This window comes from Dorea sp. OM07-5 (assembly GCF_003481355.1).
GTDB lineage: Bacteria > Bacillota > Clostridia > Lachnospirales > Lachnospiraceae > Dorea_D > Dorea_D hominis.
The window spans coordinates 1-46,362 of sequence record NZ_QUKZ01000020.1 but is presented as its reverse complement, the minus strand read 5'-3'; the positions used below and the strand labels follow the sequence as shown (position 1 = coordinate 46,362).

Genomic DNA, 46,362 nt, shown 5'->3' with positions numbered 1-46,362 from the left:
TCCTCAGCGCAATGGCGGACGGAATCAGCGAACTATTATAAAACAGAGATAAGAGAACATATCATAAATCCTTTTATAGCATGGATTTCGAGAGAAAAGTAAGAAAATAAAGATAAAATCTCCGGGAAGGAAAGAGTCCCGGAGGTTTTTTATGATGAAGTAAAATGGCTGGACTTTTCATAAAACTACTCCTACGTAAGCACAGTGTGTTTTCAGGCTTTTGCCCCTGGCATCGTAATAAAATATTAAGAATTTTGCAATGGAAATATTAACAATTAAGGAATATGCTTTCCATGTAAAGCAAATATACAGACGCGATGACAAGAATGGAGGAGAACAACATGAGGAAAGCATTAAGAAAGTATCTGTTTGTCGCAGCAATTTGCCTGTGCACGGCACTGACAATGGCTCCGGCACATGCGAAGGCAGCCGGTAAAGTGAAGAATCCGGCGATTGTCAGACTGAAACTGGGGAAAACTTATACAAAATATGATATTACCGGGGATAAAAAGAAAGATAAGATCAAGATTACACTCGGAAAACGTGATGAAAGTGACTTTATCAAGCGGATCACAGTATCTGTCAACGGAAAGAAAATTGTGAAAAAAGGAATCGGTTCTTTCTATTATAAGACCAGCCTTGTAACACTGAAAAACGGAAAAGTATATCTCTGGGTGAAGAGTTCTTCAGAAGATGCAGATGATACATGGGGATGCCTGTATCAATATCGCAAAGGCAAACTGGAAAAGAAACTGAAATTTGATGGATATGTAAAGAAATATTACTATCATCTGAGTACGGATGTAGTTAAAGTTTCCGGCAACACGCTTACTGTAAAGCAGAGCAATATGACGAGCCCGCTTGGTGAGGTTGTTTATAAATATGATTACAAATATGAGAATGGAAAATTCCATATCGTATCAAGAACTGCTGCTATCGTAAAAGCATCCTATTCTTATCGCACGAAGAGCAGCTGGGGCACATTGAAAAATAATAAAATGCTTTATACCAGTCCATCCACAAGTAAATCAACCGGTGTTGCTGTGACTGCGGGAACAAAAGCAAAAGCAACAAATATTTATATGTGCGATAAATTTATAAGCGTAAAGATTAAGACTGCTGACGGTAAAACCGGATGGTTAAAATGTAGCAAGAAATTTGACGAAAGCAAATTGCTCTTTAAAGAGTGCTTTTATGCGGGATAGATCGTAAGAGTTAGTTGAAAAAATATATAAATGGGGACGGGGCTTTTTTAGAAAAGCCCCGTCCCCATTTAACGGTAATTGCACTTTTGTCGCTGAAAAATCGGAACAGAAAAGCGAATATATGACTGGTAGTATCTTGTGTGATCTGCAAGTCAATGCTATCATCAAAGTATCAATTGTTGCAGGAAAACATAGAAGAAAAGGAGGAGCTTATGAGAAAATGGAAAAAGGCAGCAGTAGCTGCAATGGTATGCTTGACAGGAGTTTTATTTATGTCGCCGATGAAAGCAGAAGCAAAGAATCCGTCCATGGTGGAACTGAAAGCAGGAAAGACTTACAAAAGTTATGATATCACCGGTGATAAAAAGAAAGATACAGTGAAGATCAGTATTCCAAAAGACCAGTATGACAGATACGGGACTGTAAAGATTACGGTGAACAAGAAAACGACAAAGATTACAAGAACATGGACTTCCTATGCAATCCACACAAGACTGGTAACATCAAAGAACGGAAAAGCGTATCTCTGGGTACAGGGTGAGACGGATAATGAAGACGATCCGTGGGAATGTATTTACCAGTATAAAAAAGGAAGATTTAAAAAAGTCGTTGATTTCTCAAAGACATCTTACAATTATACGAACCATCATCATACGGATATCCTGAAAGTGTCAGGCAACACGATCAGCACAAAACAGTATATTATGTCCACAGCGATGGCTGGTGTTGAGTATAGAGTAAATTATACTTATAAAAAAGGCGCATTAAAGAAGACATCTTCCGCATATGAGATTACAAGTGCCGGTTACACTTATCGTGCAAATGGAAAATACGGAACGATGAAGAATACGAAAGCATTATACAACAGTGTTTCCTGCAAGAAGAAAGTAGCTACTGTAAAAGCCGGAACAAAAGCAAAAGCAGTGAAGATTTATATGACAGGCAAAGCATTTAACATTAAGATTAAAACCGCGAGCGGCAAGACCGGATGGGTAAAAGGATCAAGAAAATTTAGCGACAAATCGTTACTTTTCAAAGAGTGCTTTTACGCAGGATAAAACCTTTGTAGAAAGAAAAAAGCGAGAGCGAGAGCCATGTACAAAAGGCTTGGATACAGAGAGACAGACATTGTGCCATGTGAATTTAACAGGATTCCGGGGGTACAGCTTGTACTTCTGGAAAAGAGATTATAATTGTAAAGATAAGCGTTGTTATGATATAATAGGGAAAGCAGTGAAACGAGCAAACAATATATTCTTATGAAATATAAGGAGGGAGAAACCGGTGAATTATTCACACGAGATTATTATGCCAAATGACGATATCCCTTTTAAAATGTTTGTTTTCGAGGGACGACACGGTAATTACTCGAGAGAGAAACACTGGCATCGTTCTATCGAAATCTTTGCTTTGTTCGAAGGAGAGATTGAATTTTACGTGAATGAGATTAAGTATTCCCTGAATCCGGGAGAATTCATGTTGGTCAACTCCAATGAGATCCATTCGATCCACTCTCCGAAAGAGAATTTTACTGTAGTGCTTCAGATTCCGCTGACAACGTTTGAACGATATTATACGGATGAGAAGTTTATTTATTTTACACACAGCAGAAGGATACATGATGAGGAATTCATGCAGGTGATCCGGGACATGTACGATGCTTATGAGAAGAAAGAGGTCGGATACGATCTGAAAGTACAGAGCTATTTTTATGAGCTGATCTATCTGCTTGTGAGTAAGTACAGAGAAGTATCTGTGGACAGTGAAATGATACGAAGCAACAAAAAACTGAACAAGTTATCGGCGATAACGGCATACATGAAGGAAAACTACACGAAGGATTTATCGCTTGAAAGCCTGGCACAGACTTTTGGATATTCCGCAACCTATCTGTCGAGGATGTTTCAAAAATATGCGAAGACGAATTATAAGAATTATCTCGATGACATACGTCTGGAGCATGCATATAAGGATCTGGTCAATAGCGATATGCCTATCGGAATGATCGCGAGTCAGAACGGATTTCCAAACAGTAAGGCATTTACAAAGGTATTTCAGAAAAAATACAATAAATTGCCTAGTGAATTCAGGAAAGAATTATAGGACAGAGCGCAGTAACAATATTTGTTACTGCGCTCTGTTTCTGTTTTTGCAGGGAGAATAGGAAGGAAATAAAAAAGTTCACAGGACAAAGTGCTCAAATTGCAAGAAGGACAAGAATTTGCCATGAACGGCTAAGTATTTGGTCGAAAGATCGTTAAAAAATTGCTATAATAATCTTGTGTTTTAGGAGGAATTATTATGAAAATTCAACAAGTGGAAGACAAAGCGTTTTCGACATATGGACGAGTATTGAAAGGGTATGCGTTGTCACCGCTTTTAAAAGCCATGGAACATACACCGCTTCCTAAAGGGGAAGTGATCTATGTTCCGGGGATGGAAGAGCTGGAAGATCTTCCTGTTGCAAAGGCTTTTAAAGACCGTGCGTTTGGAGGACTGCCGATCCAGGTGGGATTCTGCAACGGGTTCAATACTTATCTGAACGCAGTAGAGTATCACAGAAGTTCAGAAATCAATGTAGCAGTGACAGATATGATTCTCCTCGTAGGAAGGCAGCAGGATATTACAGAAAATTATACTTACGATACAGATCAGATCGAAGCATTCCTTGTTCCGGCAGGAACAGCCGTAGAGATGTATGCAACAACGCTGCATTATGCACCATGTATGACGAGTGAGAAAGGGTTTCGCTGTGTTGTGATCCTGCCAAAGGGGACAAACACAGATGTAGAGATACCGGCGGATGCCAAGGGAGAAGCAAGACTTCTCACAGCGAGAAACAAGTGGCTCATCGCACATGAGGATGCAAAGATTGAAGGCGCCTTTTGCGGGCTGAAAGGCGAGAATGTGTCGGTTTAATGCCGGCGGCGTTACGAGTGTAACGGATTTATAAAACAAAAGATTTACAAAACATGTATTATGAAAAACAACATTTTTGAAGGAGGAATTGGTATTATGAACAACATGCCAGAAGTAAAACTTGGAATTGTAGCAGTAAGCCGTGACTGTTTCCCGGAGAGCTTATCTGTAAACAGAAGAAAGGCACTGATCGATGCCTACACAAAGAAATACGGAGCAGAGAACATTTACGAATGTCCAATCTGTATCGTTGAAAGCGAGATCCATATGGTGCAGGCACTCGAAGACATTAAGAAAGCAGGATGTAATGCACTTTGTGTATATCTTGGAAACTTCGGACCAGAGATTTCTGAGACATTGCTTGCAAAACATTTTGACGGACCGAAGATGTTCGTGGCAGCAGCAGAAGAGACAGGAGACAACCTGGTACAGGGACGTGGAGATGCTTACTGTGGTATGCTTAATGCAAGCTACAATTTACAGCTTCGCAATATCAATGCATATATTCCGGAATATCCGGTCGGAGATGCAGAAGAATGTGCAGATATGATTCATGAGTTTATGCCGGTAGCAAGAGCTGTCATCGGATTAAATGATTTAAAGATCATCAGCTTTGGACCGAGACCGTTAAACTTCTTAGCATGTAATGCGCCGATCAAACAGCTTTATAATCTGGGTGTAGAGATTGAAGAAAATTCAGAGCTGGACCTGTTTGAAGCATTTAACAAACATGCAGGAGATGAGAGAATCCCGGCAGTTGTCAAAGAGATGGAAGCAGAACTTGGAGCCGGTAATAAGAAACCGGAGATCCTTGAGAAACTCGCACAGTATGAGCTCACATTAAAAGATTGGGTAGAAGATCACAGAGGTTACAGAAAATATGTTGCGATCGCAGGAAAATGCTGGCCTGCATTCCAGACACAGTTTGGATTCGTACCATGTTATGTCAACAGCCGTCTGACAGACCAGGGAATCCCGGTTTCCTGCGAAGTAGATATTTACGGAGCGCTCAGTGAGTTCATCGGAACGGTTGTCAGCGAAGATACAGTAACACTTCTGGATATCAACAATACAGTACCGAAGGATATGTATGAGAGCGAGATTAAAGGAAAATACGATTATACACAGAAAGATACTTTCATGGGATTCCACTGTGGAAATACAGCATCCAGCAAGCTTGCATTCTGTGAAATGAAGAACCAGATGATCATGGCAAGAACACTTCCAGAAGAAGTAACACAGGGAACTCTGGAAGGGGATATCATTCCTGGAGATATTACGTTCTATCGTCTGCAGAGCACAGCAGACTGCAAACTGCGTGCATACATTGCGCATGGTGAAGTCCTTCCGGTAGCAACAAAATCTTTCGGAGGCGTTGGTATTTTCGCAATTCCGGAGATGGGAAGATTCTACCGCCACGTACTGCTCGAGGGAGGATACCCACATCACGGAGCAGTTGCATTTGGACATTTCGGAAAAGCTTTATATGAAGTTTTCAAATATATCGGAGTTCCTGTAGAAGAGATTGGCTATAATCAGCCAAAAGGTGTAAGATATAAGACAGAGAATCCATTTGCATAAGAAAGGGGATAAAAACAATGTTATTCATTGGTGTAGACTTAGGAACATCAGCAGTTAAATTGTTATTAATGGATGAAGAAGGAGACATTAAGAAGATCGTCTCCAGAGAGTATCCGCTGTTCTTCCCACATCCGGGTTGGTCTGAACAGAAACCGGAAGACTGGTTTGCACAGTCTATGGAAGGAATCAAAGAACTGACAGCAGAGTGTGATAAGTCACAGGTTGCAGGAATCAGCTTTGGTGGACAGATGCACGGACTTGTTGCACTGGACGCAGAAGACAATGTGATCCGCCCGGCAATTCTGTGGAACGATGGAAGAACCGGAGAAGAGACAGATTATCTGAATACAGTAATTGGAAAGGATAAATTATCCGCTTACACAGCAAATATTGCATTTGCAGGATTTACAGCACCGAAGATTCTTTGGATGAAGAAGAATGAACCTGAGAATTTCGCTAAAATTGCAAAGATCATGCTTCCAAAAGATTACCTGGCATACAAGCTGTCCGGATCTTTCTGTACAGACGTATCCGATGCATCCGGTATGCTTCTTATGGACGTTAAGAATCGCTGCTGGTCAAAAGAAATGCTTGATATCTGCGGAATCACAGAAGAGATGCTTCCGAAGTTATATGAAAGTTATGAAGTAGTAGGAACTTTGAATGAAGACATTGCGAAAGAACTTGGACTTCCTGCAGAAGTAAAAGTTATCGCAGGTGCCGGAGACAATGCCGCAGCAGCTGTTGGAACAGGAACTGTAGGTGACGGAAGATGTAATATTTCTCTTGGAACTTCCGGAACAATTTTCATTTCCAGCAAGAACTTTGGAGTAGATGAGCACAACGCTTTACATTCCTTTGCACACGCAGACGGATATTATCATCTGATGGGATGTATGTTAAGTGCAGCTTCCTGCAACAAATGGTGGAATGAGGAAATCCTCAAGACAACAGACTTTGCGGCAGAGCAGGCAGGCATTCAGAAATTGGGTGAGAACAATGTATTCTTCCTGCCATATCTGATGGGTGAACGTTCTCCACACAACAATCCGGACGCAAGAGCAATGTTTATCGGAATGTCTATGGACACAACAAGAGAAGACATGACACAGGCTGTTCTGGAAGGTGTTGCATTCGGACTTCGTGATTCTCTGGAAGTTGCAAGAAGTCTTGGAATTAAGATTGAGAGAACAAAGATCTGCGGTGGCGGAGCAAAGAGCCCACTGTGGAAGAAGATCATTGCAAATGTTATGAACATGAAGGTAGATGTTATTGAAAGCGAAGAAGGGCCGGCGCTTGGCGGAGCTATGCTGGCAGCAGTCGGATGCGGAGCATATCCGGATGTTGAGACGATCGCTTCCAAACTTGTAAAAGTTATTGATACAGTTGAGCCGGAGAAAGAACTGGTTGACAAATACGAAGAGAAATACCAGAAATTCAGAAAGATTTATCCAACTGTAAAATGCTTATACTAAAAGCATACATAAAGGATTGAGATGCCGGTAAGGTTATTCTATAAAATCTTGTATCATATAATGGGACAAAAGGAGATTGCAAATGAGATTTTGCAATCTCCTTTTTCTTTTCTTATAGATACCGATATGATACAATGGACAAAGTGAAAAAATATAATTACACAAACTTAAAGGAATGAAAGGTACAGGAGGAAAACATGGGAGAACGTAAAATTATTCAAATTGAGGACAAAGTGCCATTTAAACTGCTGCTTCCACTCAGCATCCAGCATATGTTTGCAATGTTTGGGGCTTCGGTTCTGGTGCCGTTTGTATTCGGTATTAATCCGGCGATTGTATTATTTATGAACGGTGTCGGAACATTGATTTTTATGACAGTAACAAAGGGGCAGGCGCCGGCATATCTTGGCTCCAGCTTTGCATTTCTGGCACCGGCAGGTGTTGTTATTTCAAAAATGGGATATGAATATGCACTGGGCGGTTTCGTTGCGGTTGGATTCTGCGGATGTATCTTATCGCTCATTATTTACAAATGTGGAACAGACTGGATTGATGTTGTATTGCCGCCGGCAGCGATGGGACCTGTAGTAGCATTGATCGGATTGGAACTTTCCGGTTCAGCAGCGAGTAATGCAGGACTTCTGGATGACAAACTGGACATGAGAAATGTGATCGTATTTCTTGTGACACTCGGTGTTGCGGTCTTTGGAAATATATTATTCCGCGGATTTTTATCGGTTATTCCAATTCTGATTGCGGTTATCGCAGGATATCTGACAGCGCTTGGCTGTGGCATCCTTGATTTTTCTAAAGTGGCTTCTGCATCCTGGTTTGCACTGCCGAACTTTACAATGGCAAAATTCGATACAGGTGCAATCCTGATGATTCTTCCGGTACTTCTCGTTATTACGTCAGAACATATCGGACATCAGGTTGTAACGAGTAAGATTGTAGGCCGTGATCTGTTGAAAACACCGGGGCTACACAGATCTTTATTCGGAGATAACTTCTCTACCATGATCTCCGGTTTGATCGGTTCCGTACCGACAACGACTTACGGTGAGAATATCGGTGTTATGGCGGTTACAAAAGTATACAGCGTGCGCGTGATCGCAGGGGCGGCAGTGCTTTCTATCATCTGCTCTTTCGTAGGAAAATTATCTATGCTGATCCAGACGATTCCGGGACCGGTTATCGGAGGGATTTCCTTCCTGTTATACGGTATGATCGGAGCATCCGGTATCCGTATTCTGGTTGATTCACAGGTGGACTATGGCAGATCAAGAAACCTGACACTTACTTCAGTAGTATTTGTAACTGGACTTTCCGGAATCAAAGTGGCGTTTGGGGATATTGAGCTGACCGGTATGGTGCTTGCATGTGTAGTCGGCATGATTTTAAGTCTTATTTTCTACATTCTTGACAGACTGCATCTGACGAACGATCAGGATGAAGAGGCGTAAGAACCAGAGACTGTGGAAAAAAGAAAAGTAAGAAAGTTGGCAAGAAAATGTCAGAGAAACAAAATATAATAAAAAATGAATTAACAGCAGCGAATCCGTGTGATCTGCATGTGCACACGACACATTCAGATGCATCCAGAACAGTTGCACAGGTGATAGAATACGCTGCAATGATCGGACTTAAGTATATTGCAATCACAGACCATGATACAATGGCAGGTGTGGATGAAGCTGTGGAGCTTGGCGGAAAACTTGGCGTGCATGTGGTTCCGGGTGTGGAAATGTCTACGCTTGATGAAGAAAGTGGAAGAAATGTGCATTTGCTCTGCTATCTGCCAAAGGATCGTCAGATGATCGATGGATTTCTGGAAAATACATTGAAATGGCGAAGAGAGCAGAAGTTGGAGATGGCGCGCAGAGTACATGAAATATATCCGCTTGTGACACCGGAACTGGTGGAATCTTATGCAAAAGACAGCGAATCGATATATGAATGTCATGTGATGCAGCCGTTATGTGATTTTGGCTATACAAATGTGGCAATCGGAGAGCTGATGAGTTCACTGATTTCTTCAAAGGGAAGCTGTTATGTACCGAAACGATATCCGACGACGTTAGAAGCGGCGACGGTAATCCGGGAAGCTGGAGGTGTTCCGGTGATAGCGCATGCGGAGCAGTTTGACAGCTTTGAGCTGATTGAGCGATATGCCAAAGAGGGTCTGCTTGCAGGTGTAGAAGTATGGCATCCAAGAAACGGAACGGAATCCAGACAGCGTCTTCTGGAGATTGCGAAGAAATATGATCTTCTTACAACTGGTGGCAGCGATTTTCACGGGCAGTATACAAAGAAACCTCATCCGCTCGGCTTCTGTGGCTGTGAAATCGCAGATGTGGAAGCTATGCTTGCGCGGAAGTAGCAAAATGTCTTAATTTTAGAACTTATAGATTTGATAAAAAAGAAGCTGGATAAAGGAAAGTTCCTTCAATAGATTGTAGATGAGTTAGAAAAAACAGAAGAGAGCATCCAGAAGAGAGCATCCAGAAGATAATGGAAAAATATAAATTATAAAAAAGTTGCCAATGTTTTTCGTGATACATTGGCAACTTTTTTGCTAAGTGAAATTACTGTACGGAATATCCGCCGTCTACGATAATATCGCTTCCGGTTGTATATCCGGAGGCATCGGATGCAAGATAGAGAACTGCAGGGATGAGTTCTTCCGGTTTTCCCATTCTGTGCATTGGCATAAGCGGAATCCATGCGTCAATCAAGTCTTTCGGTACATCGACTGACATTGGTGTTGCAATATATCCAGGGCTTAAAGAGTTTACACGGATGCCGTATTCAGCCCATTCAATGGCAAGAGATTTGCTCATGTGGATAACACCTGCTTTGGAAGCGTTGTAAGAAACCTGCCACTGTGGGATGTTAACGATCGTTCCGGACATAGAAGCCATATTGATGATGCTTCCTTTGATGCCACGTTCGATCATGATACGTCCAACGGCACGGCACATGATAAATTCTCCGGTCAAGTTGATATCAACAACTTCGCGAAATTCTTCAACAGTAGCTTCTAATGTGGACTGATGCATGCAGATACCGGCATTATTGAACAGGATATCGATAGAACCTGAACGCTCAAGAATCTCTGCAAGAGCTTTGTCCACCTGTGTTTCATCTGTAACATCAGCTTTGAGATCGTAAGCTTTTCCACCTGCTTCTGTAATTAATTTTACAGTTTCTTCAGCACCGGAACGGCTTAAGATTACAACTTCGGCACCTGCTTCGGCAAGCCCCTGTGCGATAACCTGTCCGATACCGCGTCCACCACCTGTTACGATAGCAACTTTTCCGTTAAGTCCAAACATTTTTTCTAAGTACATCTTTAAGTTTCCTCCTGGTAAAATATATTATTTCTTTTTAATCCAGATAGCCTTCTCTTGGTGTTACACCAAAGCTTCTGGCAAGTTCGCCTAACTGCTCTTCCGGAATTTTATTTACGATCGGAAGCGGAGCAATCTTCATATAAATTTCAGCTGCTTTCTCGACTGTCTCGATCAGACCGAATGCCTCATCAAGCGTATGTCCGGCAGCGAAAATTCCGTGCTGTGCCCAGAGAATGATTCTGCGGTCGCGGATCTTCTCAGCTGTGAGTTCGCCGATTTTGTTCGTTCCTGCGATCATCCAAGGAACGATTCCGACACCGTCCGGGAATACAACGATACATTCTGTGCACATACCCCACAGAGTTTTTGTAAATTCTTTTTCGTCGATGGAATGTACAAATGTCATTGCAATTGTGTTTACCGGGTGGCAGTGCATAATAACACGGTGTGTAGGATCTACTTTCAGACGCTCCATGTGGTTCATCAGATGTGTTGGAAATTCGCTTGTCGGAGCGGCATTTCCTTCAAATCCCCATAACAACTCCAGACTTTTTCCATCCTGTGCCACACGTACGATACCAAGGTTCTCTGCCGGGTTTGGAGTAATATTTTTGAAATATTTTCCGGTTCCTGTTACCATAAAGATACGACCTGCAACATAAGAAGCATCGAAATTAATCGGGATCGTACGGATAACATGATCAAGATCCAGATAATATTCCAGAGGTTCATCCTCAAGCAGCCAGCTGATGTTTCCGCCGTTTCGTTCATCCCAGCCAAGGCGGTACATGTTCGCTGTCATTTCAGAAATTTCCTGAATAAATGGTGCGGTTAAAATGTTTTTCATAGTTTTTCCTCCTCATAATGTATGTGATGTATGTGATTTATTTGTTAATGATACATTTCTGATATTTAACATCCCACTCTTCGTGATTCTGAGGTAAATATTCGCGCATTTTGGAGGCAGATGCCATGATATTTTTTGCTTCATCAAGGGAAGAAGCGGCTCCGATGGCAATTAACTGTACAGTAATATTTCCGATGGCAGTTGCCTCGTCCGGTCCTGCAATGACTTTGCGTCCGCAGGCGTTGGCAACAAACTGGCAAAGGATTTCAGCCTTGGAACCGCCACCCATCATGTTGATGACCGGTAATTCTTTTCCGGATACCTTCTCAAGCTGTTCGACTGTCCAGCGGAATTTCATGGCAAGGCTTTCGTAGATACAGCGGATAATCTCGCCGACTGTTTCCGGAGCCTCTCCGTAGTGTTCCATACAGTACTTCTGGATTTTCTTTGGCATATTACCCGGATTATAAAAAACAGGTTCATCCGGATCAAATAGAAAACGGAATGGTTCTGCAGCTTCGGCGAGTTCACCGAGTTCACTGAAACTGTAGTCTTTTCCATGTTCTTTGTAATAACGTTTGCTCTCCTGTATGAACCAGGAACCCATCACATTGCGCAGGATGCGGTGATGACCTTCGTAGCCACCTTCATTTGCCAGATTGGCGGCATAGCCTTCCGGGGTGATCACGCAGTGGTCAAGCTCCGTACCGATCAGTGACCATGTACCACAGCTTACAAGTGCGCAGTCTGTGTGGAGCGGTGAAGACAGATATGCAGAAGCAGTATCGTGCTCACAGACAACGGATACAGGGAATCCCTTTGTTCCCATCATTTCATTGTAACTTTCCTGCGTATTTCCAAGCAGTGTACCCGGCTTTGTAAGCGTGCCGAATAATTCGCGTGGAATATCATAACTGTCAAGGATTTCCTGACACCAGTCATCTTTCTTAAAATCATACAGCTGGCTGACAGAAGAAATCGTATATTCGGAAATTGTCTTGCCGGTCAGGAAATTGATCAGAAGATCCGGGATAAACAGAAGTTTATAAGCGTTATCTAATAAAAATCCGTGACCGTCTTCGCGCATAGCGCCTAATTGCAGATAAGTGTTAAAGAGTGCATTCTGGTTGCCGCTCAGTTCATAAAGCTTTTCTTTTGAAAGCTTGCTGTAAATCTTGTCTGCATGTCTGGCAGTACGCTCATCACGGTAGCAGCGTACCTGTGTGAGTAACTGACCGTTTTTGTCGATCAGACCAAAGTCATTGGAAAAAGAATCGATGGCAAATGAGTCGATCTGATCATCTGTCATTTCAATGGCTTTTTTGATTCCGACATTCATTTCTTTATAAATGTTAATGATGTCCCAGAAAAGTGCGCCGTTTGCTGAATAGGAAACATTGTCAAAACGGTGGATATTCTCAATCGATACATTGTCCCCATCGATTTTGGCGAGAAATAATTTGCCACCGCTTGCGCCGAGATCAAAAGCTAAAATATTCAATTGTACATCCTCCCTTACGCAGTGATGATCCGGACCCCATGTTTTTTTGTAATGGTCCGGAGAGTTTCGGAAACCTCTGGAGTATAGTTGAAGTTGTCTGTCACAATGCAGTCAATTTCATTGAAATTGCCGAGGAAGAAAGGACCTGCTACTTCAAACTTTGTGTGGTCAACAAGAAGGTAAGTCTCTTCAGACTTGTCCATCATTGCTTTCTTGGTGTCAATTTCGTTCAGACTGATATCTGTGAGTCTTTTGTTCAATGTAACTCCCGTGCAGGAAATAAAAGTTTTATCCGGATAAAATTCTTCGGAACTCTTAATTGTACGTGTTCCGTAAAGAGAATAGTTATTACCATTGTAAAATCCTGCAAGGCAGATCAGAGACAGATTCGGATTCTCTAATTTGGCGGCTTCCAGTAAAACTTTTACAGAGTTGGTAATGATAGTCAGATGCATCTCTTTTGGAATATAATCCAGTAAAAATAAAGTTGTGGAACTGTTATCAATAAAAATAGTATCCCTGTTTTCAATCAGAGAAGCAGCTTTTTGTGCAATGAGCTTTTTCTGTGGGATATTGCGCCCGTGACGCAGCAAAAAAGGAGACTCACTGTTTAAAACGGTGTCTCCATATTTGGCTGCGGTTCCTACATTTAAAGGATTCGCATTCAGAATGGCACCACCATGTGTACGGGTTAAAATGCCCTCGGCTTCCAGGCTTTTAAGATCCCGACGGATTGTTTCTTTGGATGTGTGAAGCATATCTGCGAGGACGTTCACACTGACCGAAGACTGAGCCCCCAGAAGATCTATGATTTTTGTTTTTCGTTCCTGACTATACATGTTAATACCATCCTTTTAATATATTTCATGATACCTACGGATTGCTACGTGCAGAGCACTCTCGCAATCCTACACAATATTCGCATATCGCAAGGCTACGCCTTAGCTTTTATGCTCATATTGCTATTAGGTACATTTCTAATGATACCTACGGATTGCTACGTGCCAGGCACTCTCGCAATCCTACACAATATTCGCATATCGCAAGGCTACGCCTTAGCTTTTATGCTCATATTGCTATTAGGTACAATTCTAATGATACCCACGGATTGCTACGTGCAGAGCACTCTCGCAATCCTACACAATATTCGCATATCGCAAGGCTGCGCCTTAGCTTTTATGCTCATATTGTTGCAGGTCTCTCAAACTCGCAAGCACTTTTATGCAAGCATAACGTGCATACGAGTTCGGAGACCTTTGGTATCATTAGATTAAATTCTTTGTAATTGTGCAGAATGCGTCGCATTCGATTCTCTCAAGCATGCTGTATGCGAGGTAGATGCTTGGACCGGATACAACAACGCCGTGTTTTGGCATGATCATTCCGATTGGTTTTTTCACTGCTGTCTCGCGGTGATCTTCGAAATACTGATATACATTTCTGCTCAGCTCTTCAGAGTAAGCTTTTGTCCATTCGATACATCCGACTTCGCCACGTCCCATAGTAGCTTCTGTTACGTTCGGAATCGGTTTGGACTGAGCAACGAATGGCATACAGTAGAACGGATGTGCATGGATTGTACACTCGATCTCTTTGAAGTTCTGTAAGATCAGTACATGCATCAGACTTTCTCTGGAAAGTTTGCCTTCGCCTTCAATGATGTTGCGGTCATAGTCGATCAGAAGGAAATCTTCCGGCTGCATCTCGCAATGTTTTCTTTCAGACATCAGAGATGGAGAGATTAAGATACGGTTCTCGTCTACACGTACAGCAAAGTTACCGCCTGCAGCATTTGTCAGTCTGCGGTCCCACATCATTTTTGCTACCTTGCACATTTCCAGTCTCATTTCATAGTAAGATAAGTTGCTCATAATTCATTCTCCTTTTATTGTATTTGATTTATTTGTTTTTTTCAATTGTTACCTGTTGGTTTTGGGTATCTATTTGATCTTCTCGATTGTTACCTGCTCTTTTAATTCTTTCGCGCGTTCCAGATCATAACCGGCAGAAAGCTTGGATTCTGCGGTTGCGGCAGATACGGCAGTTGCGATACGAATGGTATCCTCAATGGAATATCCTTCGGATAAACCATATACAAAACCAGAAAGGAAGCAGTCGCCACATCCGATCGTGTTCTGTACACTTACTTTCGGCGGGTGTACACGGTAATAACCTTCCGGAGCTTTTACAATAGATCCGTCTCCGCCTAATGAAACGGCGATGATCGGGACATTGTAAGAATCCAGTGATTCAATCGCTTCTACTATAGAGGCGTCGTCTTCAGCAATCGGATGACCGGCAAGTGTGGACAGCTCATCCAGGTTCGGCTTGATCATATATGGAGTCTCGCGGATACATTCTTTCAGAGATTTACCACTTGTATCTAAGAAAAACTTTAAATCCCGGTCGCGGAACATCTCGAGGATCTTATTATATACGGAAGGATCCGGTGAGTTGGATGCGTCTCCGGAGAAAATAAGGTAATCACCCGGCTGGATGGTTGCTTTCATATCTTCAAGAAGTTCATTTAACTCCTCTGTCTTTAAAGTAACACCACGCTCGGCTGCAATTGTGCAGTCACCTGTATCTTCTATAATAAGGTAATTTGTTCTTGTCTCTCTGGAACCGTCATCATAATGTTTAAAACGGACCTCGATGCCGTATTCATTCAGCATATTTATGACTTTCTGCCCGCTTTTGCCATGGCTGATTCCGAATGCAGTGTTCTCTTTGCCGAGAATCTTCAGATTAATAGAAACGTGTGTACCTTTGCCTCCGATCGTATCGACAGTTTTTTGGATTCGATTTGTAATATTTTTGTCGAATCTGCTCAAATAAAGAATTCTGTCAATAGCGGGGTTAAGTGTCAATGTGTGTATCATATTCTACCCCTTTCTGTATTACACAAGTAAACAAACAAGTTCTGAAAGTATAATAACACAGAAACGGAAATAAAACAACATAAAACTAAGAAAGTTAATAAAATAACAAATGCAAACGGATAAGATTATGAACGAGATATGAACAAAAAAATCATAAATTTACAACAAAATTAACAAAAAAGACAAAAAATAACATGCCGAAAGATAAAAATTGACTTGACATACAACGCGATAGGTAGTAGTATTGAGTACATAGAAAGCGTATTGCATAAATAAATTGATATAAAGGTGGACAGAATTATGAAAAATGTATAATCCAAAACATATACAATCATAAACGGTCACAAACAAACACAAAAGTAACATCAAAACAACATGCAAGAGCGAAATATTTAAGGGAGGGAATGGAAAGTGGAGAACATCAAAATGCGTGTCAGTGGAATTAACAAGTCGTTTCCGGGTGTTAAAGCTCTGGACAATGTTAATTTCGCCGTTAGAAAAGGAACGGTTCACGCTCTTTGTGGAGAGAACGGTGCCGGTAAGTCAACATTGATGAAAATCATTAACGGAATTTACAAAGCAGATTCCGGACAGATCTTTCTTGATGAGAAACCGGTAACAATTAAAGATCCGATTCAGGCGAGAGATTATGGTATCGCAATGATCGCACAGGAACTGAACTATGTACCGGAAATGTCAATCGAAGAGAACTTGTTCTTAGGACGCCTTCCGGTGACTAAATTTGGCAATGTTGATTGGAAGAGAGTTCGTAGAGAGACGATTGAATTTCTGAGACAGGAGAATCTTCCATATAAACCGGATCAGAAATTAAAAACATTAACAGTATCTGACATTCAGATGCTTGAGATCATCAAAGCAATTTCCAACAATGCTCAGATCGTAATCATGGATGAGCCTACATCAGCAATCACAAACCGTGAGGTTGAGGTGTTGTTCGGCAAGATCGCAGAACTGAAAAAGAAAGGCGTAAGTATTATTTACATTTCTCATAAGATGGAAGAAGTATTCCGTATTGCGGATGACATCACAGTTCTTCGAGACGGTAAGACAGTTGAGACACATCCGGCATCAGAGATCGATCTTGACAAAGTCATTGCACTGATGGTTGGACGTAAGATGGACAATGTTTATCCGAAAGAAGAAGTTGAAATCGGTGAGCCGATCCTTGAAATAGAAGGACTTGGAAGCAAAGGTGTATTTAAAGATATTAACTTTAAAGCTAACAAAGGTGAGATCGTAGGATTTGCCGGACTGATGGGTGCAGGACGTACCGAAACGATGAGAGCAATCTTCGGACTGGATCCTTATGATGAAGGAAAGATCAAAGTTCACGGCAAAGAAGTTACTATTAAGAAGGTAAGCGACAGTATCGCACAGAAAGTCGTAATGCTTTCCGAAGACAGAAGACGTTATGGTATCATCCCGATCCGAAGCGTTATGGAAAATGCAAGCATTTCCAGTCTGGACAAGATCATCTATGGCGGAAGATGGCATCCGAAGGTAGAAAAAGAGCTGGTAAGCAAGTATTTTGAAAAGATGCATGTTAAAACACCATCTCTTGAAACTGCAATTCAGGGACTGAGTGGTGGTAACCAGCAGAAAGTACTTCTGGCTAAATGGATGTTAAGAGATCCGGATGTATTGATTCTGGATGAGCCTACCAGAGGTATCGACGTCGGAGCTAAATTCGAGATTTACAGACTGATGACAGACCTGGTTAAAGAAGGAAAGACAGTTATTATGGTTTCCTCTGAACTGCCGGAGCTGATCGGAATGTGCGACAGAATTTACATAATGAACAAAGGTAGAATCACTGGTTGTCTGAGCAAGGATGAGTTCTCACAAGAGACAATCATGAGATATGCAATGTAATTAGCGGAGGGATTGAGAAAATGAAAAATTCAAAAGCGAGAGATTTTATACACAAGTTTTCGATCTATATCATCCTGGTGGCAATGTTCATCATCTGTGCGATCGTAAATGACAACTTTTTATCTGCACGTAACTTAATCAACGTTGCCCGCCAGCTTTCAGTTGGAACAATCCTGGCATACGGTGAAATGTTACTGGTAATCGCAGGACTGATCGACTTGTCTGTTGGTTCTGTACTGGCACTCGCTGGTGTGCTTTCAATCGCAGCATACCAGTCAACCGGATCACTGTTAGTTGGTTTCCTTGTAGCAATCGCAGTTGGTGTTGCATGTAACTTCATCAACGCAATCCTGGTTACACACTTTGATGTACCGGCATTCATTGCTACACTGGCTATGCAGATGTCAGCCAGAGGTGCGGCACTTCGTTTCACAAACGGACAGAACTTACTTCAGTTAAAAGATTACACAGTATTTGGACAGGGTAACTTAGGACCGATTCCGATGCCTGTAGTATTCATGATCATTATTACAATTATTACATGGTATATTATGACACATACAAGATTCGGTCGTTCTCTTTACGCTATCGGTGGTAATGAAGGAGCAGCAATCGCATCTGGTATCAATGTTAAGAGGAACAAATACATCATCTACATCATCAATGGTATCTTTGCAGGTATCGCAGGTGTGCTCTTTATGTCTCGTGTAAATGCAGGTCTTCCGAACGGAGCTGTAGGATATGAGATGGAAGGTTTGACAGCTACTATCGTCGGTGGTACTAGTTTCTCAGGTGGTGTTGGTACAACAATGGGAACTCTTGCCGGTGGATTTATCATCGGTTTCCTGAACAACATCATGAACCTGATGGGTGTAGACTCTTATGTACAGCAGATCGTTAAAGGTATCATCATCGCACTCGCCGTAGTTGCAGATATCAGATCTAAGAATAAGAAGACACAGAAAGTTATCCTTGCAGCAGATGACAATGATGACAAGAAAGAAAAAGCAGCAGCCAAATAATGAATGCACAAGTTGCAGAACTTTTACAATATAAACCAAATAAGGAGGATTTCAATCTATGAAAAAGAAAGTAATCAGCGCTATCCTTTGCGCAGCAATGGTATCTACAATGGCAGTAGGATGCAGCTCATCCGACAGCAAAAAAGACTCTAAGAGTGACAAAAAAGACGGCTACAAAGTAGCTTATATCGCAAGAGCTCAGGAAGACTCTTTCGCAGCTTGGTTAGCTGACGAGATGAGAGCAGCATTCAAGAAAACAGGGGACATGTCATTAGAGGTATTCGATGGAGAAGCTAACGACGAGAAAGAGAACTCTATCATTGAGAACTGTATCGCAAACGGATATGACGGAATTATTGTTCAGGCTAACAACGGAGAAGCTCAGCTCCCATACATTCAGCAGATCGTAGAAGCTGACATCCCATGTATCACAACAAACCCACGTGTTGAGTGTGAAGGAACAGGATCTGTAGATGCTGATCCATACGAGCAGGCAAAAGTAAACTGTGAACTGGCTCTTAAGAAGATCCCGAAAAACGCTAAAGTTGTAGTTCTTCAGGGACCTGCAGGAAACTTCCACAGCACAAAGAGAAGAGAAGCATGGAAGAAAGAATTCTTCGACAAGAGATCTGATGTTAAGATCTTAGCAGAAGATATCGCTAACTGGAACAAAGACGAAGCTATGCAGCTCATGGAAGACTGGGTACAGGCTTATGGACAGATTGACGCTGTTATCTCTATGAACGACAACATGGCAGCTGGAGCAATCGAAGCAGTTAAAGATAACGCTAAATACAAAAACATGCAGGCATATGGTGTAGACGGAACTGCAGAGGCTTGCTTACTTATCAAAGAAGGTAAGATGACATCTACAGGACTTCAGTCAGCTATCGACCTTGCTAAGATGAATACAGAAGCTATGCATGATGTATTAACAGGTAAGAAGAAAGTTACTGACATCAACGACAACGTTCCTGCACCACTTATCACATCTGACAATGTTGACGAATACATCCAGATGTACAAAGACAACGGACAGATTAAAGAATAATTTGAACGTATGAAAAATTAATCACAGAATTAGATTAATGACTTAATCAATGTCAGTGAGAAAAAGTATATTGTAAGAGTAGACATAACTGGCAGGTCAAATATCGGCTTGCCAGTTATTATTTTCAAAAAATAGTTCGAGAAATTTTTAACAGATTGAAAGGAGATACGTGAAATGAAAAACAGAGGAGCATTTATGACAGATCTTGATAAAATGGAAATCCGTGATATTCCAATGCCGGAACCGAAAGAGAAAGAGGTTCTGGTTGAACTGGAATATGTAGGAATCTGTGGTTCTGATGTACATTATTTCCATGATGGAAGATGCGGAAGCTATGTAGTAGATGGAGACTTCATGCTTGGACATGAGTGTGCCGGAACAGTTGTAGAACTTGGAGAAGGTGTAGAGAACCTGAAAGTCGGAGACAGAGTAGCTCTGGAGCCGGGAATCACATGCGGACAGTGTGAATTCTGTAAATCAGGACGTTACAACCTTTGCCCGGATGTACAGTTCCTTGCAACACCACCGGTACAGGGATGCTATGAGAACTACATCGCATTCCCGGAGAACATGTGCTTCAAACTTCCGGACAACATCAGCACAAAAGAAGGTGCACTTGTTGAGCCATTATCAGTAGGTATGCACGCAGCTAACCAGGGAAATGTACAGCTTGGAGACTCTGTAGTAATTCTTGGAGCAGGTTGTATCGGACTTGTAACATTACTTGCTTGTAAAGCACACGGTGCTACAGATATCACAGTTGTTGACGTAATTCCAAAACGTCTGGACTATGCTATGAAATTAGGAGCTACACGTGTGATCAACGGAAAAGAAGTAGATGCTATCGAAGAAGTTAAGAAGATCACAAACGGAGCCGGTGTTGACAAAGTTATGGAAACAGCAGGATCTCCATTTACAATCAAAGAGACTCCATTCATGGTTAAGAGAGGCGGAACAATCGTATTAGTTGGTATTTCTGCTCAGGAAACGGTTGAATTTAACTTTGCTCAGATCATGGACAAAGAGCCGGAAATCAAATCTGTATTCCGTTACAGAAACATCTACCCACAGGCAATCGCAGCTATCTCTGATGGCCTGATCGATGTATCCGGAATCGTTACACATGAATTTGATTTCGATAACATTCAGGAAGCATTTGACTGTGCAATCAATAACAAGGACGATGTAGTAAAAGCTGTAATTAAGATCAAATAATGTAATACCATGAAATGCGAAGCAATCCGTGGGTATTATAAAAAACAGATGAATACAGCAAAATGGAGGTTTATGATGGTAGACTATAGAAATTTTAATGAAGATTTCAGTCTGGAAGGCAAGACAGCAATTGTAACTGGTGCAGCTAGTGGTATCGGATATGAGATTGCAAAAATGTATGCAAGAAAAGGCGCTAACGTAGTAAGCTTTGACATGAACAAGGCAGATGACCTTGACGATTACATGAAGGAGCAGGGCGTAGGCTATCTCGCATATGTTGGAAACATTACAAAAACTGCAGATATTGATGACTGTGTGGCAAAGACAGTTGAGACATTCGGAAGACTGGATATTCTTGTAAACTGCGCAGGAATCGGTGTTGTACAGAGTGTTCTGGATCATGAGGAAGATCTCTGGGATAAGACACTTAGCATCAACCTGACAGGAACAGTAAGATTTGGACGTGCTGCTGCAAAAGTTATGAAAGAACAGGGCGGCGGAAAGATCATCAACATGGGTTCCCAGGCAGGAGTTGTTGCACTTGACGGACATCTGACCTACGGATGTTGTAAAGCTGCTGTAATCTATGCTACAAAACAGTTCGCTATGGAACTGGCACAGTACAACATTAATGTAAATGCAATCTCTCCGACAATTATCCTGACTCCGATGGGAGAAGAAAACTGGAATAATGAACGTGGAGTAGAATTTAAAAAGAAAATTCCGGCACATAGATTTGGTTATCCGGAAGAAGTGGCAGCATGCGCAGTATTCCTTGCAAGTGACGCATCCAGCCTCGTAAACGGAGCAAATCTTGTGATCGATGGTGGATTTACCATCTGCTAAACAAGAGTAATTACTCAAATATTTTATTTCAATGATGCTTTCGCCGTGCAGTCGTTAGCCCCGCTGCATGGCGATATAGCTAAAAAAGCTAAGAAAACAATGACGGAGGTCTAAAACAATGGAAGAAAAAAGAGTGCAGGAGCTGGCTGCGAAGGCAGTAAAAGTCCGCAGAACAGCATTAGAAGCAATCGAAGCCGCTCATTCAGGACACGTAGGTGGATCCTTTTCAGTGGCAGATATTTTGACAGTTTTATATTGGGAAAAAATGAACATCAACCCGGAGCAGCCTAAAGATCCCGACAGAGACAGATTTGTACTGTCAAAAGGTCATTGTACACCGACTATGTACGCGACATTGGCACTTCGTGGATTCTTCCCGGTAGAAGATCTGAAAACATTCAGAAATGTAGACAGTTATCTCTCCGGACACGTAGAGATGACAAAGGTACCTGGTGTAGATATGTCAGCAGGTTCCCTTGGACAGGGCTTATCCGCAGCAATCGGAATGGCTCTGTGCGGAAAAGTGGATAAGAAAGATTATCGTGTATATGCAGCATTAGGAGATGGCGAGATTCAGGAAGGACAGATCTGGGAGGCAGCTATGGCAGCCGGAAATTACGGACTGGACAACCTGACCGTATTCGTAGATAACAACAATCTGCAGATTGACGGAACCATTGAAGAAGTAATGTCACCATATCCGATTGAAGATAAATTCAAAGCCTTCAAGTGGAATGTACTTACAATCGACGGACACGATTATGCACAGATTGCAGATGCAATTGACAAAGCAAAAGAGACAAAAGGTGCTCCGACGGTTATCGTAGCAAAGACTGTAAAAGGAAAAGGTGTTTCCTTCATGGAAAACAATGTAAAATTCCATGGAAGCACACCGACACCGGAACAGTTTGAACAGGCATTCAAAGAATTAGATGCACAGGCTGCATCATTGGAGGTGTAATTATGGGAGAAGTAATAGCAACAAGAGAAGCCTATGGAAGAGCTCTGTGTGAATTCGGAGCAGATGAGAACATCATGGTATTTGATGCGGACCTTACAATTTGTACAATGTCCTGCTATTTTGCACAGAAGTATCCGGAGAGATTCTTCAACGCAGGTATCGCAGAGTGTAACATGGCAGGTATGGCAGCCGGAGCAGCATCCTGCGGAAAGACAGCATTTATCCATACATTTGCAATGTTTGCAGCAGGAAGAATTTACGATCAGGTAAGAAACTCCATTGCATATCCGGGACTTAATGTAAAAGTTGTCGGAACACATGCAGGACTTTCTGTAGGAGAAGATGGAGCAACTCATCAGTGTATCGAAGACTTAAGTCTGATGCGCACCATCCCGGGAATGACAGTTATCTGCCCATGTGATGCAAATGAGACAAGAGAAGTTGTAAAAGCAATGATCGATTATGACGGACCGTGCTATTTAAGACTGGGACGTTCCGGAGTTGAAAATATAACTGACTCTATTCCGGGATATAAATTTGAACTTGGCAAGGGTGCACAGTTAAAGGACGGAGATGATGTAACAATCATCGCAACAGGTCTGATGGTTCAGGAAGCATTAAAAGCAGCAGATCTTCTCGCAGCAGAAGGAATCAAAGCCCGTGTGATCGACCTGCATACGATCAAACCGATTGACAAAGATATTATCATCAAAGCAGCCAAAGAGACGGGTGCAATTGTAACAACAGAAGAGCACAATGTTATCGGCGGACTTGGCGCAGCAGTAGCAGAAGTCGTTACAGAAAGCTGCCCGGTACCGGTTGTGAAACATGGTGTAGAAGATGTATTCGGACATTCCGGAACAGCAGAAGCATTGATGGTAAAATATGGTTTAACACCGGAGAAGATTGTAGAAAAAGCAAAACAGGCAATCGCCTTAAAAAAATAAACTACAAACAATAATTCAATCGACAAAGGCGACAGCAAAGGAGAAATTACTATGGACATGATGAAAGCAAACGTATATGACAAACCAGGTCATTGCGAAGTAAAACAGGTTCCGGTACCGGAGATCGGACCACATCAGGTACTGATCAAAGTTATGTCTTGCGGTATTTGTAAAGGCGCAGACGTAGCACTTGCAGCAGGTGGATTCCTTGCAGAGTTCCCACTGTTAAACGGACATGAATTTGCCGGATATGTATACAAAGTCGGTGAGCATGTAGACACATTTAAAGTTGGAGACAGAGTAACTGCAGATAACACAGTACTGTGCGGAGACTGCTACTACTGCAGAAAAGACGAGCCATTATACTGCAAAAATTTCTACTCACTGGGATGCAACGGCCCTGGAGGATTCGCTGAGTATGTAGCAGTGAATGCAGATAAAGTATTTCCGATCAGCGATAACTTGTCTTTCAACGAGGCAATTTTCGCAGAACCGACTGCATGTGCGGTACATTCCATGGACCGTATCCAGGTGAAATTCGGTGATGACGTTCTTGTATATGGATGCGGACCGACAGGAATCATCATGACACAGCTGCTGATGCACTCTAACGCAAATCGTGTTGTAGTATGCGGACCAAGCCAGGACAAACTGGATATCCTGAAGAAATACGGATGTAAAGAGACAATCCTTATGGATCGTAACGATCCAAGCAAACACGAAGCTAAATTAAGAGAAATCGCTCCGGAAGGATTTGATATCCTTGTTGATACAACTGCAAATGTAGATGTAATGGAAAGCATGATCAAATTCGGAAAAATGGGTGCAAAATTCATGATGTTTGCAATGCCGCACGCAGGTGCAAAATGGGCAATTGATCCAGAGTACTGGTATCTCCACGAGATCCAACTGATCCCGACATGGGCACAGACACACTGCTTCGGACGTGCACTGGAATATCTTGAGGCTGGAAAAGTACAGGTAAAAGAACTTGTTACACATGAAATGCCACTGGATGATTACGATAAAGGAATTGCGCTGGCTGCCAAGGGAGGTCCGGGCACACTGAAAGTCATCCTTCATCCAAACTACGAAGAATAATAACGGAAAATAAACAGTTAGTGTAGAATTTACAGATTGAATATAAGATTTTCATATGCGCTCCGACAGGTTACTATCGGGGCGCATGCTATATAAAAAATTCAGAAGATAATCGTCAGATCGGTTTGGGAAAAGGGAAGGCAGGAAGATGAAAGCAATAGGATTAGATATCGGAACAACAACCGTATGTGGAGTGCTTGTAGACGCGAAGACAGGAGAACTTTTGGATGCGAAGACGCTTACCAATGACTCTGTGATAGAGAGTGTACATACATACGAACGCACACAGGATGCAGATAAAATTCTTGTGAAATGCAAAAATATATTAGAAGAGTATCTTTCCGAACAGGAAGATATTGTGAGCATTGGCGTAACCGGACAGATGCACGGAATTGTCTATGTAGATGAAAATGGCGTGGCAGTCAGTCCGCTGTATACATGGCAGGATGGCAGAGGAGATTTAGTATGTGCTGATATCCAGAAGAAACAACCAGTAGTGGATTCTGAGGGCATGGGAAATACAGATACTGAAAGCAAAGTGGCAGACAATTCAGAGATGGGTGATTCTGGAAATATAGATAGCGGAAACAAAGTGGCAGACAACGCAGAGACTGGCGAATCAGGAAATGTTTGTATGACATATGCCGCTGAGTTATCTAAAATAACCGGCTATCACATGGCATCCGGATTCGGCCTGACAACCAATTATTACAATACAAAACATGGACTTGTACCAGAAGAAGCAAAGTCATTTTGCACGATCCCGGATTATGTTGCAATGTCTCTGGCAGGTGAGAAGAGACCGAAGATGCATCAGACAATGGCGGCAAGTCTCGGACTTTACAATATGAAAGCCGGAGATTTTGACCGCACGTCGGTAGAAAAAGCTGGTATGAACCCGGAATTACTTCCGGAAGTAGCAACAACAAGCACGATATGCGGAGCTTATACAGCAGATATGGAGAAATATCCGACATATGCGGGGAAAACAATCCCGGTCGCAGTTGCATTTGGAGATAATCAGGCAAGTTTCTTAGGTTCTGTCAATCAGGACTGCAAAGTATTGTTAAATGTAGGAACCGGCGGACAGGTATCTGTTTACAGCGAAGAGCTGGTAAAAGCAGATGGAATCGAGTGCCGCCCATATTTGAAAGGTTCCTATCTGATGGCAGGCTCTTCTTTGTGTGGTGGATATTCCTACAATCTTGTGAAACGATTTTTTGAGGAAATCTATGCACTGGCAGGCGTAGGCTGCCCGAAAGATATTTACAGTATCATGAACCGGATCGCAGGAGAAGCTGCAGAAAAAGAGAAAACATTGACAGTCGATACAAGATTCAATGGAAGTCGTGAGAATCCGGCACTGACCGGAAGTATTACCGGGCTGACAGTAGATACCTTCCATCCGGGAGATTTGGCGTACGGTGTACTTCGAGGACTGTGCGAAGAGCTGTATCAGTTTTATAATGTACTGCCGGAGAATCTGAAAGATGGCAGTCACTTTGTCGGAAGCGGAAATGGAATTCGCAAAAACCCACTGTTGCAGAAGATTGCAAGCGATCGTTTCCGGATGAAACTTCGTATCCCGAAATACGCAGAAGAAGCGGCATATGGAGCAGTGTTATTTTCCCTGCTTGCAAGCGGCGAGCGTGAAACTCTGGAAGATGTGCAGAGGCTGATACGGTATGAAGCGTAGAAAGCTGCAGAAGATTGTATTTGATGAGTGGATATATAAAAGACTCTTAGCAATACGTAGGAGGAAATGATGTTAAGAGGGATCTTTTTAATAGATTTGTAAAAATATTTGGTAAAGATTGCTGAAAATGGAAAGAATTTCGAAACGAAAGTAAACGAAAGTAGACAAAAACAATCGATAATGCTAGAATAATTTTATAAGAAATTTACGTATTATATAGGAGGAATGAACCATGAAAATTGCAATCGGATGCGATCCAAATGCACAGGCAGCAAAAGAGGAAGTTATCAAGTATATCGAATCTAAAGGATACGGAGAAGTTACAGACTTCGGAAGCGAAGACCCGATTTACGCACATACAGCAGTCAAAGTTGCAGAAGCAGTTGCAGCAAAAGAATATGATCGTGGTATTCTGATCTGCGGAACAGGTATTGGAGTATCTATCGCAGCTAATAAAGTTAAAGGTGCATATGCAGCACTGATCTCTGACGTATATTCAGCGCAGAGAGCAAGACTGAGCAACGATGCTAATATCGCTTGTATGGGAGCTTTTACAACAGGAAATAAAGTAAGAGAACTTCTTGTAGATGCATTCCTTGGCAACGAATTCGTACCGGGATGCTCATCACAGCCGAAGGTAGACGCATTCGTTAAATACGATAACGAGAGATAATAAAAAATAAGACAGACACCGCTTATGGAAAACCATAGGCGGTTTTTTTACAGCTTCTTTTATATATGAGAAGCCAAAACTATATAATTTTTGGATATTCCGTCCCTCTCATTCGTATATAAAGTGAAAACAAAAAGGAGGTGGAAAGATATTGGAATGGACGAAAGACAAATTCTATCGTATGTATGAAGAATATAATGGCATGGTATATCGGTTGTGTATGTTGTACCTGAAAAATGAGAGTGATGCAGGGGATGCGGTTCAGGATATATTTTTGAAAATGTGGGAGAAGGAGCCGGAATTTGCAAATGAAGTACACATTCGTGCGTGGCTTCTTCGTACAACAAAACATACATGCCTGGATATATTAAAGAGTGGTTGGTTTAAAAGAAGAGCAGATCGCGAGCCGGATTTGCAACAAATTCCACAGGAACAAAAAGAAGAATATTGCTTGTTGGAAAAGGTTCAAAAGCTTCCGGAAAAGTATAGGGAAGTATTGTATTTTTATTACTATGAAGAATATTCAGTAAAGGAAATCAGTGCTATGACCGGAATAAAAGAAAGCACGATACAATCCAGATTATCAGCAGCAAGAAAACAGTTAAAAATGATGTTAGAAACGAGAAAGGAGGAAGAAATATGAAGTATGGGCAGATGAATAAGAATCAGATAAAAAAAGCATTTTTGCTGTTAGAGCCTTCAGCGCAGGTGCAGGAAGATATATGGAATAAAATAGAAAAACAGATAGATGAACCAACAGTGGGACGGATGATAAAATCGGAAAATAGGAAAAGAACAAAGGAAAAAGGATATTACAGGAAGGTTTTTCTAAAAGCGGCAGCATTTTTGGTGCTTGCAGTCGGAATTTTAGGAGCCATTGACAGGATGAATGGTGGAAAAATGATGGAGGTTCTTGCAAATTTCTGGAAAGTGGATAAAGACAGTCAGCATGTAGTGCAGAAGATGACGGACTATCATGTGAAAGTAGATACTGCTTACGCACCGGAACTTCTGGAAGATACGAAAGAAAGAATTATTTTTGCAGGGACATTTGGCGTCGTTATTTATGATCAGGAGAGAGGACGGGTAGAAGGGACGATAGATCTTGATAAAATTCAAAGTAATTTCTTCGGTACAGAAACATTAAAGACAAGATTTATTGTTGATGGAGATAATTTGTATATTTACAATTGCCAAGAAGGGAAGCCATATGGAAAATATTATCGCTATGATCTTGGTATGTGTAAGGGAAATTTAAAGAAGAAGGAAATTTCTTCGCTGTCGCCGGTCGAGACAAAAAAAGTTACAGAAAATCTGGAAAAACAAAGAAAGAAATCACAAAGATATAAAACAACCTGGGAGCAATTTTCAAATGCAGAAAAAATATTTGAAGGAAAGATTTACAGTGAAAAATGTTTGAGAACGAAAGTAAAAAATGGGGGAATCCAGAACTCTTGCCTGGTATTGAAAAAGAATGCCGGTACATCAAAGTATCAGATGTATATATATCGACAAAACCAGAATACAAAAAAAATAACAAAAGATAAACTTTATGTTTTTGCTATAGAATCTGATGCAGAGGAGAAAAACTATCCAAAATATTATGTAGCGGATAAAAATTCAGTGAAACAGGCATTGATTAACTGCTTTTACGAAAATCCAAAAGTATATGCAGGAAGTGTATATCATGGAAAGAATATAGAATCTACATTGCCTGAAAAGCAATATGAATTGGTGCTTCCGATTATTCAAATTACAGGTATAAAAAAGCAGGGTGATACGGTTAAAATAATTGGTACATTTTACTGGTATGGCTTTGTGACTTCAGGTAAGACATTATACGAGTCAGATGCGGATGGAAACAGAGCGGTTGCATATCTAAAAGAAACAAAAGATGGCTATAAAGTGGAGAAAATTATCTGTCCAAGAGGTGGAGGCTATTACCGGAAAGACTTGGAACAAATATATGGAAAAGATGATGTGGCAGTTCAAAAAACATTGGACATGGATGTCGAGAGTGGTGTAGTTGAAACATTAAAAGAATATGTGAAACAAAATCAGCAGAAATTTGTATATTATAAAGCGTTTGGACGGGATCCGCAAAATCTGAAATAAGACGGATGGGGTTGCCGCACAAATGATATATTCATTCTTTTTGATAATAAAATTTGCATACAAAAGTTGTGAAATAAGTTGAAAAGATGCTTTGATAGTGCTAAACTCCTATAAAAGCATCTTTTTCTTTTGCGCTTTTAAGCGTGTCTTATTCATATCTAAAGTATCTGAAAGGAATTCATGCTTTTAAATTTCACTAATAGCAGCAGGAGTCCTTGAGGTACTTAAAAGACCGCACAAATTTCTTGTGAAGGACTCATAATCAAAGAAGGGAGAAATTCATGAGAAAAAACAGAGAGTACAAAAGCGATGTGTTTTCCATGTTAATGGAAAGCAAAGAAAATGCGCTGGAAGACTGGTTGAAAGATAATGACAAAGATTTATTCAGCAGAAGGCAAATACAGATACCGACACCGCACTTTATTGTATTTTATAATGGGATGCAAAAGAAACCAGAATACGAAGAAATGAGATTGTCGGATTCTTTTTACCACAAAGCACAGGAACCACAGATAGAGATCATCTGCAAGGTTTATAATATCAATCCGGAAAATAATCAGAAGTTGAAAAAGAAATCAACAGTGCTGGAGGGATATACATACTTTGTGGAAAAAGTAAGAGAGAATCAAAGACAGCAAATGAATCTGGAAGAGGCAGTTGACAGTGCGATACATGATTGTATAGATTATCATGTATTGGAAGATTTTTTCAGGAGAAGAAAGGATGAAGTAAAGAAAATGACACATCTGGATTACACATGGGAAAAGCGGGAAAGGTTAATACGCATGGAAGAATATGCAGATGGCGAAGCGGCTGGACTGCGTGAAGGCAAAGCTGTTGGAATACGTGATTCTCTACTGGAACTCTTACAGGAGTTTGGCGATATACCGGAAGCACTTCAAACCCGGATTGAATCAGAAAAAGATTTGCAGGTTTTAACAAGCTGGTTGAAAGTCGCCGCGAGAGCGGACTCCCTGGAAGAATTTCAAGAGAAAACAGGACTGCTGTGATGGTGGTATGAGTAAATAAAGTGAAGAAGCACCCACAAAACCTGCCACTGGCAACTTCTTTCGGATGCAATAGATGTTTTAGAAAAGATAGTGTCGTAGTACCGATTAAAAAAATCGTTACTGCGACACTTTTTTTATATAAGTTATCTATAATACTTATATTAATTTCGAATTTGTTTTCCAACCACACCTTTTGTAGAATGGAGCTAAGAACTATTGGCGCAAAATAACATTATAACCAGAAGGAAAGGAAGGAAAAAGTATTGAAAAATCAAGCAAAACGAGTGCTGATGTTTGGACTGATGATAGCAGTAGCATTGTCTATGTTATTGCCAAATGTCAGTGAGGCAGCAGCGAAGAAACCGGCAGCAGTAAAGGCTAAGACAGTGAAAGTCTACAAGAGCACCAGCAACACGAAGACAGCAACCGTGAAAGTAAAATGGAAGAAAGCAAAAAATGCGAAGAAATACCGCGTTGCTTACAAAGCAAAGAGCAAAAAGAGCTGGAAGAAAGTGACAACCAAAAAGACAGCGGTCACATTAAAGAATCTGAAAGGAAATACAAAGTATTCTGTAAAAGTACGCAGTCTGAATGGCAAGAAGTACAGCAAATATAGTAAGGCAAAGACATTTAAGACAAAGAAACTGGTGAAGAAGCCATCAAAACCGGATGAGCCGAAACCGCCGATTGACGAGAAACCGGAATTAAAAATTGATAAATCTGAAGTGACATTGTATGTAAAAGATGGCTATACAGCGACAGTAACAGCAAGTGGAATCGATACAGACAAGCTGACATGGGAGTCTTCCGATGAAGCAGTTGCAACTGTAGAAAATGGTGTGATCACACCGGTAGGAGAAGGAAAAGCAGTGATCAGTGTATCTGGAGAAGACCAGAAAAAAGAGTGTCAGGTTACTGTAAAATCCAGCGCATATCAGTATGTTACAGCGAAAGATGTACTTACGTCACTTGCATCCGGTAACAGCGAATACGAATTGATCGACGTGCGCCAGAACATAGATAAGAGCGGACTGGACATGGGTTCTTATACAAAAGCACATGTGATCAGCGCACTTGGTGCCCCGATGATGTCTGATGAATACGATTACCTTGCAGCTGATCAATGTGTAGAGAATCTGAAGAAAGTGGGCTTGTCCAATGAAAACGGTAAAAAACATGTATTTATCTGCTATTATGGTGGCGAAATTGCACAAATTGGAGTAAAAGTCGCAAGAAGTCTGATGGGAATCAACAATGATGACATCTATATCTTGGAAAGCGGACAGTGGTCTATGGATCCGGAATGGTCATCCATGGCAAAGAATCCATATGAAGCGCCACAGTATCTTATCGGAATGGGAACATTGAAAACAGGAGAAGCAGTGCAGACTATGACAAAGAGTCAACTTACAACAGCAATGACAGGAGAGATCAAGATCTGTAACGTACTGGATGTTCGTGTAAAAGCAGATTACGATGCAGGTCATATCGACGGAGCTGTGTCAGCATCTGTAAAAGAAAATGACGGAAGTGCATTGAAAGAAGAAGTGCAGAAAGCCGGAAAGACCTCTGTATTCGTACTTGTCGGAGATGGACAAGGCGAAGACGTAGCAGAAGCATATCAGAAAATGCTTGGTTACGGAGTAGCAGCAAATCAGATCGTAGTACTTGACGGCGGTATGAGTAAATAAAATGAATAAGCAATTTTAAACAGCTCCCCGGTACAGTAGTGTATCGGGGAGCTGTCTTTGAAAATAGGATGAATTGAAGTTACTAAGCCTTAACCCACTTGCCAATCCATTTATGAGTCGTTTTATTGTATTTCCGCTTGTACAGAACACCATTTACTGTTTTATATCTCCACTCGATAACATCACCACGTCTTGGAGAGATAGAGATTTTCTGAGGCGTTGCCGTATAAGTGGAATGAGTAATATTTGTGGAAGCCTGCGTAGTACATGGTGCAAATAAGCTAAATACTAATAGATAAACTGGAATTAATTTGACTCTTTTTTTCATATATTTATTGCTCCTTTATCTGAAAATCGGTCATTTCCTCAGGGATATGATCTAAAGTTGTTAAATATTTTCCATCTACATATAAATCATAATTTGAAGAATGTTTGGGATGGATGAAGTAAGCATTTTCTGAAGTGATAGCCATAACGCCTTCGGGATCTGGGAAAACTAACTCTGTCACGAATACAAAAGAAAATATCAACAATATAGTGATAAATGCTGACTGAAAAATTCGGGATATATTTTTTCGTTTTTCATCAGTAAAATCTGTTGTGATAAATTTGATTCGTGTTCGCAAATTAGATGGACTCTTTCCAACAAAGTTCATGGATAATGCATGGTGTGCACATTGCCTGTAATGTACAGTCTTTGCAGTGGACACAATTAAATTGGCATATTGGATATGTTCTTTTCGGCTGCTGTTCTGCAGGATTGCCTGATCGTTGGAAACTTCCATAAAGAGTGTATACTCTTTTTTTAGAAGATAGATCAATGGATTCCACCAGTGAATACAGCAGACGACATCTACCAGTAACGTGATCCATAGATCATGTTTTTTATAATGCATGAGTTCGTGTTTGAAAACATATTCCAGTTCTGTGTCGGTAAAAGAAATATCCGGTAATAGTAATGTTGGTGTGCAAAGTCCGGTAATAGCCGGAGAAATAGTATCCGGCAGCACGGCAATGCGGATATTGTCAGTTGTATAGTGCGATGCCAGTTCATATAAGTGATGATACTCGGCAGTGTCTTTTACTTCAAATCCCTTTATATAGTTATTCAATCTTATCTTGCTGATCAATAGCCGGATTAATTGAATAACAGCACCAATAAAAACAATGCGATATAGGATATCTAAAATACTCCATCCATGAAATGGTGTGGTATCATATAGAAATCCGATTAACGTTGGCAAAATATGTTCTGATCGAAGTGTGTAAGTAAAAGGAAAATTCAAGGGAACTGCCATGCGCAGAAGAATCAATATGATTCCAATAAATACAAAGCGTTTTCCCTGTGCAAAAAATGTCTTTTTCCTATATAAAACATAATAAAAATACACGGTTAAAATCATACTTGTCGTCAGACAAGTAAGAAATGGTCCGAGAGAAAGTTCCATAAATTGCTTATTGCTCCTTTTTCAGTTCTTCTTTTTTCTTAGCAATTAACTGTTCTAATTGCTCTAATTCTTCGGCGTCCGTCTCCGCGTCTATCAATGAAGCGAAGAGAGCGAAGGGGGAAGATCCAACAATGTCTCTGAATGATTCATTGAAATATTCTTCTTTTGAAACACATGGTGTATAGCTTCGTGTCAATACGGTTCCGCTATATACAATATCTGCGACTTTGATATATTCTGCTTTCATCAGTGCCCGCAGACAAGCCTGTATGGTATTGATGTTCAAAGAAGGATTACTCTTTTCAATATCAGAGGCAATCATAGGGGTTGGACTGTTCCATAAGATCTTCATGATTTCCAGTTGCTTTTTAGTAAGCTTTTGCTTTTTAAATTTTTTCATCATGTCGTCCTCCTAAGTTGTTGCCTGTTCATACTATAACGCAAAAGAGAAATTAAGTCTATAGGTAAAAAGTAATAAAAATATAAAATAATAATTTATTGACAAATTAAAAAAATAATGATACTGTAAACAAAACAAAAACGGATCCGAAAAATAAAGACAAAAGGAGAAAATGTTATGAAGAAAAGAATTGTATCGTTAGCATTAATTGGCGTATTGACAGGGGCATTAGTGTTTGGAGCATCTGTAAATTCCACAACGGTATATGCACAGGAATCAGATAATCAAGAAGTGCTTGAAAACGATAACGAAATATGTGACAATGAATCTGATGAAGATATTGTATTTAGCGCGGCTAAAGCTGCTGCAAATAATATACAAGAGAAGTATCAGAATACGATATGCTTAAAGCGGCTCAAAAAGCATCAAATGTTGAATTGAAAAATAATGGGTTTACAGAAGCGGATATTATAGCACTGAAAAAACCATTGAAAGGAAAAGAACACTATGGAAAAGTGACGTATACGATAAGCTGTTTAAAATTTACACCTAAAAAAGATCAAACGGATTTAAAAACAAAAATGACATGGTCATGGAGCAAGGAACCAGCGGCATTAGTAACAGATATTGCGGCTACGACAACCAGTGAAAATTTTACAAAGGATTCTTCAAGTGCTACGGTTAAATATTATAAATACGGACATAAAGACCAGGGGGTAACTTCTCAGAATGCAATTGTAAAAACTAAAGATGCTGGAAGAGGTGTATTTACACGAATTACAATGGGAAAAAACTGGGATACAGATAAAAAAAGATATAAAAATGTAGCTATGGCTGGCAGCATTACAACATCATGGAGTATTGGAAAAAAGGTAACACAGGTAGGTATTGCGTCAAATTATGGTCATATAGTTGTATCAGCTGCGCCAACTCCGTCAGTATCGTTCGGAGGAGGTGCGTCAATTAGTTTTGCTCCGAAATTGGTATGCAGAAGTGGAGATGAAGCATATAAAAAGGTAGTTCAAAAATAAAGAGGTGAAGAAAATGAAAGGATGGTTATTGCTAGTGGTATCGATTTTTACTGCTGGTATTGGAATGCTTGTAGTAGGACTCCCGGGTGGAGAATTAACAGATGCAGCATTGATGGGAGGCGCAATTATTGGTTTCTTGGCACCGTCAATTGTGTATTTGGGAAATCATCTGAAATAAAAATGTGCTATATTTATAATTTAATTGGTTATCACGTTAGCAGTGCTTTTGATCCTTGCTGGGATTAACCTGGCAAGAAACAGCACATTTCCATAATTATATAAAATGCACAAAAATCACAAAACTTCCCATTTTATGTCACAAAATGGGAAGTTTTGTGGTTACTATATATGTAGAGGTTATAAGCGGAGTATGCGCTGGGGAAACTAAGGTATGAAGAAGAATCGGAGGTACGTGTATATGTTAAAACCGGGATTAATACTTTTTTGTATAGCACTTATAACAGGAGGAATCGGATTCTTCATAGGAGGGGGAGCTTTCATGCTTCTTGGATATTTAACGCCGTTTTTGCTGTATATAGTTAATCATATAAAATAGTTGCAGTTGTGAGCTTTGGCATCACCTGCTTTTGTGCTGGATACACATTCGGCAAGGATAATCATAAACCACAAAAATAACCGCCCCAGTCTGACAAACTAAGCGGTTACTTTTGTAATCATAAGTATGCGGACTAACCGTCTATCGGGAGTCCACTTAAATATCCTGCCTCAAATGAGCGACAAACTGCTCGGTGAAACTCTGAATATATGGAACTGCGGCGCCGATTGCTACGGCGTCTTTTTTGCATTTGCCGGAGAGAATGTAAGTAACATTGCTGTCGAATGTGGAGCGCGCGGCTACCTTTTCGCGGATCAGGTCGAGATCTTCATCTGTGAAATAAGACGCAATGTGTCCGCCTAGAATGACCGGTGTTTCCAAAACCATATGCAGGTTGTTGATCAGCACGGCAACGTCTGAAAGATAGTGATCCAGACGAGTCAGGCAGTTGGTATTCCCGGCTGCTTTTTTCTCAAAAAATTGATCCAGCTCCTGGTGAATGTCATCGGCATCGGAGCCTAATAGAGCGTGTCCGGAACAGTAACATTCGGCGCAGCCTTTCTTGCCACAGTAACAGGTAAGTCCATCCGGAACGAGTGTCATATGCTCGAAAGTACCACTTTTTCCTGTGGCGCCAACCTGCAGTTTTCCGTCAATCAGCACGGCGCCGCCCAGATGCTGCCCAAGAGAAATGTAAATAGCATCAGTCAGAGAACGCCGCTCCCATAACTCGCTGTAGCAGGCACATTCCGCATCGTGAATGAGTTTGCATGGAAAACGAAATGCATTTGCAAAAGTATCCAGACGCAGTCCGGTACTGTTTAAGATCTCACCATAAGTAAAACTTTCTCCATCCGGGGAAATCAGTCCCTGTACACCAAGTCCGATGCCAAGTACTTTTTCTTCTTCGTAGTGATTAGTGTTCATGAAGTTCTGTACAGCATCTTTTAAAGAGATGAAATAATCATCTGTCGGTTCGAAATCCAGAAAAATCTTCTCGCGTGCAATCACCTTTCCATATAAATTAAGTGCAACAATCGTCGCCCGGTGCGGCAGCAGTTCGATCCCGATCGCAATACGCGCAAGCGCTTCTACCTGATAGGCAACCGCACGGCGTCCGACCGTGGAATCCAGCCTTCCGCATGTCTTAATAAGAGAAGCATCCAGAAGTGTATTCAGATGCTGTGATACCGTTGGCAGGCTGATGCCAAGCTCATTTGCGATCATCTGCTTCGGGCAGGACGGATGCTGGTAAATAAATGAGTACACGTCCGACAAATTCTTTAATTTTATATCTGTAAGTGTGAAAAAATCCATAATCTAGTCCCCTATTCATCTGCAACTGTTTAAAACCTTTTACCCCAGCAATTCGCAAAATACACATAAATGTGTTCTTTCGCAGCTACGCAGCTATTTTACAAAATCAATTAATAAAAAGATATAAGATAAGTATACATAATAAAAGTACAATCGTCCAGAGACAGATTGAGATCGTAAGTGTTTCACAAATTCGAGGGTAAAAGATTGTGAAGTTTACAGTATTGTATATTTACTTTAAATAGGCTATTCTGTAAATACATTATATAAAATGATTTTATAAAATAAAATTATAAAATGATTCAAAACGTAAAAACACACTATAAATTAGGAGGAATCATCATGGGAATTATTGAGAAAATGAGACTGGATGGAAAGAAAGGTTTTGTAACAGGAGCAGCAAGAGGAATTGGTAAATGTACCGCAACTGCATTTGCAGAGGCAGGAGCTGATGTGGCAATCGTTGACCTTGATATCGAGGAAGCAAAGAAGACAGCGGCAGAACTGGCTGAGAAGACAGGAAGAAAAGTCATTGCGATCCAGACAGACTGCACGAACAAAGAGCAGGTTGACGAGATGGTAGAGACAGTTGTAAAGGAACTTGGCGGACTGGATTTCTGTCATAACAACGCAGGTATCTGCATCAACGCTCCGGCGGAAGAGATGACTTATGAGCAGTGGTCAAAGGTTATTAACATCAACCTGAACGGTATTTTCTTAACAGATATCGCAGCAGGAAAATATATGCTGGCTCACGGCGGCGGATCTATCATAAATACTGCATCCATGTCTGCACATATTGTTAATGTCCCACAGCCACAGTGTGCATACAATGCATCTAAAGCAGGTGTGATCCAGTTGACAAAATCTCTCGCGATCGAGTGGGCTAAACGTGGTGTGCGTGTGAACTGTATCAGCCCTGGATATATCGGCACAGAACTGACACTGAACTCTCCGACACTGATTCCGCTGATCGAGAAATGGAACGAGATGGCACCGCTTGGAAGAATGGGAAAACCGGAAGAACTGGAATCCATCTGCGTATATCTGGCAGGTGATACAAGCACATTTACAACAGGATCTGATTTCGTGATCGACGGAGCATTTACATGTTTCTAAACATAGAATATAGGAGAATACAGATATGAGTGGCACAAATAGCAGAGAAATTGACTTGTTTTTATAAGTCAGTTTCTCTGCCTATTTGCTCGTTTCAGATGATTTCGGCAGGGAGAAGATAAATTCTGTTCCGACACCTTCTGTGCTGATAACGTTGATATTTTCTCCATGAGCCTGTATGGCTTCTTTGACGATGGCAAGACCGAGTCCGGTTCCTTTCTTATCTTTGCCACGGGAAAGATCCGTTTTGTAAAAACGTTCCCAGATCTTATTCAGTGCATTTCGCGGAATACCGATACCGTAATCCTTGACAGATGTGTAAACTTTATCGCCACGCTCGGTTGTCTCGATCGTAATGGAAGAATCCTGATCACTGAATTTGATCGCATTATCGATCAGATTATAAAGAACCTGTTGGATCTTCCTTTTGTCTGCAAAGATATAGAGATGTTTGGTTGCGAAAAGAAGTTCAATCGAAATCTTTTTCTGGGTGCAGCGCCCTTCAAAGGATGCGGCTACGTTTTTGATTATCTCATGAATATCGAATGACACTTTATCTAACAGAAGATGTTCCGTATCAAATTCATTCAATGTCAGAAGATCGTGTGTCAGATCCGTCAGACGTTCTGTCTCAAATAAAATGATTTTCAGATATTTTCCCTGTAATTCCGGCGGGATCGTACCATCTGCCATCGCTTCCACATAGCCTTTGATGGAAGTCAGCGGAGAACGAAAATCATGGGAGACATTTGCAACAAATTTCTTCTGGTAGTCTTCCATATCCCGGAGCTGGGAAGACATATAGTTGAGGGATGCGGAAAGGTATCCCATCTCGTCTTCGGTATTGACAGGTATCTCGTAATCCAGATTGCCGGAAGCATACTGCTTGGCGGCTTCCGTGATCTTGCTGAGCGGCCGGTAAACGAAAAACTGGAACGCCAGCAGAATCATAAAGGACAGAATATAGATGACGAGAAAGCACGTATAAGCTGCATTCAGAAGATAATGCTGTGTCTCGGAAACACTGCTCAAGTCTTTGTGGATGATCAAATATCCCTGAGAAGTATAGTTACTGTTCACCGGTGCAATGACCGTGAGTACATCTTCATTAAAGTAACCGTGGTAATCACTGACCTCATATTGGTTATTGCCAATTTCTGCCGGATCAAAGTTCGCAATTCTGGTCGGAGCGGAAGGAAAATCACCGGAGGATGCCGAGGTCAGCACTTTGCCGTTGCGGTCAACAAACCAGCATGCAGCATTCAGATGCGATTCGATACCGGACAGTTGCAGATGAACATCGTTGAGCGTAATATTTCCATAAAAATATTGCGGCAGGTAATTCGTTGCAATGATATTCGCTTCCTGATGAACGGAAGAACCGGTGCTGGCTGTCAGCGGATCACTGATTAAGCCAGAGCCGAGCGTTGCGATCGTAAAAAGGCTCAGGAAACCGAAAATGATATATACAATAACAAATTTCAAATATAATGTACTTTTCATGTAGTGCCTCTGTGGTTTATTTCTTATTTTACTTCAAATTTGTAACCAATACCCCAGACGGTAGCAAGTCCCCATGTAGCATGATCTTTGATCTTCTCGCGGAGACGTTTGATATGTACGTCTACTGTACGGGTATCGCCAATGTATTCATATCCCCAGATCTGATCCAGAAGCTGCTCTCTTGTGAACACCTGATTCGGAGAAGCAGCAAGGAAATAGAGAAGTTCCAGTTCCTTTGGCGGCATATCGACAGTCTGACCATCCACAATAACCGAATAGTTGGTAAGGTTAATGGAAATGCCCGGATATTCGACACGCTTACTTTTGTCTTCCACCGGAGATTCCATCTTCTGCCCCGGTTGGTAGCGACGGAGAACAGCTTTTACACGGGCAACCATTTCTTTGGAATCAAATGGTTTCATAATATAATCATCAGCGCCCATTTCCAGCCCAAGTACTTTGTCAAAAACCTCGCCTTTGGCAGACAGCATAATGATCGGTGTGTTCGATCTTGCACGGATCTCACGGCAGACCTGATAGCCGTCAATGCCCGGAAGCATGAGATCCAGAAGCATCAGATTCGGCTGGTAAGTGTCAAATGCGACAAGTGCTTCTTCACCGTCATGGACCATCATCGTGTCAAAACATTCTTTTGTTAAATATAAGGAAATCAGTTCGGCGATATTTTCATCATCGTCTACGATTAAAATTTTCTGTTTATTTACCATATAAAATAGTCTCCCTTCGTTCGCAGTGTTCTATCTGAGTTCTGCGATTGTAACTCCGGCGTCACCTTCTCCGAAAGCACCGAGCCGGAAGGATTTGACATGTTTTTGGCGCTTCAGGTATTTGTGGATGCCCTGGCGCAGTGCACCGGTTCCTTTTCCGTGGACAATGCGGACAGAGCTTAAATGTGCAAGGCTTGCGTCATCCAGATATTTGTCTAGTTCAGCAACCGCTTCATCGACTGTCTTACCGAGTAAATTGATCTCAGTAGCAACGGTAAGTGATTTGTTCATCTTGATCTTGCCTTTGCCGGTACGCTTCGCTGTCTTCTGGAGATAGTTCGGCTTCTCGTCGATGATCTCCAAATCGGAAATGTTTACTTTGGAGCGTAAAATTCCCATCTGTACATCCAGATTGCCCTTTGCATCCGGAAGAGATACAACCGAACCAGTAAGATTCATGCTCAGAACCTTAACCGATTCGCCAAGTTTGAAATCTGACGGTTTGTATTGTTTCTTCGGTTTCGCTGGTTCTGGTGTCATGCCGGAACGGGTTTTCGCCATCTTCTTGCGGAGACGTTCACGTTCTTTCTCCATCTCGGCGGCAGAAATATTCGCCTTGCCGAATTTGTGGAAATTTCGCATTGTCTCATCGGCAGTCTCTTTGGCATCTTCCAGAATAGCATGTGCTTTTTCATTTGCCTCACGTAAAATACGGTCTCTCTGGGCTTCTAACTTCTCCTGCTTCTGGGAGGTTTCCATTTTCAGACGTTCGATCTCACGCTTGTAAGCAGCGATCGTCTCGCGCTCTTTGTCCAATGTTTTACGGCTCGTTTCCAGATCTGTCAGAATGTCCTCGAAAGATTCATCCTGTTCTGTCAGATGTGTCTTCGCATCTTCGATGATGTAATCCGGAATCCCCAGTCTGGAAGCGATAGCAAAAGCGTTACTCTTTCCAGGAATGCCGATCAGAAGCCGGTAAGTCGGGCGGAGCGTCTCAACGTCGAACTCACAGGACGCATTTTCCACGCCCGGCGTAGACAGTGCATAGACTTTCAGTTCGCTGTAATGCGTTGTTGCCATCGTGCGGATGCTGCGGCTGTGAAGATGATTCAAAATAGAAGTCGCAAGTGCTGCACCTTCGGTCGGATCAGTTCCGGCACCCAGCTCATCAAAAAGAACGAGAGAGTGTTCGTCTACCTGTTTCAAAAAGGAAACGATATTTGTCATATGAGAAGAGAATGTACTGAGACTCTGCTCAATGCTCTGCTCGTCTCCGATATCGGCATATACATCGTGAAATACGGCAAGCTCGGAACGGTCCAGTGCCGGAATGTGAAGCCCTGCCTGTCCCATCAGAGTAAAAAGTCCAACGGTCTTAAGCGAAACCGTCTTACCACCGGTATTCGGTCCGGTGACAATGAGGAGATCAAATGTATCCCCCAATGTAAGCGTGATCGGAACGACATTCTTCTTATCTAAAAGGGGATGTCTTCCTTCTCGGATGTGGATTCTTCCTTCCGTGTTAAAAATCGGCTGGCTCGCATTCATATCAAGTGCAAGTGCACCCTTTGCGAAAATAAAATCAAGCTGACGCAGGATTGTATAACAGGTGTGGATTTCCGTTGTATATTCGGCAGCGTCTGCACTCAGACGTGCCAGAACCTTCTGAATTTCTTCCTGCTCCTGCCCATATAATTCTTTTAAATCGTTATTCAGTTTTACGACAGCCATTGGTTCAATGAAAAGTGTAGAACCGGTTGCAGACTGATCGTGGATCATACCGGAAACCTGGCTGCGGTACTCAGCTTTGACCGGGATGCAATAGCGGTCGCCACGCATCGTAATGATCGGATCCTGTAAATAAGTGCGGAGAGATCCATTTACCATATTGGAAAGAGTGGCGTGTACTTTGTCATTGATCTGGTTCATTGCCCGGCGGACATGTTTTAATCCCGGACTGGCATCGTCACTGATTTCATCCTCGTCGATAACGCAGCGGCGGATCTCATTTACCAGAATGGTTACCGGATTGAGCTGTTCAAAATAGCCGTCCAGACAATCTTCCATCTCATCGGCATTGTCATGTCTGCCATAAGCTCTTGCACGACCGGCGGTCTCTAATAATTTGCAGATGCGGAGAAGTTCCCCGCTTCCGAGCACGCCGCCGATCTCTAGTCGGCGGATGGAATCGTTGACCGGATTGCAGCCGCTAAAAGACGGGCGTCCCTTCTTCACGATCCTTGTAAAAGCGGCCGCAGTCTCATCCTGCGCGTTCCTGATGGCAGAAATGTCTGTCATCGGTTTCAGTCTTCTGCACAGTTCTTTTCCACTGAAAGAAGAGGCATGTTCTATTAATTGTTCGATAATTTTGTTATATTCCAGTTTTGCTAATGTTTTCTTATTCATAATTCTCACCTGGATATATTCTACCTTATTTGCAGGATAAAGAAAAGGATAAATATTGAACATTTGCAGGTGATACGCTATACTAGAAAAAGGATTGCGAAGGAGACGCGAGGACCTATGGATGAGCAAAAAAGACAGCAAGAAGAATCAGAAATGAACGAGACTCCGGAGTATTCTTTTTTACAGGAAGTCATCAAAGATGAAGTGGGTGGCACAGGAAAACGGAAGAAGAGAATCCTGCGTAAGATAGGCGTGGGAATTTTTATCGGACTGGTTGCCTGCTTTACTTTTAGTGTGTTCAAACCATGGGTAGAGAGCAGAATATCCGGCAATCCGGATGAAGTGACGATTCCAAGAGACACGAAGCAGACTGCAGAAAATGAAACAGACAGATCCGGGAAAGATGGAAACGGACAGAAGAAAGATAATTACAGCAAGTCTGTGAAGTCATTAAGTGATGTTGCGAAGAAAGGAAAGAGAAGTGTAGTATCGCTTCTTGTACTGACGGATGCAACGATTGGCAATAAAGAGTTTGTCAGTGAGAGTCAGTCGGTATCCGGTGTCCTGATCGCAGACAACGGGCAGGAACTTCTGATCCTGGGACCGACGATGGAAGTGGGAGAAACACAGCAGATCCAGGCAACATTCTGTGATGGAAAAAAGTATCGGGTTACAGAGAAGAAGAGCGATGCGAATCTAGAACTGACGATTTACGCAGTGAAGGAATCACAGCTGGAAGAAAAGACGGCAAAGAGTATCCGGCTTGCAGCGCTTGGCAGTTCCTATGAGGTGAAGAAGGGTGACACCACCGTGTTGCTTGGTATGCTTTTCGGGCAGGGCGATGCAGTGGGATATGGTGTGCTGAGATCCAGTACCGAGAAAGCAGAGTGGGCTGATGGTACATATCATATTCTGGGAGCAGAGCTTGCCGGATTTACCGGAGGCAGTGGTATTATGTTTAACCGGCAGGGAGAAGTGGTTGGAATTATCTGTGATGCGGCAGGCGAAGATGCGAAAGAAGAACTGATGCATGCATATGCGATTTCAGACATCAAAGATGTTATGCAGTTTCTGGCGAACGGAGAGAGCGTTCCGTACATCGGAATCCATGCAACGGATGTGTCCGAGAATATAGCGGAAGATCGCGGGATTCCAAGAGGAATCTATGTAGATAAAGTAGAAGCAGATTCTCCGGCGATGCGCGCCGGTATCCAGAGCGGGGATGTGCTGACTGCGATTGGAGGAACAGATATAGAGAATTTTGAACAGTATCATGAACTTTTGATGGAAGAAAAAGAAGGCACACATTTGTTGATCAAAGGTTACAGACGCGGTGCGAAAGATCAGTATGTTGCTGTGCATTTTAATGCTACAGTGGGAAATAAATAATAGAAAGAGGCTATAAAATATGAGATATATCAACACATTAGTAGAAGGCGAAACCATCCGGAATATTTATCTGTGCAAAGGAAAAAGAAGCGCAGAGACAAGAAACGGGAAGCCATATGACAATCTGATTCTGCAGGATAAGACAGGAACACTGGACGGAAAGGTCTGGGATCCGAATTCTAATGGAATCGCAGACTATGATGAGATGGATTTTATCGAAGTATTTGGCGATGTGATCAGTTATAATAACAATCTGCAGCTCAATATCCGTCAGATCCGTAAGGCGTATGAAGATGAGTATGTGGCAGCAGACTACATGCCGACAACCGAGAAAAGCACAGACAGTATGTTTGAAGAACTGATCGGATATGTGAAGAAGATCGATAATGACTATCTGCGTCAGGCGGTAGAGTATTATTTTGTAAATGATGAAGCATTTATCAAGACATTTGTCGGACATTCTGCAGCAAAGACCGTTCATCATGGATTTGCCGGAGGACTTCTGGAACATACATTAAGTGTCGTGAAAATGTGCGAATACATGGTGAGTGCATATCCGATTCTCAACAAAGATCTGCTATATGCTGCAGCCATTTGTCACGATATCGGAAAGACAAAAGAATTGTCACCGTTCCCGACAAATGATTATACAGATGATGGACAGCTGCTTGGACATATCGTGATCGGTGTGGAGATGATCTCTGATGCAGTCAGAAGTATTCCGGGATTTCCGGAGCAGCTGGCAAGTGAATTAAAGCACTGTATCGTTGCGCATCATGGAGAATTAGAGTATGGTTCACCGAAGAAACCTGCGCTGGCAGAGGCACTGGCACTGAATTTCGCAGATGCAACCGATGCGAAGATGCAGACACTGACGGAACTTTTCAAAGACAAGAAGAACAATGACTGGCTTGGATACAACCGGTTATTTGAATCCAATCTGAGAAAGACGATTGTGTAGGAAAATAAAATTACAAAGATGCAGCGATAAGATTCAATTTAAGTGGAGAAAGATATGCAAAAAAACAATGTTGTAACAGTTACAATTGAAGATATCGGCGTAAATGGAGAGGGCATAGGCAAAGTTGATGGCTATACCCTCTTTATTAAAGATGCCATGATCGGAGATGTGATCGAAGCGAAAGTCATGAAAGCGAAGAAGCACTATGGCTATGCGAGATTACAGAAGATCCTGACGTCGTCCGAGGCGAGAGTGAAGACACCGGCATGTCCGATGGCGAGAAAATGTGGTGGCTGTCAGATTCAGGAAATGAAATATTCGGCGCAGCTTGCATTTAAAGAGGGAAAAGTGTGCGGCAATCTGGAACGGATCGGTGGTGTGCCAACGGAGCTTTTAGATGAGATCATGGAGCCGGTTGTTGGGATGGAACGCGGCGAAACCGCAGAAGTTGCGGCTGCTGCGGATACTGAAAAGGCAGGTGCAGCGGACTATCAGCCGTTCTGTTACAGGAATAAGGCACAGTTCCCAATCGGCACAGATAAAGAAGGACATGTGATTGCCGGATTTTATGCCGGAAGAACGCACAATATTATTTCAAATACAGACTGCATTCTTGGTGTTCCGGTAAATAAAGAGATTCTGGAGTGTATTCTTGCGTTTATGGAAGAATACAAGATTCTATCTTATAATGAAGAAAAGCATACCGGTCTTGTGCGCCATGTGCTGATTCGTTACGGCTTCACAACCGATGAGATCATGGTCTGTCTGATCTTAAATGGAGAAGAACTGCCGTACGCAGAAGTTCTTGTGGAGCGTCTGCGAAAAATTCCGGGAATGACAAGTATTACTGTTAATGTGAATCGCGCAAAGACGAATGTTATTATGGGAGATAAGATTAAACTTCTGTGGGGACAGACATTTATCACAGACTATATCGGAAATGTAAAGTATCAGATTTCACCACTGTCATTTTATCAGGTGAATCCGGTGCAGACAAAGAAATTATATGAGCTGGCGTTGGATTATGCAGACCTGACCGGTGAGGAAACGGTGTGGGATCTGTACTGCGGAATCGGAACAATTTCCCTGTTCCTTGCTCAGAAGGCAAAGCAGGTGTACGGTGTGGAGATCGTGCCGCAGGCGATTGATGATGCGAAAAATAATGCTAAGATTAACGGAATTAAAAATGCAGAATTTTATGTCGGAAAAGCCGAGGAAGTTCTGCCGGATTATTATAAAGAATATGCGAAGACGCACAATGGTGAGAAAGCGCACGCAGATGTGATTGTTGTCGATCCGCCGCGCAAAGGCTGCGAGGAATCGCTACTTCAGACGATTGTTGACATGCAGCCGGAGCGTGTTGTGTATGTCAGCTGCGACAGCGCAACACTCGCAAGGGATGTGAAGTTCCTGCGCGAGAAAGGCTACGAGCTTGCGAAGGTGCGCGCGGTGGATCAGTTTCCTCATACGGTGCATGTTGAGACGGTTGTCTTGCTTTCCAAGGGTGAGGTCGACTCGAA

42 protein-coding genes are annotated in these 46,362 nt (G+C 41.8%); 29 read left to right on the top strand and 13 right to left on the bottom strand.

Annotated elements, in window-relative coordinates:
- The first annotated feature begins 341 nt into the window (after window positions 1-341).
- The 8 genes from DXC04_RS14045 (at window position 342) to DXC04_RS14005 (ending at window position 9,560) form a co-directional block, all read left to right on the top strand.
- Window positions 342-1,205, top strand: a complete 864-nt coding sequence (locus tag DXC04_RS14045; protein ID WP_118661252.1) for a hypothetical protein — start codon at window positions 342-344, stop codon at window positions 1,203-1,205.
- A gap of 212 nt (window positions 1,206-1,417) precedes the next feature.
- Entirely contained in the window at window positions 1,418-2,263 is an 846-nt protein-coding gene (locus DXC04_RS14040; RefSeq protein ID WP_118661251.1) for a hypothetical protein, read from the top strand.
- Between the two features lie 226 nt (window positions 2,264-2,489).
- Window positions 2,490-3,308: an AraC family transcriptional regulator gene (locus tag DXC04_RS14030; protein ID WP_118661250.1), complete on the top strand. Its 819-nt coding sequence runs from the start codon at window positions 2,490-2,492 to the stop codon at window positions 3,306-3,308.
- A gap of 198 nt (window positions 3,309-3,506) precedes the next feature.
- On the top strand, window positions 3,507-4,124 hold the full coding sequence (locus tag DXC04_RS14025) for a DUF4867 family protein (protein ID WP_118661249.1): 618 nt from the start codon (window positions 3,507-3,509) through the stop codon (window positions 4,122-4,124).
- Between the two features lie 96 nt (window positions 4,125-4,220).
- A complete protein-coding gene (locus tag DXC04_RS14020; protein WP_021859765.1) occupies window positions 4,221-5,705 on the top strand; it encodes an L-fucose/L-arabinose isomerase family protein in 1,485 nt (494 codons plus the stop codon).
- 17 nt (window positions 5,706-5,722) lie between these two features.
- The gene (xylB, locus tag DXC04_RS14015) at window positions 5,723-7,180 is read left to right on the top strand and encodes a xylulokinase (RefSeq protein WP_118661248.1); all 1,458 of its coding nucleotides are present in this window, start codon (window positions 5,723-5,725) and stop codon (window positions 7,178-7,180) included.
- Between the two features lie 197 nt (window positions 7,181-7,377).
- Window positions 7,378-8,643 (top strand): uracil permease, encoded by a 1,266-nt coding sequence (uraA, locus tag DXC04_RS14010; protein ID WP_021859763.1) that lies wholly within the window; start codon window positions 7,378-7,380, stop codon window positions 8,641-8,643.
- A gap of 47 nt (window positions 8,644-8,690) precedes the next feature.
- Window positions 8,691-9,560, top strand: a complete 870-nt coding sequence (locus DXC04_RS14005) for a PHP domain-containing protein (protein ID WP_118661247.1) — start codon at window positions 8,691-8,693, stop codon at window positions 9,558-9,560.
- A 205-nt stretch (window positions 9,561-9,765) separates the two neighbouring features.
- Here DXC04_RS14005 and DXC04_RS14000 read toward each other — a convergent pair whose 3' ends face one another.
- From DXC04_RS14000 to DXC04_RS13970, 6 genes are all read right to left on the bottom strand, one after another.
- Window positions 9,766-10,530: an SDR family oxidoreductase gene (locus tag DXC04_RS14000; RefSeq protein ID WP_021859761.1), complete on the bottom strand. Its 765-nt coding sequence runs from the start codon at window positions 10,528-10,530 to the stop codon at window positions 9,766-9,768.
- A 37-nt stretch (window positions 10,531-10,567) separates the two neighbouring features.
- A complete protein-coding gene (rhaD, locus tag DXC04_RS13995) occupies window positions 10,568-11,380 on the bottom strand; it encodes a rhamnulose-1-phosphate aldolase (RefSeq protein ID WP_021859760.1) in 813 nt (270 codons plus the stop codon).
- A gap of 37 nt (window positions 11,381-11,417) precedes the next feature.
- Window positions 11,418-12,881, bottom strand: a complete 1,464-nt coding sequence (locus DXC04_RS13990; protein ID WP_021859759.1) for a rhamnulokinase — start codon at window positions 12,879-12,881, stop codon at window positions 11,418-11,420.
- A gap of 14 nt (window positions 12,882-12,895) precedes the next feature.
- The gene (locus tag DXC04_RS13985) at window positions 12,896-13,720 is read right to left on the bottom strand and encodes a DeoR/GlpR family DNA-binding transcription regulator (protein WP_117538529.1); all 825 of its coding nucleotides are present in this window, start codon (window positions 13,718-13,720) and stop codon (window positions 12,896-12,898) included.
- A 426-nt stretch (window positions 13,721-14,146) separates the two neighbouring features.
- A complete protein-coding gene (locus DXC04_RS13975) occupies window positions 14,147-14,752 on the bottom strand; it encodes a class II aldolase/adducin family protein (RefSeq protein ID WP_021860293.1) in 606 nt (201 codons plus the stop codon).
- 69 nt (window positions 14,753-14,821) lie between these two features.
- Window positions 14,822-15,763, bottom strand: coding sequence for a 1-phosphofructokinase family hexose kinase (locus DXC04_RS13970; RefSeq protein WP_118661245.1), 942 nt, complete (start codon window positions 15,761-15,763; stop codon window positions 14,822-14,824).
- Between the two features lie 411 nt (window positions 15,764-16,174).
- Here DXC04_RS13970 and DXC04_RS13965 point away from each other — a divergent pair, with 411 nt between their 5' ends.
- The 14 genes from DXC04_RS13965 to DXC04_RS13900 all read left to right on the top strand — a co-directional run bounded on the left by DXC04_RS13965 (window position 16,175) and on the right by DXC04_RS13900 (window position 31,984).
- Window positions 16,175-17,656, top strand: coding sequence for a sugar ABC transporter ATP-binding protein (locus tag DXC04_RS13965; protein WP_330411938.1), 1,482 nt, complete (start codon window positions 16,175-16,177; stop codon window positions 17,654-17,656).
- Between the two features lie 20 nt (window positions 17,657-17,676).
- Entirely contained in the window at window positions 17,677-18,678 is a 1,002-nt protein-coding gene (locus DXC04_RS13960) for an ABC transporter permease (RefSeq protein WP_117538499.1), read from the top strand.
- Window positions 18,679-18,736: 58 nt separating this feature from the next.
- Window positions 18,737-19,729, top strand: a complete 993-nt coding sequence (locus tag DXC04_RS13955; protein ID WP_021860288.1) for a sugar ABC transporter substrate-binding protein — start codon at window positions 18,737-18,739, stop codon at window positions 19,727-19,729.
- Window positions 19,730-19,903: 174 nt separating this feature from the next.
- On the top strand, window positions 19,904-20,944 hold the full coding sequence (locus DXC04_RS13950; RefSeq protein ID WP_118661244.1) for an NAD(P)-dependent alcohol dehydrogenase: 1,041 nt from the start codon (window positions 19,904-19,906) through the stop codon (window positions 20,942-20,944).
- 48 nt (window positions 20,945-20,992) lie between these two features.
- Window positions 20,993-21,790 (top strand): GolD/DthD family dehydrogenase, encoded by a 798-nt coding sequence (locus DXC04_RS13945; protein WP_117538502.1) that lies wholly within the window; start codon window positions 20,993-20,995, stop codon window positions 21,788-21,790.
- A 118-nt stretch (window positions 21,791-21,908) separates the two neighbouring features.
- The gene (locus DXC04_RS13940; protein WP_021860285.1) at window positions 21,909-22,751 is read left to right on the top strand and encodes a transketolase; all 843 of its coding nucleotides are present in this window, start codon (window positions 21,909-21,911) and stop codon (window positions 22,749-22,751) included.
- Window positions 22,752-22,753: 2 nt separating this feature from the next.
- Complete coding sequence (locus tag DXC04_RS13935; protein WP_117538503.1) at window positions 22,754-23,698, top strand: transketolase family protein; 945 nt, start codon at window positions 22,754-22,756, stop codon at window positions 23,696-23,698.
- 51 nt (window positions 23,699-23,749) lie between these two features.
- Complete coding sequence (locus DXC04_RS13930; RefSeq protein WP_117538504.1) at window positions 23,750-24,799, top strand: zinc-dependent alcohol dehydrogenase family protein; 1,050 nt, start codon at window positions 23,750-23,752, stop codon at window positions 24,797-24,799.
- 148 nt (window positions 24,800-24,947) lie between these two features.
- Window positions 24,948-26,495, top strand: coding sequence for a sedoheptulokinase (locus DXC04_RS13925; RefSeq protein WP_118661242.1), 1,548 nt, complete (start codon window positions 24,948-24,950; stop codon window positions 26,493-26,495).
- Between the two features lie 232 nt (window positions 26,496-26,727).
- Window positions 26,728-27,168 (top strand): RpiB/LacA/LacB family sugar-phosphate isomerase, encoded by a 441-nt coding sequence (locus DXC04_RS13920; RefSeq protein WP_021860281.1) that lies wholly within the window; start codon window positions 26,728-26,730, stop codon window positions 27,166-27,168.
- A gap of 151 nt (window positions 27,169-27,319) precedes the next feature.
- Window positions 27,320-27,811 carry an RNA polymerase sigma factor gene (locus DXC04_RS13915; RefSeq protein WP_118520767.1) on the top strand — a complete coding sequence of 164 codons (492 nt, stop codon included), beginning with the start codon at window positions 27,320-27,322 and terminating at the stop codon, window positions 27,809-27,811.
- Window positions 27,808-29,283, top strand: coding sequence for a hypothetical protein (locus DXC04_RS13910; protein ID WP_117538507.1), 1,476 nt, complete (start codon window positions 27,808-27,810; stop codon window positions 29,281-29,283). The genes DXC04_RS13915 and DXC04_RS13910 overlap by 4 nt, the downstream gene beginning before the upstream one ends.
- A gap of 281 nt (window positions 29,284-29,564) precedes the next feature.
- A complete protein-coding gene (locus DXC04_RS13905) occupies window positions 29,565-30,293 on the top strand; it encodes a hypothetical protein (protein WP_117538508.1) in 729 nt (242 codons plus the stop codon).
- Window positions 30,294-30,556: 263 nt separating this feature from the next.
- Window positions 30,557-31,984, top strand: a complete 1,428-nt coding sequence (locus tag DXC04_RS13900) for a rhodanese-like domain-containing protein (RefSeq protein WP_117538509.1) — start codon at window positions 30,557-30,559, stop codon at window positions 31,982-31,984.
- Window positions 31,985-32,066: 82 nt separating this feature from the next.
- Here the strand turns inward: DXC04_RS13900 and DXC04_RS13895 are convergent, their stop codons facing one another.
- The 3 genes from DXC04_RS13895 to DXC04_RS13885 form a co-directional block, all read right to left on the bottom strand.
- Window positions 32,067-32,312, bottom strand: a complete 246-nt coding sequence (locus DXC04_RS13895; protein WP_117538510.1) for a hypothetical protein — start codon at window positions 32,310-32,312, stop codon at window positions 32,067-32,069.
- A gap of 4 nt (window positions 32,313-32,316) precedes the next feature.
- Window positions 32,317-33,270 carry a M56 family metallopeptidase gene (locus DXC04_RS13890; protein ID WP_186855546.1) on the bottom strand — a complete coding sequence of 318 codons (954 nt, stop codon included), beginning with the start codon at window positions 33,268-33,270 and terminating at the stop codon, window positions 32,317-32,319.
- Between the two features lie 169 nt (window positions 33,271-33,439).
- A complete protein-coding gene (locus DXC04_RS13885) occupies window positions 33,440-33,835 on the bottom strand; it encodes a BlaI/MecI/CopY family transcriptional regulator (protein ID WP_242993006.1) in 396 nt (131 codons plus the stop codon).
- A 174-nt stretch (window positions 33,836-34,009) separates the two neighbouring features.
- On the opposite strand from DXC04_RS13885, the gene DXC04_RS13880 reads away from it, so the two are divergent.
- From DXC04_RS13880 to DXC04_RS15630, 3 genes are read left to right on the top strand one after another with little or no spacing between them, the layout of a single operon-like run.
- A complete protein-coding gene (locus DXC04_RS13880; RefSeq protein WP_118661241.1) occupies window positions 34,010-34,273 on the top strand; it encodes a hypothetical protein in 264 nt (87 codons plus the stop codon).
- Window positions 34,234-34,863, top strand: a complete 630-nt coding sequence (locus tag DXC04_RS13875) for a hypothetical protein (protein WP_118661240.1) — start codon at window positions 34,234-34,236, stop codon at window positions 34,861-34,863. The genes DXC04_RS13880 and DXC04_RS13875 overlap by 40 nt, the downstream gene beginning before the upstream one ends.
- Window positions 34,864-34,876: 13 nt before the next feature.
- On the top strand, window positions 34,877-35,041 hold the full coding sequence (locus DXC04_RS15630) for a hypothetical protein (RefSeq protein ID WP_021860271.1): 165 nt from the start codon (window positions 34,877-34,879) through the stop codon (window positions 35,039-35,041).
- A 534-nt stretch (window positions 35,042-35,575) separates the two neighbouring features.
- Here the strand turns inward: DXC04_RS15630 and DXC04_RS13870 are convergent.
- Window positions 35,576-36,736, bottom strand: coding sequence for an ROK family transcriptional regulator (locus DXC04_RS13870; protein WP_117538514.1), 1,161 nt, complete (start codon window positions 36,734-36,736; stop codon window positions 35,576-35,578).
- A 342-nt stretch (window positions 36,737-37,078) separates the two neighbouring features.
- On the opposite strand from DXC04_RS13870, the gene DXC04_RS13865 reads away from it, so the two are divergent.
- Complete coding sequence (locus DXC04_RS13865) at window positions 37,079-37,855, top strand: SDR family oxidoreductase (protein ID WP_021860268.1); 777 nt, start codon at window positions 37,079-37,081, stop codon at window positions 37,853-37,855.
- 81 nt (window positions 37,856-37,936) lie between these two features.
- On the opposite strand, the gene DXC04_RS13860 is transcribed toward DXC04_RS13865, so the two are convergent.
- The 3 genes from DXC04_RS13860 to DXC04_RS13850 are packed head-to-tail and all read right to left on the bottom strand — an operon-like array spanning window position 37,937 to window position 42,492.
- Window positions 37,937-39,358 (bottom strand): HAMP domain-containing sensor histidine kinase, encoded by a 1,422-nt coding sequence (locus DXC04_RS13860; RefSeq protein WP_117538515.1) that lies wholly within the window; start codon window positions 39,356-39,358, stop codon window positions 37,937-37,939.
- Between the two features lie 23 nt (window positions 39,359-39,381).
- On the bottom strand, window positions 39,382-40,086 hold the full coding sequence (locus tag DXC04_RS13855) for a response regulator transcription factor (protein ID WP_021860266.1): 705 nt from the start codon (window positions 40,084-40,086) through the stop codon (window positions 39,382-39,384).
- Between the two features lie 30 nt (window positions 40,087-40,116).
- A complete protein-coding gene (locus tag DXC04_RS13850) occupies window positions 40,117-42,492 on the bottom strand; it encodes an endonuclease MutS2 (RefSeq protein WP_117538516.1) in 2,376 nt (791 codons plus the stop codon).
- 117 nt (window positions 42,493-42,609) lie between these two features.
- On the opposite strand from DXC04_RS13850, the gene DXC04_RS13845 reads away from it, so the two are divergent.
- The 3 genes from DXC04_RS13845 to rlmD all read left to right on the top strand — a co-directional run.
- Entirely contained in the window at window positions 42,610-43,881 is a 1,272-nt protein-coding gene (locus DXC04_RS13845) for a S1C family serine protease (RefSeq protein WP_118661239.1), read from the top strand.
- Window positions 43,882-43,900: 19 nt separating this feature from the next.
- The gene (locus DXC04_RS13840) at window positions 43,901-44,842 is read left to right on the top strand and encodes a 3'-5' exoribonuclease YhaM family protein (protein ID WP_021860263.1); all 942 of its coding nucleotides are present in this window, start codon (window positions 43,901-43,903) and stop codon (window positions 44,840-44,842) included.
- A 54-nt stretch (window positions 44,843-44,896) separates the two neighbouring features.
- On the top strand, window positions 44,897-46,362 hold a 1,466-nt coding region (gene rlmD / locus DXC04_RS13835), incomplete at its 3' end, for a 23S rRNA (uracil(1939)-C(5))-methyltransferase RlmD (RefSeq protein ID WP_118661238.1).

Coding starts and splice junctions, on each gene's coding strand:
- DXC04_RS13935 (WP_117538503.1), top strand. CDS start 22,754: ATGGGAGAAGTAATAGCAACAAGAGAAGCCTATGGAAGAGCTCTGTGT.
- DXC04_RS13925 (WP_118661242.1), top strand. CDS start 24,948: ATGAAAGCAATAGGATTAGATATCGGAACAACAACCGTATGTGGAGTG.
- DXC04_RS13865 (WP_021860268.1), top strand. CDS start 37,079: ATGGGAATTATTGAGAAAATGAGACTGGATGGAAAGAAAGGTTTTGTA.
- DXC04_RS13970 (WP_118661245.1), bottom strand. CDS start 15,763: ATGATACACACATTGACACTTAACCCCGCTATTGACAGAATTCTTTAT.
- DXC04_RS13985 (WP_117538529.1), bottom strand. CDS start 13,720: ATGTATAGTCAGGAACGAAAAACAAAAATCATAGATCTTCTGGGGGCT.
- DXC04_RS13945 (WP_117538502.1), top strand. CDS start 20,993: ATGAATACAGCAAAATGGAGGTTTATGATGGTAGACTATAGAAATTTT.
- DXC04_RS14020 (WP_021859765.1), top strand. CDS start 4,221: ATGAACAACATGCCAGAAGTAAAACTTGGAATTGTAGCAGTAAGCCGT.
- DXC04_RS13960 (WP_117538499.1), top strand. CDS start 17,677: ATGAAAAATTCAAAAGCGAGAGATTTTATACACAAGTTTTCGATCTAT.
- DXC04_RS13875 (WP_118661240.1), top strand. CDS start 34,234: ATGCTTAAAGCGGCTCAAAAAGCATCAAATGTTGAATTGAAAAATAAT.
- DXC04_RS13880 (WP_118661241.1), top strand. CDS start 34,010: ATGAAGAAAAGAATTGTATCGTTAGCATTAATTGGCGTATTGACAGGG.
- DXC04_RS13910 (WP_117538507.1), top strand. CDS start 27,808: ATGAAGTATGGGCAGATGAATAAGAATCAGATAAAAAAAGCATTTTTG.
- DXC04_RS14025 (WP_118661249.1), top strand. CDS start 3,507: ATGAAAATTCAACAAGTGGAAGACAAAGCGTTTTCGACATATGGACGA.
- DXC04_RS14005 (WP_118661247.1), top strand. CDS start 8,691: ATGTCAGAGAAACAAAATATAATAAAAAATGAATTAACAGCAGCGAAT.
- DXC04_RS13845 (WP_118661239.1), top strand. CDS start 42,610: ATGGATGAGCAAAAAAGACAGCAAGAAGAATCAGAAATGAACGAGACT.
- DXC04_RS13870 (WP_117538514.1), bottom strand. CDS start 36,736: ATGGATTTTTTCACACTTACAGATATAAAATTAAAGAATTTGTCGGAC.
- DXC04_RS13840 (WP_021860263.1), top strand. CDS start 43,901: ATGAGATATATCAACACATTAGTAGAAGGCGAAACCATCCGGAATATT.
- DXC04_RS13905 (WP_117538508.1), top strand. CDS start 29,565: ATGAGAAAAAACAGAGAGTACAAAAGCGATGTGTTTTCCATGTTAATG.
- xylB (WP_118661248.1), top strand. CDS start 5,723: ATGTTATTCATTGGTGTAGACTTAGGAACATCAGCAGTTAAATTGTTA.
- DXC04_RS13850 (WP_117538516.1), bottom strand. CDS start 42,492: ATGAATAAGAAAACATTAGCAAAACTGGAATATAACAAAATTATCGAA.
- DXC04_RS13930 (WP_117538504.1), top strand. CDS start 23,750: ATGGACATGATGAAAGCAAACGTATATGACAAACCAGGTCATTGCGAA.
- DXC04_RS15630 (WP_021860271.1), top strand. CDS start 34,877: ATGAAAGGATGGTTATTGCTAGTGGTATCGATTTTTACTGCTGGTATT.
- DXC04_RS14000 (WP_021859761.1), bottom strand. CDS start 10,530: ATGTACTTAGAAAAAATGTTTGGACTTAACGGAAAAGTTGCTATCGTA.
- DXC04_RS13885 (WP_242993006.1), bottom strand. CDS start 33,835: ATGATGAAAAAATTTAAAAAGCAAAAGCTTACTAAAAAGCAACTGGAA.
- rhaD (WP_021859760.1), bottom strand. CDS start 11,380: ATGAAAAACATTTTAACCGCACCATTTATTCAGGAAATTTCTGAAATG.
- DXC04_RS13895 (WP_117538510.1), bottom strand. CDS start 32,312: ATGAAAAAAAGAGTCAAATTAATTCCAGTTTATCTATTAGTATTTAGC.
- DXC04_RS14040 (WP_118661251.1), top strand. CDS start 1,418: ATGAGAAAATGGAAAAAGGCAGCAGTAGCTGCAATGGTATGCTTGACA.
- DXC04_RS13920 (WP_021860281.1), top strand. CDS start 26,728: ATGAAAATTGCAATCGGATGCGATCCAAATGCACAGGCAGCAAAAGAG.
- DXC04_RS13855 (WP_021860266.1), bottom strand. CDS start 40,086: ATGGTAAATAAACAGAAAATTTTAATCGTAGACGATGATGAAAATATC.
- DXC04_RS13975 (WP_021860293.1), bottom strand. CDS start 14,752: ATGAGCAACTTATCTTACTATGAAATGAGACTGGAAATGTGCAAGGTA.
- DXC04_RS14045 (WP_118661252.1), top strand. CDS start 342: ATGAGGAAAGCATTAAGAAAGTATCTGTTTGTCGCAGCAATTTGCCTG.
- uraA (WP_021859763.1), top strand. CDS start 7,378: ATGGGAGAACGTAAAATTATTCAAATTGAGGACAAAGTGCCATTTAAA.
- DXC04_RS13950 (WP_118661244.1), top strand. CDS start 19,904: ATGAAAAACAGAGGAGCATTTATGACAGATCTTGATAAAATGGAAATC.
- DXC04_RS13860 (WP_117538515.1), bottom strand. CDS start 39,358: ATGAAAAGTACATTATATTTGAAATTTGTTATTGTATATATCATTTTC.
- DXC04_RS13955 (WP_021860288.1), top strand. CDS start 18,737: ATGAAAAAGAAAGTAATCAGCGCTATCCTTTGCGCAGCAATGGTATCT.
- DXC04_RS13940 (WP_021860285.1), top strand. CDS start 21,909: ATGGAAGAAAAAAGAGTGCAGGAGCTGGCTGCGAAGGCAGTAAAAGTC.